Source organism: Flavobacterium myungsuense (assembly GCF_042677265.1).
Lineage (GTDB): Bacteria > Bacteroidota > Bacteroidia > Flavobacteriales > Flavobacteriaceae > Flavobacterium > Flavobacterium myungsuense.
The window spans coordinates 1-57,671 of record NZ_JBHTIZ010000021.1; the positions used below are offsets into that span (position 1 = coordinate 1).

At 31.6% G+C, this 57,671-nt stretch carries 55 protein-coding genes, 2 rRNA genes and 1 pseudogene (1 of these 58 running past the window's edge); 29 read left to right on the forward strand and 29 right to left on the reverse strand.

Annotated elements, in window-relative coordinates; all coding sequences use genetic code 11:
- Together ACFQ0S_RS07355 and rrf are read left to right on the forward strand one after the other, a co-directional pair.
- Window positions 1-170: ribosomal RNA gene (locus tag ACFQ0S_RS07355) — 23S ribosomal RNA — on the forward strand; the annotation flags it as partial.
- Between the two features lie 154 nt (window positions 171-324).
- Window positions 325-433 (forward strand): 5S ribosomal RNA (rrf, locus tag ACFQ0S_RS07360).
- A 103-nt stretch (window positions 434-536) separates the two neighbouring features.
- On the opposite strand, the pseudogene ACFQ0S_RS07365 reads toward rrf, so the two are convergent.
- Window positions 537-1,397, reverse strand: a pseudogene (locus ACFQ0S_RS07365) (ISAon1 family transposase); the annotation flags it as partial.
- Window positions 1,378-1,794, reverse strand: a complete 417-nt coding sequence (locus ACFQ0S_RS07370) for an ISAon1 family transposase N-terminal region protein (RefSeq protein WP_379753381.1) — start codon at window positions 1,792-1,794, stop codon at window positions 1,378-1,380. The pseudogene ACFQ0S_RS07365 and the gene ACFQ0S_RS07370, both read right to left, overlap by 20 nt.
- Window positions 1,795-2,194: 400 nt before the next feature.
- Between ACFQ0S_RS07370 and ACFQ0S_RS07375 the strand changes: the two genes are divergently transcribed.
- Window positions 2,195-2,578, forward strand: coding sequence for an HU family DNA-binding protein (locus ACFQ0S_RS07375; protein WP_379753378.1), 384 nt, complete (start codon window positions 2,195-2,197; stop codon window positions 2,576-2,578).
- 39 nt (window positions 2,579-2,617) lie between these two features.
- The gene (locus ACFQ0S_RS07380) at window positions 2,618-4,273 is read left to right on the forward strand and encodes a sodium:solute symporter family transporter (protein ID WP_379753375.1); all 1,656 of its coding nucleotides are present in this window, start codon (window positions 2,618-2,620) and stop codon (window positions 4,271-4,273) included.
- On the opposite strand, the gene ACFQ0S_RS07385 is transcribed toward ACFQ0S_RS07380, so the two are convergent.
- Window positions 4,270-5,496 carry a hypothetical protein gene (locus tag ACFQ0S_RS07385; protein WP_379753372.1) on the reverse strand — a complete coding sequence of 409 codons (1,227 nt, stop codon included), beginning with the start codon at window positions 5,494-5,496 and terminating at the stop codon, window positions 4,270-4,272. The two genes, ACFQ0S_RS07380 and ACFQ0S_RS07385, sit on opposite strands and share 4 nt — an antisense overlap.
- 236 nt (window positions 5,497-5,732) lie before the next feature.
- Between ACFQ0S_RS07385 and ACFQ0S_RS07390 the strand changes: the two genes are divergently transcribed.
- From ACFQ0S_RS07390 to ACFQ0S_RS07405, 4 genes are all read left to right on the forward strand, one after another.
- A complete protein-coding gene (locus ACFQ0S_RS07390) occupies window positions 5,733-5,945 on the forward strand; it encodes a hypothetical protein (protein ID WP_379753368.1) in 213 nt (70 codons plus the stop codon).
- 86 nt (window positions 5,946-6,031) lie between these two features.
- The gene (locus ACFQ0S_RS07395) at window positions 6,032-6,805 is read left to right on the forward strand and encodes a hypothetical protein (protein WP_379753364.1); all 774 of its coding nucleotides are present in this window, start codon (window positions 6,032-6,034) and stop codon (window positions 6,803-6,805) included.
- Between the two features lie 3 nt (window positions 6,806-6,808).
- Window positions 6,809-7,603, forward strand: a complete 795-nt coding sequence (locus ACFQ0S_RS07400) for a hypothetical protein (protein WP_379753361.1) — start codon at window positions 6,809-6,811, stop codon at window positions 7,601-7,603.
- A gap of 60 nt (window positions 7,604-7,663) precedes the next feature.
- Complete coding sequence (locus ACFQ0S_RS07405; protein WP_379753358.1) at window positions 7,664-7,873, forward strand: hypothetical protein; 210 nt, start codon at window positions 7,664-7,666, stop codon at window positions 7,871-7,873.
- Between the two features lie 234 nt (window positions 7,874-8,107).
- Here ACFQ0S_RS07405 and ACFQ0S_RS07410 read toward each other — a convergent pair whose 3' ends face one another.
- Complete coding sequence (locus tag ACFQ0S_RS07410; RefSeq protein WP_379753355.1) at window positions 8,108-9,325, reverse strand: hypothetical protein; 1,218 nt, start codon at window positions 9,323-9,325, stop codon at window positions 8,108-8,110.
- A 213-nt stretch (window positions 9,326-9,538) separates the two neighbouring features.
- Between ACFQ0S_RS07410 and ACFQ0S_RS07415 the strand changes: the two genes are divergently transcribed.
- Genes ACFQ0S_RS07415 through ACFQ0S_RS07425 form a run of 3 tightly spaced genes read left to right on the forward strand, consistent with a single transcriptional unit; the run spans window position 9,539 to window position 12,422 of the window.
- Window positions 9,539-10,084 (forward strand): hypothetical protein, encoded by a 546-nt coding sequence (locus ACFQ0S_RS07415; protein WP_379753353.1) that lies wholly within the window; start codon window positions 9,539-9,541, stop codon window positions 10,082-10,084.
- 11 nt (window positions 10,085-10,095) lie between these two features.
- Window positions 10,096-11,685 (forward strand): hypothetical protein, encoded by a 1,590-nt coding sequence (locus ACFQ0S_RS07420; protein ID WP_379753350.1) that lies wholly within the window; start codon window positions 10,096-10,098, stop codon window positions 11,683-11,685.
- A gap of 38 nt (window positions 11,686-11,723) precedes the next feature.
- Complete coding sequence (locus ACFQ0S_RS07425) at window positions 11,724-12,422, forward strand: hypothetical protein (protein WP_379753347.1); 699 nt, start codon at window positions 11,724-11,726, stop codon at window positions 12,420-12,422.
- Between the two features lie 194 nt (window positions 12,423-12,616).
- Here the strand turns inward: ACFQ0S_RS07425 and ACFQ0S_RS07430 are convergent, their stop codons facing one another.
- Window positions 12,617-13,051 (reverse strand): DUF4268 domain-containing protein, encoded by a 435-nt coding sequence (locus ACFQ0S_RS07430; RefSeq protein WP_379753344.1) that lies wholly within the window; start codon window positions 13,049-13,051, stop codon window positions 12,617-12,619.
- Between the two features lie 193 nt (window positions 13,052-13,244).
- Here ACFQ0S_RS07430 and ACFQ0S_RS07435 point away from each other — a divergent pair, with 193 nt between their 5' ends.
- On the forward strand, window positions 13,245-13,883 hold the full coding sequence (locus tag ACFQ0S_RS07435) for an NUDIX hydrolase (RefSeq protein ID WP_379753341.1): 639 nt from the start codon (window positions 13,245-13,247) through the stop codon (window positions 13,881-13,883).
- A 51-nt stretch (window positions 13,884-13,934) separates the two neighbouring features.
- Window positions 13,935-14,744, forward strand: a complete 810-nt coding sequence (locus ACFQ0S_RS07440; RefSeq protein WP_379753338.1) for a lysophospholipid acyltransferase family protein — start codon at window positions 13,935-13,937, stop codon at window positions 14,742-14,744.
- Between the two features lie 10 nt (window positions 14,745-14,754).
- Here ACFQ0S_RS07440 and ACFQ0S_RS07445 read toward each other — a convergent pair whose 3' ends face one another.
- Both ACFQ0S_RS07445 and ACFQ0S_RS07450 read right to left on the reverse strand, forming a co-directional pair.
- Window positions 14,755-15,375, reverse strand: a complete 621-nt coding sequence (locus tag ACFQ0S_RS07445; protein ID WP_379753335.1) for a hypothetical protein — start codon at window positions 15,373-15,375, stop codon at window positions 14,755-14,757.
- Window positions 15,376-15,380: 5 nt separating this feature from the next.
- Entirely contained in the window at window positions 15,381-15,875 is a 495-nt protein-coding gene (locus tag ACFQ0S_RS07450) for an RNA polymerase sigma factor (RefSeq protein WP_379753332.1), read from the reverse strand.
- A 275-nt stretch (window positions 15,876-16,150) separates the two neighbouring features.
- On the opposite strand from ACFQ0S_RS07450, the gene ACFQ0S_RS07455 reads away from it, so the two are divergent.
- Window positions 16,151-17,455, forward strand: a complete 1,305-nt coding sequence (locus tag ACFQ0S_RS07455) for an NAD(P)/FAD-dependent oxidoreductase (RefSeq protein WP_379753395.1) — start codon at window positions 16,151-16,153, stop codon at window positions 17,453-17,455.
- A gap of 10 nt (window positions 17,456-17,465) precedes the next feature.
- Here the strand turns inward: ACFQ0S_RS07455 and ACFQ0S_RS07460 are convergent, their stop codons facing one another.
- On the reverse strand, window positions 17,466-18,518 hold the full coding sequence (locus ACFQ0S_RS07460) for a DUF3810 domain-containing protein (protein WP_379753329.1): 1,053 nt from the start codon (window positions 18,516-18,518) through the stop codon (window positions 17,466-17,468).
- A gap of 101 nt (window positions 18,519-18,619) precedes the next feature.
- Here ACFQ0S_RS07460 and ACFQ0S_RS07465 point away from each other — a divergent pair, with 101 nt between their 5' ends.
- Window positions 18,620-20,083, forward strand: coding sequence for an aminoacyl-histidine dipeptidase (locus tag ACFQ0S_RS07465; RefSeq protein WP_379753326.1), 1,464 nt, complete (start codon window positions 18,620-18,622; stop codon window positions 20,081-20,083).
- Between the two features lie 8 nt (window positions 20,084-20,091).
- Here ACFQ0S_RS07465 and ACFQ0S_RS07470 read toward each other — a convergent pair whose 3' ends face one another.
- Window positions 20,092-20,565: a DUF6265 family protein gene (locus tag ACFQ0S_RS07470; RefSeq protein WP_379753323.1), complete on the reverse strand. Its 474-nt coding sequence runs from the start codon at window positions 20,563-20,565 to the stop codon at window positions 20,092-20,094.
- Window positions 20,566-20,719: 154 nt separating this feature from the next.
- Here ACFQ0S_RS07470 and prfA point away from each other — a divergent pair, with 154 nt between their 5' ends.
- Both prfA and pyrF read left to right on the forward strand, forming a co-directional pair.
- Window positions 20,720-21,796, forward strand: coding sequence for a peptide chain release factor 1 (gene prfA, locus ACFQ0S_RS07475; RefSeq protein WP_379753392.1), 1,077 nt, complete (start codon window positions 20,720-20,722; stop codon window positions 21,794-21,796).
- A 112-nt stretch (window positions 21,797-21,908) separates the two neighbouring features.
- Window positions 21,909-22,733: an orotidine-5'-phosphate decarboxylase gene (gene pyrF / locus ACFQ0S_RS07480; RefSeq protein WP_379753320.1), complete on the forward strand. Its 825-nt coding sequence runs from the start codon at window positions 21,909-21,911 to the stop codon at window positions 22,731-22,733.
- Here pyrF and ACFQ0S_RS07485 read toward each other — a convergent pair.
- Window positions 22,723-24,321 carry a family 16 glycosylhydrolase gene (locus tag ACFQ0S_RS07485; protein WP_379753317.1) on the reverse strand — a complete coding sequence of 533 codons (1,599 nt, stop codon included), beginning with the start codon at window positions 24,319-24,321 and terminating at the stop codon, window positions 22,723-22,725. The genes pyrF and ACFQ0S_RS07485 overlap by 11 nt on opposite strands.
- A gap of 235 nt (window positions 24,322-24,556) precedes the next feature.
- Between ACFQ0S_RS07485 and ACFQ0S_RS07490 the strand changes: the two genes are divergently transcribed.
- Window positions 24,557-25,342: an alpha/beta fold hydrolase gene (locus tag ACFQ0S_RS07490; RefSeq protein ID WP_379753314.1), complete on the forward strand. Its 786-nt coding sequence runs from the start codon at window positions 24,557-24,559 to the stop codon at window positions 25,340-25,342.
- Window positions 25,343-25,492: 150 nt separating this feature from the next.
- On the opposite strand, the gene ACFQ0S_RS07495 is transcribed toward ACFQ0S_RS07490, so the two are convergent.
- Both ACFQ0S_RS07495 and purU read right to left on the reverse strand, forming a co-directional pair.
- Complete coding sequence (locus ACFQ0S_RS07495; RefSeq protein WP_379753312.1) at window positions 25,493-26,233, reverse strand: DUF4197 domain-containing protein; 741 nt, start codon at window positions 26,231-26,233, stop codon at window positions 25,493-25,495.
- A 40-nt stretch (window positions 26,234-26,273) separates the two neighbouring features.
- Window positions 26,274-27,128: a formyltetrahydrofolate deformylase gene (purU, locus tag ACFQ0S_RS07500; protein ID WP_379753309.1), complete on the reverse strand. Its 855-nt coding sequence runs from the start codon at window positions 27,126-27,128 to the stop codon at window positions 26,274-26,276.
- A 183-nt stretch (window positions 27,129-27,311) separates the two neighbouring features.
- Here purU and ACFQ0S_RS07505 point away from each other — a divergent pair, with 183 nt between their 5' ends.
- Window positions 27,312-30,740, forward strand: coding sequence for a methylmalonyl-CoA mutase family protein (locus tag ACFQ0S_RS07505; RefSeq protein WP_379753390.1), 3,429 nt, complete (start codon window positions 27,312-27,314; stop codon window positions 30,738-30,740).
- 34 nt (window positions 30,741-30,774) lie between these two features.
- The gene (locus tag ACFQ0S_RS07510; protein WP_379753306.1) at window positions 30,775-31,761 is read left to right on the forward strand and encodes a T9SS C-terminal target domain-containing protein; all 987 of its coding nucleotides are present in this window, start codon (window positions 30,775-30,777) and stop codon (window positions 31,759-31,761) included.
- A gap of 48 nt (window positions 31,762-31,809) precedes the next feature.
- On the opposite strand, the gene ACFQ0S_RS07515 is transcribed toward ACFQ0S_RS07510, so the two are convergent.
- The gene (locus tag ACFQ0S_RS07515; protein ID WP_379753304.1) at window positions 31,810-32,163 is read right to left on the reverse strand and encodes a secretion protein; all 354 of its coding nucleotides are present in this window, start codon (window positions 32,161-32,163) and stop codon (window positions 31,810-31,812) included.
- Between the two features lie 57 nt (window positions 32,164-32,220).
- The gene (locus tag ACFQ0S_RS07520) at window positions 32,221-32,622 is read right to left on the reverse strand and encodes a secretion protein (RefSeq protein ID WP_379753301.1); all 402 of its coding nucleotides are present in this window, start codon (window positions 32,620-32,622) and stop codon (window positions 32,221-32,223) included.
- Between the two features lie 183 nt (window positions 32,623-32,805).
- On the opposite strand from ACFQ0S_RS07520, the gene ACFQ0S_RS07525 reads away from it, so the two are divergent.
- Entirely contained in the window at window positions 32,806-33,678 is an 873-nt protein-coding gene (locus tag ACFQ0S_RS07525; protein WP_379753299.1) for an AraC family transcriptional regulator, read from the forward strand.
- 2 nt (window positions 33,679-33,680) lie between these two features.
- Here the strand turns inward: ACFQ0S_RS07525 and ACFQ0S_RS07530 are convergent, their stop codons facing one another.
- Together ACFQ0S_RS07530 and ACFQ0S_RS07535 are read right to left on the reverse strand one after the other, a co-directional pair.
- Window positions 33,681-33,998, reverse strand: a complete 318-nt coding sequence (locus tag ACFQ0S_RS07530) for a hypothetical protein (RefSeq protein ID WP_379753296.1) — start codon at window positions 33,996-33,998, stop codon at window positions 33,681-33,683.
- A 293-nt stretch (window positions 33,999-34,291) separates the two neighbouring features.
- Window positions 34,292-34,876, reverse strand: coding sequence for a DUF1543 domain-containing protein (locus ACFQ0S_RS07535; RefSeq protein ID WP_379753293.1), 585 nt, complete (start codon window positions 34,874-34,876; stop codon window positions 34,292-34,294).
- Window positions 34,877-34,948: 72 nt separating this feature from the next.
- On the opposite strand from ACFQ0S_RS07535, the gene ACFQ0S_RS07540 reads away from it, so the two are divergent.
- Together ACFQ0S_RS07540 and ACFQ0S_RS07545 are read left to right on the forward strand one after the other, a co-directional pair.
- Window positions 34,949-35,488 carry a hypothetical protein gene (locus tag ACFQ0S_RS07540; RefSeq protein WP_379753289.1) on the forward strand — a complete coding sequence of 180 codons (540 nt, stop codon included), beginning with the start codon at window positions 34,949-34,951 and terminating at the stop codon, window positions 35,486-35,488.
- Between the two features lie 80 nt (window positions 35,489-35,568).
- On the forward strand, window positions 35,569-35,991 hold the full coding sequence (locus tag ACFQ0S_RS07545; protein WP_379753286.1) for a hypothetical protein: 423 nt from the start codon (window positions 35,569-35,571) through the stop codon (window positions 35,989-35,991).
- 140 nt (window positions 35,992-36,131) lie between these two features.
- On the opposite strand, the gene ACFQ0S_RS07550 is transcribed toward ACFQ0S_RS07545, so the two are convergent.
- From ACFQ0S_RS07550 to gcvP, 8 genes are all read right to left on the reverse strand, one after another.
- A complete protein-coding gene (locus ACFQ0S_RS07550) occupies window positions 36,132-36,893 on the reverse strand; it encodes an ABC transporter ATP-binding protein (RefSeq protein ID WP_379753283.1) in 762 nt (253 codons plus the stop codon).
- A complete protein-coding gene (locus tag ACFQ0S_RS07555) occupies window positions 36,890-37,639 on the reverse strand; it encodes an MlaE family ABC transporter permease (RefSeq protein WP_379753280.1) in 750 nt (249 codons plus the stop codon). The genes ACFQ0S_RS07550 and ACFQ0S_RS07555 overlap by 4 nt, the downstream gene beginning before the upstream one ends.
- 68 nt (window positions 37,640-37,707) lie before the next feature.
- On the reverse strand, window positions 37,708-38,556 hold the full coding sequence (locus ACFQ0S_RS07560) for a glycosyltransferase family 2 protein (protein ID WP_379753277.1): 849 nt from the start codon (window positions 38,554-38,556) through the stop codon (window positions 37,708-37,710).
- 96 nt (window positions 38,557-38,652) lie between these two features.
- Window positions 38,653-39,288: a WG repeat-containing protein gene (locus ACFQ0S_RS07565; RefSeq protein ID WP_379753274.1), complete on the reverse strand. Its 636-nt coding sequence runs from the start codon at window positions 39,286-39,288 to the stop codon at window positions 38,653-38,655.
- Window positions 39,289-39,475: 187 nt separating this feature from the next.
- On the reverse strand, window positions 39,476-40,003 hold the full coding sequence (locus tag ACFQ0S_RS07570; protein WP_379753271.1) for a methyltransferase: 528 nt from the start codon (window positions 40,001-40,003) through the stop codon (window positions 39,476-39,478).
- Window positions 40,004-40,076: 73 nt separating this feature from the next.
- Complete coding sequence (locus tag ACFQ0S_RS07575) at window positions 40,077-41,135, reverse strand: 3-oxoacyl-ACP synthase III family protein (RefSeq protein WP_379753268.1); 1,059 nt, start codon at window positions 41,133-41,135, stop codon at window positions 40,077-40,079.
- 110 nt (window positions 41,136-41,245) lie between these two features.
- Entirely contained in the window at window positions 41,246-41,629 is a 384-nt protein-coding gene (locus ACFQ0S_RS07580; RefSeq protein WP_379753265.1) for a group III truncated hemoglobin, read from the reverse strand.
- Between the two features lie 91 nt (window positions 41,630-41,720).
- Window positions 41,721-44,570, reverse strand: a complete 2,850-nt coding sequence (gene gcvP, locus ACFQ0S_RS07585) for an aminomethyl-transferring glycine dehydrogenase (RefSeq protein WP_379753262.1) — start codon at window positions 44,568-44,570, stop codon at window positions 41,721-41,723.
- 148 nt (window positions 44,571-44,718) lie between these two features.
- On the opposite strand from gcvP, the gene ACFQ0S_RS07590 reads away from it, so the two are divergent.
- The gene (locus tag ACFQ0S_RS07590) at window positions 44,719-45,498 is read left to right on the forward strand and encodes a hypothetical protein (RefSeq protein ID WP_379753259.1); all 780 of its coding nucleotides are present in this window, start codon (window positions 44,719-44,721) and stop codon (window positions 45,496-45,498) included.
- Window positions 45,499-45,547: 49 nt separating this feature from the next.
- Here ACFQ0S_RS07590 and ACFQ0S_RS07595 read toward each other — a convergent pair whose 3' ends face one another.
- The 4 genes from ACFQ0S_RS07595 to ACFQ0S_RS07610 all read right to left on the reverse strand — a co-directional run bounded on the left by ACFQ0S_RS07595 (window position 45,548) and on the right by ACFQ0S_RS07610 (window position 50,131).
- Window positions 45,548-47,575, reverse strand: a complete 2,028-nt coding sequence (locus ACFQ0S_RS07595) for a M3 family metallopeptidase (RefSeq protein WP_379753256.1) — start codon at window positions 47,573-47,575, stop codon at window positions 45,548-45,550.
- Between the two features lie 108 nt (window positions 47,576-47,683).
- On the reverse strand, window positions 47,684-48,169 hold the full coding sequence (gene purE / locus ACFQ0S_RS07600; protein ID WP_379753253.1) for a 5-(carboxyamino)imidazole ribonucleotide mutase: 486 nt from the start codon (window positions 48,167-48,169) through the stop codon (window positions 47,684-47,686).
- A 4-nt stretch (window positions 48,170-48,173) separates the two neighbouring features.
- Window positions 48,174-49,355 (reverse strand): 5-(carboxyamino)imidazole ribonucleotide synthase, encoded by a 1,182-nt coding sequence (locus ACFQ0S_RS07605; RefSeq protein ID WP_379753250.1) that lies wholly within the window; start codon window positions 49,353-49,355, stop codon window positions 48,174-48,176.
- A 221-nt stretch (window positions 49,356-49,576) separates the two neighbouring features.
- A complete protein-coding gene (locus ACFQ0S_RS07610) occupies window positions 49,577-50,131 on the reverse strand; it encodes a hypothetical protein (RefSeq protein WP_379753247.1) in 555 nt (184 codons plus the stop codon).
- 93 nt (window positions 50,132-50,224) lie between these two features.
- On the opposite strand from ACFQ0S_RS07610, the gene hpt reads away from it, so the two are divergent.
- The 5 genes from hpt (at window position 50,225) to ACFQ0S_RS07635 (ending at window position 56,120) form a co-directional block, all read left to right on the forward strand.
- Complete coding sequence (gene hpt, locus ACFQ0S_RS07615; RefSeq protein WP_379753244.1) at window positions 50,225-50,752, forward strand: hypoxanthine phosphoribosyltransferase; 528 nt, start codon at window positions 50,225-50,227, stop codon at window positions 50,750-50,752.
- Window positions 50,753-50,788: 36 nt separating this feature from the next.
- Complete coding sequence (locus tag ACFQ0S_RS07620; protein ID WP_379753241.1) at window positions 50,789-51,361, forward strand: adenylate kinase; 573 nt, start codon at window positions 50,789-50,791, stop codon at window positions 51,359-51,361.
- 24 nt (window positions 51,362-51,385) lie between these two features.
- On the forward strand, window positions 51,386-52,657 hold the full coding sequence (locus ACFQ0S_RS07625; protein WP_379753238.1) for a hemolysin family protein: 1,272 nt from the start codon (window positions 51,386-51,388) through the stop codon (window positions 52,655-52,657).
- A 71-nt stretch (window positions 52,658-52,728) separates the two neighbouring features.
- Complete coding sequence (gene obgE, locus ACFQ0S_RS07630; RefSeq protein WP_379753235.1) at window positions 52,729-53,736, forward strand: GTPase ObgE; 1,008 nt, start codon at window positions 52,729-52,731, stop codon at window positions 53,734-53,736.
- Between the two features lie 233 nt (window positions 53,737-53,969).
- On the forward strand, window positions 53,970-56,120 hold the full coding sequence (locus tag ACFQ0S_RS07635) for a S46 family peptidase (protein WP_379753232.1): 2,151 nt from the start codon (window positions 53,970-53,972) through the stop codon (window positions 56,118-56,120).
- 69 nt (window positions 56,121-56,189) lie between these two features.
- Here ACFQ0S_RS07635 and ACFQ0S_RS07640 read toward each other — a convergent pair whose 3' ends face one another.
- Window positions 56,190-57,671 carry the 3' end of a GEVED domain-containing protein gene (locus ACFQ0S_RS07640; RefSeq protein ID WP_379753229.1) on the reverse strand. It continues 4,404 nt past the right edge of the window, so the window shows 1,482 of its 5,886 coding nt (coding positions 4,405-5,886); its start codon lies off the right edge, out of view; the stop codon is at window positions 56,190-56,192.

A 57,671-nucleotide genomic window follows, 5' to 3' on the forward strand; every position in this document is an offset into this window, starting at 1 on the left:
AGAGTAGCTACGTTTGGAAGGGATAAGCGCTGAAAGCATATAAGCGCGAAACCCACCACAAGATGAGATTTCTTTTAAGGGTCCTAGGAGATGACTAGGTTGATAGGCTATAGGTGTAAAGGCAGTAATGTCATAGCCGAGTAGTACTAATAACCCGTAAGCTTATGTACGCACCTCCTCCTTCCCCTGTAAAGGAGGGGGGATGGAACTTTCTAATACTTTTTATATTCTTTATCTCAGTATGTTAAGATATTACTATAATTATGAATTGTTAATTATCAATTGTTAATTATAGAATAATTGCCCAAAGCAATTATAACCTCTTAAGGTGGTTATTGCGGCGGGGCTCACCTCTTCCCATCCCGAACAGAGTAGTTAAGCCCGCCTGCGCAGATGGTACTGCAATTTGTGGGAGAGTATGTCGTCGCCTTTCTTTTGAAAAACCCTAGCTTGAAAAAGCTAGGGTTTTTTGTTTTATTCGAACGANCCTTTATTTTGGCATTGAAAGATTCCGCCGATGCATTAGTGCTTCTGTTATCAAAATAGTTCAATATGGTTTGATAATGATTAATTATCGTTCGAGATATCGTATTGAAAGACTTGAATCCAGATTGGTTTACTTTTTCGTGCCATTTGGCTAATTTTGCAAAGCCTATTATTTTATCGGTTGTCTTTTCAAAAATAGTACGCAGGTCTTGTGTTAGGTTGTATGCTTTTTGAATATCGGGATATAATTCAAATAATAAATTGGCTCGTTCTAATTGGTTTGGCGACCATTTTGATTTGTTTTTGTATAAGAAATAGCGACTTCTAGCTAGTAATTGTTTAAGAGTATCTCCATTTGTCAAGACTTCAGAATCGAACCTTTTCTTGTTTTTCTTGGCTTTTTCTATAACCTCATTTTCCTGGTCTATGGCTTGCCAGCGGTATTTGATTCTGATTTCTTGTAAAGCTTCTGTGGCTAGTTTTTGAACGTGAAAACGGTCGGTAACACGCGTTGCATTTTGGAAACATTTCTTGGCAATGAGTCCCATATTTCCAGCCATATCCAAGGTGATTTCTGTGACAAGGTTTCGTTGTTTAAGAGGTATTTTTTCAATGATTGCAATTACTGTTTCGGCTTTTGTCCCAGCAATCATAGCCACGATGGTTCCTTTTTTGCCTTTTCCAGCTTTATTGGTTAGAATAGTGTAGAGCTCGCCATTGGATAGTGAAGTTTCATCTATTGATAAACGTTTTCCAATGTTTTCGGGGAAAAGCAACCATTTCTTTGCGTGTTTTATCTGTTCCCAAGATTTAAAATCACTTAGGAACTCTTTGTATTGATATTGTAGATTCTTACCACTAACTCCATAAAAAGAAGCGATGGCATTACAATCATTTGGCTTGGAATCTATTGATCTCTTTTAAAAAAGACGCAAACTCCTGTGTTACCCGAGTTCCGTCTGCTACTAAATTCCAATCTCTAAAGACCACTTGCCCAGTGTCTTCATTGAGCCATCTTCTTCGTGTAATGTGCAGGTATACTTGGTGTCCGCGAATTGGGAAATCTTGAACGGTTATCTCTTCGAAGAATCCTTTGGAACTTAATTTGTGTTGACGATATTCTTTGGGAATGGAATTGACCTCCTTTAAATAAAGGTGAAGTATTGCTTCTGCTTTTTTATAGGTGGTTAATTCAAAGTATTCAACAATAATTTCAGGTAATAATAACTTCAGAAGCTCTCCAAAAGAATCTTGCATTTTTATATAATTTTGAAATGCAAAAATCGACTTTTTAATATTTCTCCACAACTTTTCGACTTGATCCCTAACGCCTCGGGTCTTTTGAAAAACCCTAGCTTGAAAAGCTAGGGTTTTTTGTTTATGGGCACGACGTGTTCGCCTGACGGCTCGGTTTTTTTGTTTTACAGGTATTTTAAATAAAATAAAGTAATCCTAAAAGAGAAAGCAATTCCGCCTGCGAACATGCTAGGTTTTTCTGTAAAATTGAACTCATCAATATAATGTTTTTATTTAGTACAGATAATTTTTTAAGTTCAACAATATAAATTTTAAAAAAGATGTATGACGTATAACTAAAAGATGTACGATATTTACTTTATAGATGTACTACAATTATGTAAAAGCGGTACGTCTTTTTATATATTTGTACTGACAAAAATATATTATTAAACTTAACAAACTATTTTTTATGTCTGTACAATTTAAAATGATTCCTAAACAAAACAATTTGGTAACACCGCCTGAAGTAAAATATTACCCATGTGCTATTAGTAAGGGAGAAATGAAATTGGATGATTTGGCTAAAATCATTTCTGGTCGTTCCTCTATGAGTAAAGCGGATTGTTATGGAGTAATTATGGCTTTAAGTGACGTAATAGGAGAGGCTTTATCTAATGGAAATATAGTTAAAATAGATAGTTTGGGTACTTTTCAACTTATTTTACAAGGTACTGCTGCCGAAACAGAAGAAGCATTAGGAAAGTCAAGTATAAAAGGAGCAAAAATAAGCTACAAACCTTCTAAGGAGTTGAAAGGCATAATAAAAGAAATTACTTATAAAAGAATGCGTTAAAATTTGATAAACAGGTTACAAAAAAAACAGGCTATAATAGTGACTAACCTATTTTATTCCAAAAATGAATCTTGGTGGCTTATTGGCTTTTCGATGTTATTGGCTAGTGGCATTATTATAGAACCGCAATTAATTTGTTCGTCTTTATTAAAAGGGCAACTTTCGGATATGTGGTTGTACTGGTGTGTAGCCATTGGTTCGGCTTTTAGTGTGTCTTTTTTTGCTCATTTGTGGAGAAAAGTTCCAGTTAAAACCGAAAATGAGTTCTTGTTTTTTAGATATTCAGGAACAGGAGCCAAGGTACTTCATAATTTTAGGAGTTTGTATTTAGGCTTGTTTGTCGTTCCATTTATTATAAGTTTTAGTCTTTTGGCTTTCAGTAAAATTTTCTGTTTTATTATTGGAATAGAAATCAATTTAGCAATAGTACTATTGACTATTCTTATAATAATTATGACTTTCTTCAATAGTTTGAGGCAACGTTTAAAATTAGATTTTGTTTTATTTATACTTTTTATAGTATTGTTTTTAATCATCATTTTTAGCTTATTGCTGAACACTGGAGGTTTATCCCATTTAACAACTACAGTACAATCTTCTAAAAACAATTTCAATATCATTCCATCTATAGGTTCTAAAACTTTTAATGCTTTTATTGTTTTTGTATTGGTGCAATGGTGGTCGGCTTCGATATTAGATTATCCGGATATGAATGGTCAAAAATTGATGGCAACCCAAACTAGTAAAGACTTATTGAAAAGCATTTTTCTTCCCTCATTATTTATAGTTCTATTTAGAGTAGTGTTGTTTACTTTACCTTTTATGGCTGTTTGTTATGGATATGCTAATGGCACGGTTGACAGCGAATTAGCTTTTACTTCCTTATTTGTAAAAGTATTACCTTCTTGGATGCTAATTTTAGTAGTTATAGTATTTATGATTCCTTTTCTTTCTATGGTTCAGAACACACAAAATTGGGGTGGTTCCTTATTAATTGAGAATTTTTATAAGCATACTATCAATCCAAATTTGAGTGATGCTAAAGCAAAAAAATTAGGAATAATAGCTATGATAGGCATTCTTATAGTTTCTGGAGGTATTGCTATCTATGCCGATTCGTTAGTTGGAATTACAAAATATATTTTTGCTATAACTGCAGGAGTAGGGCCAGTGTTTATGTTGCGCTGGTACTGGTGGCGCATCAATGCTTGGTCGCAGTTATCGGCAATGGTAGCCGCTTTAATTTATCCACTGGTTTTGGATTGGTTTTATGATAACAATAAATCCTTTCATCAATTACTTGTTAGTTTAGAACACGATTTTAACATCGAATATTATCCCATTAAAATCATTATTTTAACGATTATTGTTTGCACTACTTGGTTGGTAGTTACTTTTTGTACGGCACCTACCGAAACTAAAGTTTTACAAACCTTTGCCTCAACCATAAAACCGGGTGGCTTTTGGAAACCATTTAACAATAGTGGAAAAACTTTTTCTAAACTAAGGCTTTTAGCTTGGTTAATTCAAACCGGAAATGGTTTTCTCTTGTATTTTATCTTTTGGAATTTCTTAATAGGAAGTTATGTACTATTTATTGGATTATTGCTCTTGTTTATTTTGGTTTTCTTTGTTTCCTATAATCTTATTCAGAAAGCCAATACCAATTATGACTTGGAGTTGGAAAAAAATTAACCCAACATTTTCATGACCCAATGAACACCTTTAGCTTCACAAAAACTTTTTAAATTACGCGTAATAATATTCTTATTTTCTCCCGAAGCAAAAAGTGAGGCAACAGCAAATTCAATAGCTGTTTTTTCGTTGCTTTCATTTTGAAACAAAATGTTATGAATTCTAAATGGGTTATAAACCTTTTTGCTATTGAAGTAAAGCGATTTGCAAATCCAATACAATTGAAGCACATATAAAGCAATGCTGTGGAACTCTTTCTTTTGTTGCCTGATTATTTCATCAATGTGATTGTTTAATTCCTCATGATGGAACAATTCTTCTTTGAAGCCAAAAATAATTAGCGCCTTCAGTGACCTAGAAAGCAACCATGCTTTTTCATTAAACCCCAAACCAGTGGATAGAACTATTAATTCTGCTACATGAAATTGCCATGTATAGCGAAGGATTCCATTATAACCGTCTATCAGTATTTGGCATTCCATCCACCTTGAAAGTTCTTGAAAATGACACTTGCTTTTATTTAATTGGGTTGTTAGTGCTATAAACTCTTTACTATAATCGGAGGCTTTCTGTTCTTTATGAGCCGATTGACTGATTAAAAAACAATATACATATAATTTTCTATAATCGTTAGTAATGTTAGGTAAATAATAATTCACTAAAGCATCCGAAAAGTAATTATTTTCGTTGTCTTCATCAACATAACATTCATAGAAAAAAAGATGACCAATACTACTATCTGCAAGTAATTGTAGTAGTTCTTTTTGCTTTTTATTTTTGCGTACATAAGCACCTATTTGTTCGGCTGCGGTAAACAGAATAGCTTCGTTTTTATTTTCTTTTGCTTTCTCTAATACAATTTGCAATGCCTTAAAATCTTCATTGGCTAATGCTAATTGCAATACAGCTAAAGAAAAACCATCAGAAGCTTCGGTAAGAAAATAGTTGGGGTCAAAAGGAATATTAGTCTGACTATTACAATAATCTTCCCAATCAGTATAATTCAAATAACGCGCAATTACATTCAAAGTATCCTTATAAGGAGTTCTAAAAGGTTTTACAACGCCATACATCCTCGCAATAGTATGCGGTGAAATAAATAACTTTTCTAAAGCCAATATTTGCGAACACTTTTCAGCATTGGCAATGTTTTTTATCTTAAATCCTAATTGGATTTCAAATTGCTTGCAAAGGGCAATGAGATAAGGATCCAGCTGGTTCATGTTTATGTTTATGGTTGCACAAATATAAGAGGAATCCTTTTTGAAAGTGAAGTTGCAATAAGTTGCAATTTATTTTGGTTTTGGAATGGAGTAATATTGTCAACAAGAAACAAATTAATAATTTGGTAAAAAAGTAGGATTGATATTCAAGCTTACTACCAAAAATGGAATGAGTAAAACAAAAAAGTGGAGTCCAGAACCCACTAAAAAAAAACGGAAAATATAAAATTTAAAACATGGGTAGCACAGCTAGAATAAAATTCAAACAAACGTATTCATCAAGCAAGGTAGGTATTATTGTAAAAGCAGGTGAAATTATCGAAATTCCGATACAAGGTTCAAAACCAATTGAACGTGATGTTCTTGAATATTTCAAAAATAAAATGGGTCTAAAATATACATCCGATTTAGGTTTAAATACTAGTGTACAAAGTTGGGAAGTCGTTTAATCAGAAGTTATATTTTAAAAGTCATTTAAAAGATGAACAATAAATGGTTTAAAAAAAATGAAATTTTGTATAAAATAAAAAGAAATATGATTTTAAAGATTAGAACCAAAGACAGTCTTGAAGATTTATTACGCCATAGAAATTCTCCATCTTGGGTGATTTCAGAATCAAGAGTAAACCAAATAGAAGAAGTTGAGATTTATCAATTTGATGGAAAAAAAGTTATTAAAGGAACTTTTGATATTGACAATTCTTCGAGAACAGAATCAGGTAGATTAATTGTTGCATTTAAAAATGCTCAGATTGAAGATTGTGACCATAAATGGATAGGACAAAACCCTATTAAATATGATAATAGTAAGTATATTAATACAGAAAATAAGATGGATAGTTTATTAGGGAAAATAGGATTTTATGCAGGAAGGGTAAATGAAGATGATAATATTGAAGAATGTTGTAATGCTGGTGACCAACCCGATTTTATAATTTTAGGCGGTTTCCAAAATAAAGATAATAAAAAAGAATTTGTTGGAAGAGTTATTACTAATTGGTGCGATAAATATCCTACAGATAGTTTAATTTATAATGGTAAAACCACCATAGATTCAGGTGGTTTTGCAGAAGATGAAGAAGGAAATGATTTATGGATTAGTATTTCTAATGAGTTTCCAAACTTATTAAATGAAATTAATTCACTCTATGATTTTTTAGAGATTGATGAGGATGATGAGCATTATAATTTAAGCTCTGAAATACCTGAGGAAATTAGATTATTCAATATCTATGAAGGATATTATATGGATATTCAAGAAGTTGAAAAAGGAAATGGTGAAAAATTAGGAATTGAGTTTTGGTTGTAAAATATGGAAAGCTATAATAAACAAATTCTTTCTAATTTTAATGAGTGGAAAGAACATGGAAGATGTAATCAAGCAATTAATTTAAACCAAGTAATTGGTGAGGAATATTTCTGTGAATCTAACCCTCATTTTTTTACAGGCGATTTGAATGCTGATTTAGTTTTGGTTCATTTAAATCCAAAAAGAAATAAAAACATTACCACTAAAAAGTTTGATATTGAGAAACCAAAGTTCGAGACATTTCAAGAATATTTTGATTATTTTAGATATTTTGGTAAAAATAATTATGGAGAACAATCAGCTAGAACTCATAAATCACCTTTTGATAAAAAACAGATTAGATTTATAAAACCACTAAATATTTTACCATTTACAGGAACGGATACGTACAAAGATCTAGAGATTGTTATAGATAATAAACTTCAAATTGAATTAATCCCTTTTGGTTCTGAAAACTTTAATTATAACAAAGTTGGGATAAACAATATTGAACCATTTATTGAAAATATTTTATCACTAATAACTGCAAAAAACAGAAAACTAGTTGTATTCTGTGGTCGTGTTTTCGATACTATTCTTAATAATTATATTGTAAATAAAAAGATTCATGAATTTAAACTTCAAAAAATAGATGGTACTTTAACAGAAGATAATTACCATTTTATAGAAGTGAAAATTCAATATAATGAGAAAAGTATAAAAGCAATAATTGCTCCTCAATATGCTATGCAAGGAATGCCTATTGAACAATATGGTATTAAATTAAATCAATTACTGAATAATAAAACGAGTAGTTGATAGAAATGTGGTTTCTTTAAATAAAAAAACAATTATCAATTTAACACTATTTTAAACTTCATGGGAACACTTGCAGCAATAGGAACATGTATCATAGCTCTAATCGGATTTATAATTGGCTGGAAATTCTCAGATTTTTTTATTCCACCACGAGATTATTGGACTAAAAGCGGTTCTGCAATGTGGGCAACAAAACTAGGTATTGCTGTAACAGGTTCTTGTGTTGCTGTATGGGGTGTCGCGGCTTTAATAACGACTGTTTTTGGTTAAAGGTTTTTTTAACTAAAACAAATTCTTGTACAAACTAATCTTTGGTGATGGGCTATAGTTACTCTTATTTATTATGTGAACCAAGTTAGAAGTGAACACCTCGTCTTACATTAAAAAACTTGAATGAAATTTTATCAAAAAGTTTATTGTGATGAAGACTTTAGGTTTCTTCGTTTCTTATAAACTTATTCAGAAAGCCAATACTAATTATGATGTGGAGTTAGAAAAAGTAAATTAGGAGAACATCAAATTCAATATCCACTTCATTTTAGTATTTGCACAGTAGTGCATTAGGTTATCTTCGATTAGTTTTTTAATGGTTTCATCAGAATAAAGACATGCGGTAGCAGATTCAATGGCAATTCGTTCCTTTGAATTTCCTTGCAAATAATCTATGGATAAATGAAAAGGCTGGTAGGTAATTGTATTTTCACTATTGCTATACAACCAATACAATTGAATGATATACAATGCTGACGAATTTTTAGATTTACTTTTTTTCATCATAGTAGTATTTACTATTTCGTTAAACGCTATGTGATTTAAAAGATCTTTTTTTAAACCAAAATGCAATAGCACTCTGATAGAACGCGCCAATAACCATTCGTTTTTTTCTATTGAAAGAGCATAATTCGAAATAGTAGTCAAATAATTCTGAACCTTAGACTGCAACTTATTTTCAATGCCATCGATAAGAATATTACATTCAAAATAACGGGAAAGAAGATGATAATGTTGTTTTTCAATATGAATGTTTTTTGCTACTCTTTTATATTCTTCTATTAAATCTTTTTGAATAGTTCCCGAGTAACTGTATTGTGCTAACAAATAACTATAAACAAAAAAGATATCTTGCTTATTGGTTACTTTAGGCAGGTAATGGATAAACAATGCTTTTGAGAAATAGTCGTTTTCATTTTCTTCATCAACAAAACATTCATAAAACAAGCTTTGCCCAGCTTTTGAGTTTGCTAAAACTTTTAATAATTCTTCATCATACTGATTTATCTTAACATATTTTCCGATTAAATTGGCAGTTGAAAAATGTACAGCATTGTTTTCAAAATAGGTATATTTTTCTAACATGATCTGAACTGCATCATAGCGTTTTAAATTCAAAGCCATTTCTAAAACACTTTGCGAAAAGCCATTGGCTTCTTCGGTCAAAAAGTGATTAGCACTAAAGTGATGTTTAGATTGATCTTCAATATAATTCTCCCAATTATCATATTCCAAAAACTTAGCAAGATGATCTAGAGTAGATTTGTAGGGTTTTGAAGCAGAAGTAGTTAGCCCATACATTCTTGCAACTGTTGAAGCAGATATAGGAAATTTCTTTTGTTTAAATATATCCGACAACCATAGTGCATCCGGAAAGCCTATGATTTTTCTGTTGACCGCTATTTCAATTTGTTTGCAAATTTTTTGAATATATTTCTCGGTTCCATTCATATATGTAAATTATGATTTTTTAGCGGTCATATCTGTTATCACCTTTGTATTTAGTGGTGTTTGTTTTCAACAAACTTATTGTTGATGGTGATTTCATAAAGGGTAAAAATACTAATTTCTTTATATCCAAAATAGCACTAACGAACTTGAAGTAACTTGAAGTAATTTTGAATAGTGGTAAAGTATATTTTTGTGGGGAATAAAATAAAAAATATGTCTGAAACACATTTACTGGTTAAATCTCATAACCTGGAATTAAAACAAAATTTAGCTGCTGCTATCGCTGATAGATTTAGAACAGACAGTCCTGTTGACGACCATTTTAAAAATGCGGATTTAAAAATGGCTCCCTGGATAAGTGAACGATCTAATGATCGTAAATTTGTTAAATATGTTGGACAGCCCTATTGGACTAAAGCGGCTATAGAACATTACAAACAACATAGAACAAAAGGTTTAAGACACGAACATGCTGTGCCTAGAAAACTAATCATAAAACTACTAGAAGAAAGCGATAAAAGTAAAGAAGCAATTTTTTCTATTCTTGATAATTTAGTGCATGCGGTTATTGTTACCAAAGAGGAAGCGACCTTGTTAGATAAAAAATGGAAATCTACAATGCCAGTAGGTATTGAAATCACAAATGACATTAACATGGTTTTTTCTAGATATATAGCAATGAATATTAAAGTTTATTATTTGGAAAAGCAGAATCCTAAAGATATCAAAGAACTAAAATCATTAAAACCAATAATTTAAAATATTAAAAAATGAAAAAAATATTTTTATTAATAGTTGCTCTTTACGTCTCTAATGCTTTTTCTCAAACTAGTAAAGAAATAATCCAAGAAATTAAAAATGATGCTGTACTTCAGGACATAAATTATAATTTAAACAATTACATTAAGATAAATGAAATTGCGAAAGTGGATAATTTTAATGAAGAAATAGCCTTTTTGAACAATTATAATCTATCAGATTTTCAGCCTATTAACTTTTTTATTGTAGGTAAGGTAAATGATCTTTTTTCTACCCCATTGGTTTTCTTCCCAAACGGTTTTAAATCTAGCTATTTTAGAGAAGGATATGATAAAATATATTCTAGCGATTTAACCAAAAAGATAAAAAATGTATTTATTTTTAAAAATAAAGATAAAGAATATTATTTACTTGAATATAATGATTATATAACTTTTAAAAGTAAGAGTTATAACATCCATGACAACAAATACATAGATAAATTTATAGCAATTGAAAAAAATGAGTTGTTAGATTTAATCAAAAATATAAAAACCCTTGAAAAAGAAATAGTTGAATTTAAAAGTGATTTGGAAAAATCGAAATTCAAACTTCTTATACTACAAGAGGATACGGTTGATAACAATAATCGTTTAGATAGTTCAATAATGATACCCATCATTAGTAATACAAATTACGAATTGAAAAAACCATTTGATTTTACAAAATCAATTAGTATTAATGACTTTAATTTTAATGCACAGTACAAAGAAATTATAGATATTGATGGCAAGAATTTAAATATATCTAAAATTATATACTATAAAGACGAATATCATACTGATAAATTAAAGGCAAAAATTTCAATAAGTTTTAAAGATATAAAGTTATTAAAAATCAATTATAAAAAATCAATAGACACCTATTTTAAATTTGATGAGGGTGAATATCCAAACGACACTAGAAGTGATGCTTATTATTATTACTTATCTAATTATTTAATTTCTAAAAATAATAGTGATTTAAATAATATGACTTCAGACAGTTATTGGGATATTGTTTTTAAAAATGATGAAAAATTCAATAATACTTTGGATGAATCTTCTTTGAAAATTGATGATTTAGAAATTAACTCTGATTTTGATTTAAATAATTTATTTGTGTTTCCAAAATTACAATTTGAAAATAACACCGTTTATCTTAATGAATACACTGATAAAGAGACTAATGTTGGTGTTGCTGTTTTAAAGATGCGCGATCAATACACTGGTTTCTTCTCAAATGAAATTAAAAATTCACTCATTTTTAATTTAAAAAAGGCAGCAAAAATAGCACTTGATGAAAAAGCTAAAGAAGCCAAAACCATACAAGGAAATAAGAAGTTCATTAGTGATATGACCAAAAAATATGGGAAAAAATATGTTGATGATGCCATGAATGGAGATATCACAATGGGCATGCCCGAAGAATTATTGGGAATACCTCTTCGAAATTGGGTTATAAAATCTAGAGACGAGTTTCCTAATGGATATAATTTATACTGCAATTTTAGCTTTAATACCGCAAGAAAACTATTGATTACTGTAAAAAATAAAAAAGTTGCTAGAATATCAAATTGGTAAACTATTAAAAATAATTTATAAACATTAAAAATTATATCATGAAAACATCTTGGAAAATTGTATTAGGAATTGTAGGCTTTTTAATCCTGCTATCAGTAATTAACAACATCAAATCTTGTTCTGCTGAAAATGAAAAAGAAGGTAATATGACCTTTAAACCAGCATTATCAAGTAAAGAAATTAAATGTTCCAATCCATTAATAAATGGTGAATTAGGTAATTATTTGGAAATTAAAGATTATAAAGCAATTATTAATTTTATAGGAATTGAACAGAATTTTAGTGATAATAAATACATCCAAAAATGGGAAGTTAAGGTTTGTATCAAAAGGAATAATAAACCACTTCCTTTTGAAGTGAAAAATTTAAGTGGAAATAGTGGTATAAATGTACAATTGCTAAATTCAAATTCTTCTCCTATAAGTAATCTGGATGAAATTAATGGCTTTGGCATTTCAATTGATGAGCTCTTATCTTTAAAAACGGGTGAAAATAAATGGGTGACATTCAGTTTTGAATTTGGAGAATCTCAAAAAGAGGATATTATTAAGGATATAAATTTCTTTATCCTAAATTCAAAAATTGACTTTGTTGAAAAAAGTACATCCACAACTATCATTAATTCTGATGAAGAAAATATAGATGCAGATATAAAAGCTGCTGAAAAAGCAACAGAGATAATGGAAAGACAAGTAGAAATGATGGATAAAGTGAATAAAATGAGTAAGGAAAAATAAAATTTAATAATAAATTAAGAATCTTTATTATTTTAAGCCTAACGGACATAAGTAGTTGGGCTTTTATATTTTAGCTAAAACAAATTCTTATACATACTAATCTTTGGTGATGGACTATAGTTACTCTTATAATTAGTGTGACCCAAGATAGTAGTGAACACTACGTCTTACATAAAAACTTGAAAAAGTTTTAATTACTCGATGTCTTTAACAAACTCATCATATTCCAAATAAAACAACTCCAAAGCATTCATTTTCTCATAAAAAAAATTGAAAATGTCCTCCCAATAAGAACGATTGCTTACGGTGATACCTGTTTTTTCAACCCAAATGCGGCTGATGGTTTTACCGTTTTCGAGTGTGTAGTTTTTTTCGAAAACCAAATCGGGAATGAATTCGTCTTCTAGAATATTTTTTAAGGCTACAATTTTTTCAAAATAGGCAAGGCGTATTTCTTCGTTGCGATGTTCGATGTCAATGCTTACCTGTGCTTTTTTGTTGTCTACAAAAAATTTAAAAGAAAAATCTTTGATTTTGGTATCGTATAAAATCCATTTTCGAGGATATTTTTCTGCAAAAGCAATCCAGAATTCTTGTTTTAATTGTTGGTTTTCTTGCTTGGAGTACATAATTATTTTTTTAATTTCTTTTATCAAAAATGCCTTATTAATTGTATTGTTACTATCACCGCAGATTCGCAGATTGAAAATTTGTTTGTGGGAATCTGTGAATCTGCGGTTGAATGTATCAATCTCTTTATATTTTACTTAAATTCGCATTACGCATGTCAGTATTTATTCCGACACAAAAATAAACTTTGTCATGGATTTTCAAGATTTTCTTTCGAGTATTCCAAAAATTTTGAGTGAGCCACTTCTTGCAGACTTAGCACATCAAATTATGGTTCCGCCAGAACGGGCAGCATTGATGAGAAATTTGAATGTTGAAGAAGTAAATCCAAGAAAAGCAGCAGTTATGATGTTGTTTTATCCTAAGAATAAGAAAACGCATTTGGTTTTAATTATTAGAAATTCTTATTTTGGAGTTCATTCGTCTCAAATTGCATTTCCTGGAGGCAAAGTAGAACACAACGATGAGTCAATTGAATATACTGCTTTGCGGGAAACAGAGGAGGAAATTGGGATTCCAATAGATAAAATAACTCTCATTAAAGCTTTTACAGAAGTATATATTCCTCCAAGCAATTTTATGGTTTTTCCTTTTTTGGGTTATTGTAAAGAGGAGCTTGTTTTTAAACCTGATCCGAAAGAAGTGGCAGGAATTCTTGAACTCTCATTGGCCGATTTCTTAGATGAAAACGCAATTGTAAACAAAACGATGTCGACTTCTTATTCTACAAACATTCTTGTTCCTGCTTTTAAAATTCAAGAGCATTATGTATGGGGAGCAACGGCTATGATGATGAGTGAATTGAAAGAAATACTCAAAAAAGTAATATAAATTATAAGATTTTGTATGTTTGTAACTAATGTCTTTTTTAATAAATAAATTATGGGATTTTTAAAACGAAATCCATTTGGTCACATCCTTATTATAAAAAAATGGTTAATCCGAATTTTTGCTGTTTTAACCCATAGACGCTATAGAGGATTTAATGAACTGCAAATTGAGGGTTCAGAAATCATTAAGTCATTGCCAGATACCAATGTACTCTTTGTATCCAATCATCAAACGTATTTTGCCGATGTTGTGGCAATGTTTCATGTTTTTAATGCTAGTTTAAGTGGTCGCCAAGACAACATTAAAAACTTAGGTTACATTTGGCAACCTAAAATGAATATATATTATGTAGCCGCAAAAGAAACCATGGAAGCGGGTTTACTCCCTAGAATTCTTTCTTATGTTGGAGCCATCACAGTAGAGCGTACTTGGCGCGCCAAAGGAAAAGATGTTACAGAGAAACGTGAAGTTAACCCAAACGATACTGAGAATATAAAAATAGCTTTGGCTGATGGTTGGGTGATTACTTTTCCGCAAGGCACAACCAAATCGTTTAAACCTGTTCGAAAAGGAACGGCACATATCATAAAACAACACCGTCCAATTGTTGTCCCTATTGTAATTGATGGTTTTCGACGTTCGTTTGATAAAAAAGGACTCCGAATGAAAAAGAAAGGTATCTTACAATCGTTTATTATCAAAGAACCTTTAGTTATTGACTATGAGAATGAAACCATCGAAGAAATTGTTGAAAAAGTAGAATTTGCAATAGAGCAACATCAATCCTTCTTAAAAGTACTTTCCGAAGAAGAAATTGCCGAACAAGAAAAGTTAGACAAACTAAGAGAATGGGAATATTAACTATTTTTTGTTACAAATCTATTTTCTTTAATTCATGGTAATTTCTATATAGCTTCTTAAGTAAAATGCCATAAATTAGTTTGTAAAATAGCCAAAACAAACCTACAAAAAGCAGTAAAAATGCACCGCACAACAAAATAGTCAATGTAAATACTTTAGTGTTTAAGGTAAGTTCATGCACCTTTGGGTTTAATGAAAAAGCTAAAACAAACCCAATTATCATACTAAAAACAATCATTCCTAAATTATACCAAACGTAGTATTGAACCGTTTTTCTAGTCTTTAAAATATCACTCATTAGTTGTTTGGTAGAAGTAATTGTAGAAATGTTTTTATAATTTTTATAAAAAATCAAAATAAAAACTGCAACCACACAATAATTAAAAACAGTTAAATATTTAAATAAGGCTATATACGATTCCCCATGAATTTCTTTTAAATAATCGTCAGTGTTAAAAAGCAAACTAATTCCTGTCCATAACAAAACCTCTAGAATGCTAATAATCAATATCCACTTCACTATCGAAGACGATTTTTTATGCAACATCTTGTAGATTTCCATTTCTGAAACTTGTTCAAATGAATTTTCATTCTTTTGCCAGTCTTTTTTCAATAAATCCAACTCTTCCATAATCCTTAAGGATTTAATATTTTTTTCAATTTCCCTTTTATTCTATTCATTTTCACTCTAGCATTCACTTCGCTAATTCCTAAAGTTTCCGAAATTTCGGTGTAATCTTTATCTTCTAAATACATAAAAACCAATGCTTTTTCAATATCATTTAATTGATAAACTGCTTGATACATCAATTTAATTCGCTCTTCCTCTTCATAATTATAATCCTCCTGACTTATAAAAAACTGATGTTTTTCATAATTAACCGTTTGAACTGATTTGGTGCTTTTTCTATACAACGTAATCGCCGTGTTCAAAGCCACACGATAGGCCCAAGTCGAGAATTTGCTGTCACCACGAAACTTCGGAAAAGCTTTCCACAACTGAATAGTGATTTCCTGAAACAAATCCTTATGCGCATCATCACCAGCAGTATACAACCTACAAATCTTGTGGATTATATTCTGATTTTCGCGCAACTGCTTTACAAAAGATTGTTCTAAATCCTCACTCATATTTCATTAGTAATCCAACTCAGTATTTTGTTACAAAGTACAATTAATTTTTTTAGAAGCACAAATAGTAGGCATTTCTATACAAGTTTGGTCCCGCTGTACATTGCAATCTTCTATTACCCTGTCAGGGTTCAAAACCCTGACAGGGTAATAGAAGGATTTCCATTGCCATCGGGGCTAGAGAAAAAGGTTTAGGCTTCTTTATAAATTTCAATAAAACAAAACTCCTAAACTTTGTATCTTTGAGACAGTACAACTTTGAACCAATAAAAAAAATGAATATTCCTAATACTTCAAAACCAAGAATCGTAATTATAGGAGGCGGGTTTGCAGGCATTGCAATTGCCAAAAAACTAAGAAATAAAAACGTTCAAGTAGTATTAATAGACAAACACAATTACCATACTTTTCAGCCTTTGTTATATCAAGTAGCCACTGGCGGACTTGAAGCGGGTTCTATTGCGTATCCCATTCGCAAAGTTTTTCAAGAATACAAAGATTTCTATTTTAGGTTGACATCAGTTGCCGAAATTGATACTAAAAATCAAAAAGTAATTTCAGAAATTGGCGAATTACATTACGATTATCTCGTTCTTGCTACAGGTTCTAAAACTAATTTTTTTGGCAATAAAGAAATTGAGCGTAATGCCATGTCTATGAAAAGTATTCCGCAATCACTTAATATCCGAAGTTTAATATTAGAAAATTTCGAGCAAGCGGTACTTACCAAAGACGATTCTGAAAAAAACAGTTTAATAAATTTTGTTCTCGTTGGTGGCGGACCAACAGGTGTGGAACTTGCAGGAGCATTAGCCGAAATGAAAAAAGCCATTCTCCAGAAAGATTATCCTGATTTAGACATCAATAAAATGCAAATCAATCTTATTCAAAGTGGTGACAGAATACTGAATACTATGAGCGAAGCATCATCTAAAGAAGCAGAAACCTTTCTAGAAAATTTAGGGGTTAAAATCTGGAAAAATGTTAGAGTTTCTAATTATGACGGGAAAACGATAATTACTAATTCTGATTTGACCTTCGAGACTGCAACTGTAATTTGGACTGCAGGGGTAAAAGGGGCATTGGTTGCAGGTCTTGATGCACAATCTTTGCTGGAAAATGTAAAACGAATTCGAGTAAATCAATTCAATCAAGTCAAAGGATATGAAAATATCTTTTCCATTGGAGATATTGCAATGATGGAACTAGAGGATTATCCGCAAGGACATCCTATGATGGCACAACCAGCAATGCAACAAGGAAGATTACTAGGGGAAAACATTATAAAATTAATCAACAAGCAACAAATGATTCCTTTTGAATACAATGATAAAGGAGCAATGGCAACTATTGGTCGCAATAAAGCCGTTGTCGATTTGCCAAAATTTCATTTTAGTGGCGTTTTTGCTTGGTTTGTTTGGATGTTTGTGCATTTATTTTCACTAATTGGGTTCAAAAATAAAGCGGTCGTTTTCCTAAATTGGGTGTATAATTACATTCGTCTCGATCGAGAAGGGCGACTGATTATTAGACCTTTTAAACGAAAAAGTTTTGTAACCTTTACCAGTGATGAAGTTTAGTTCGTTGTATTTATAATTGTTTATTTTTATAATAATTAATCAACAAATCCACATACTTACTATAACTTTCCATGCCATCTTCTTGCTGGTTGAACTTTAAGAATTGATCGTAAAAAGCATGAAATCCTTTGTCAATAAAAGTGTCGTATTGTTCCCAAAAAGCATCACTTTCTTTGTAGTTGGCTATAATTCCGGGATTTATTTTAGCTTTTAAAATTTTGAATTTCGTTTCGTCTTTCATGCCAATATTAGCCATACAATACCGCAAAGCATTGCTGTAAGCCGAATATTGAAAATACAAATCCTCATTTTTGATACATGCCAAAAACCCAATAAAATTGCACTCACTTTCGCTTGCAAAACCTAATTGATGTGCCATTTCGTGACAAACCACATTGGGAAAACCATACATAGGTAATTTATAATTTACTTGTGATTCATTCGTAAACGGATTCAAATAACCACCAAAACCCATATAGGTCAATGGTAAACTGAACAACGATTTTTTGATACTTCGATTTTGGTATTTAAAAAAAGGATATTGCTTAGCTAAATTATCATAGCCAAGTTGCGTCATTTTAAAAATGCTGACTTGCGAATACTGATTGGTAACTTTTAGGTTTTTATTTTTTGTAATTTCGAATTGTACTGCATTTGTTTTCAGAATTAATTTCTCTGTAAACACCAACAAATCGTCTTTAGTATATTCTCGTTGAATGTTCATTTTCTCGAATAGAGGCACACGATAATAATTCAAAGCCCATAGAAAATGAAATAGAAAGTATCCAACAGAAATAGTACTTGTAATCTTTAGTAATTGGTCTTTCCAATTTGTTTTTCTTATGTTCCAAAGCGAAAGTAAAAGATATACAATACCAATTCCGTACAAAATATCACCAACTGAAAGAGGAATAGTGCCTAAAGCAGTTCGAGAAATTTTCGAAATCCAAACATACAATCCATTACTGTAAAATTGCTCCACAACATTCGGAAAAAACGCAATTATTTTTAAGAAAATAATTTGGAAGAGTAGAAATAGTATAAGAATGTATTTGCGTTTCACGACTTTAATTTTGAAACGTAAATATAATCACAATATCAATTCGTAAAGAAATTAAACTTTGTAACTTTGATGCTCTCAAACATTGAAACTACATAATTATAATGAGCCAAGAAATAAGAAATCTCGAACCAAAAGACCTTTGGAATAAATTTGCCGATTTGAATGCAGTGCCAAGACCTTCTAAAAAAGAAGATAGGGTCATAAAATTTATCAAAGACTTTGGAAATAGTCTTGGGTTGGAAACTTTTGAAGACGAAATACGCAATGTAATTATCCGCAAACCTGCAACAGCTGGAATGGAAAACAGGAAAGCATTGGTGCTTCAAGGCCATTTAGATATGGTGCATCAAAAAAACAATGACACTGTTTTTGATTTCGATAAACAAGGTATCGAAATGTATGTAGATGGTGATTGGGTTCGTGCTCGTGGTACAACATTAGGAGCTGATAACGGATTGGGAGTAGCTATGATTATGGCAATTCTAGAATCTAATGAAATGAAACATCCAGCTATTGAAGCCTTATTTACCATTGATGAAGAAACTGGAATGACAGGAGCTTTGAACTTAAAAGCAGGTGTACTTCGAGGTGATATTTTATTAAATATGGATACTGAAGAAGACGATGAGATTGATATTGGTTGCGCAGGTGGTATTGATGTTACTGCCAATCGTTCTTATAATGAAGAAGAAACTCCAGATGGTTCTGTAGGGTATACCATTACTGTAAAAGGATTAACTGGCGGACACTCTGGAATGGACATTCACAAAGGTTTTGGGAATGCCAATAAAATTATGAATCGGTTGTTGTTTGACGGATTTGAGAATTTTGGTTTGCAAATAGCTGAAATATCTGGAGGAAGTTTACGCAATGCTATTCCTAGAGAGAGTGTTGCGAAAGTAATTGTTGCAGGAATGTATGACGAAGCTTTTGTTTTTGATATGCAAGAAATTATTGGCGATATTAAAACTGAATTCAAAACCATGGAGCCCAATTTGGCTATAGAAATTGCTAAAAGTAACTTACCAGAAAAACTAATGGATTTAGGCGTTCAAGAAGGCTTGCTTCGTTCTATTTATGCGGCTCACAATGGTGTTTACAGAATGTCAGCCGATATGGAAGATTTGGTAGAAACTTCCAATAATATTGCACGAGTACTTGTAAAAGATGGGGAAATCTCCATTCAAAATTTAACTCGTTCCTCTGTTGAAACTTCTAAAATAGATTTGGCGAATAGTTTGCGTTCGGCATACGAATTATTTGGTTGCGAAGTTACTTTTGGCGGAAGTTATCCTGGTTGGACACCAAACGTAAAATCGGAAATACTTGATGTGTTGGTAAATATCTACGAAAAACAAAACAACGAAAAGCCAAAAGTGGTTGCTTGTCACGCAGGATTAGAATGTGGGATACTAGGTGCGAATTACCCAGATATGGATATGATTTCGTTTGGGCCAACTATTCACGGTGCGCATTCCCCAGATGAAAGAGCGTCGATAAAATCATCTCAGAAGTTTTATAAGTTTGTTTTAGAGATATTGGAGAATATTCCGGTTAAAAATTAAATAACAATTTATTTTATTTTCTTCATCGAAAAAGTTTCACTACTTGTTTTTCCTTGCTGAATTCCTGAAATAATTGCAACTAAGCTGTCTTTAGTAATAAGTTTATAAACTATTTTTTTGGGATAATCGTTTTTAGGATTTTCAAAAACGAATTGATTTTGGGTTTTCGAAGTTAATCTAAAATCTAGAGCTAAATCATTGTCTTGACCTTTTACCGAAGAACTATACAATAAAGAATCACTGATTTGTTTGAGTTGAATGGTCTCAAAATGTAAAGTATCTTTTGCTTTTATATAAAATGATTGTCCAGAATAAACACTATCATTTTCTTTTTTCCAAATTTCAAGTAAATTGCCTTTGTCAGAATTGTTTTCCCATGTGCCAATAAGCCAATCAATTTCATTCAATAGATTGGTTTTTTCGCCTTTTTTACAAGATAAAATAGTTAAAAGCAACAGTAAAATTAAACTTATTTTTTTCATAAAGTTTCAAATAAAGATTCAATTCATTTTTTGCAATAGTATGAAAAAAGATTGTAATCTACAGTCAGAAATGCACTTAAAAAAATCTAAAAACTGAAATCTACAATTTGCAATCTTTTTTGTAAATTTGCAATCCAATAAAGGAAAAGAGAAAATGTTAGACAGACTTCAAATAGTAAAGCAACGCTTCGATGAAATTTCGGATTTAATCATCCAGCCAGATGTAATTGCCGACCAGAAACGTTATGTACAATTGAATAAAGAGTATAAAGATTTAAAAGCTTTAGCCGAAAAACGAGACGAATATGTCCTTTTGATGGCAAATATTGACGAAGCAAACGAAATAATCGCTGATGGTAGTGATGCTGACATGACTGAAATGGCCAAGATGCAACTAGATGAAGCAAAGGAGAGATTGCCAGAATTGGAAGAAGAAATTAAGTTTATGTTGATTCCTAAAGATGCCGAAGATGCTAAAAACGTAATGGTAGAAATTCGAGCTGGAACTGGAGGAGACGAAGCCTCTATTTTTGCTGGAGATTTATTTAGAATGTACACTAAATATTGTGAAAATCGTGGTTGGAGAACTTCGGTTGTCGATATGAATGAAGGAACTTCTGGCGGATTTAAAGAAGTTATTTTTGAAGTTACAGGCGAGGATGTTTACGGAACTTTAAAATTTGAAGCAGGCGTACATCGTGTACAGCGAGTGCCACAAACTGAAACTCAAGGTAGAGTTCATACTTCTGCAGCTACAGTTATGGTATTGCCAGAAGCAGAAGAATTTGATGTTCAGATTGACATGAATGATGTGCGTGTCGATTTTTTCTGTTCTTCAGGTCCAGGAGGTCAATCGGTAAATACAACCAAATCGGCAGTACGTTTAACACATATTCCAACAGGATTGGTGGCGCAATGTCAAGACCAAAAATCACAACATAAAAATAAAGATAAAGCATTAACGGTACTTCGTTCTCGTTTATACGAACAAGAATTGGCTAAGAAAGAAGCTGAAGACGCTACTAAGAGAACATCTCAAGTAAGTTCTGGTGACCGTTCGGCTAAAATACGTACTTATAATTACGCACAAGGTCGTGTAACTGATCACAGAATAGGTATGGATATTTTTGATATGGATGGCGTTATGAATGGGAAAATTCAAAAACTTATTGATGAGCTTCAATTGGTAAACAATATGGAAAAATTAAAAGAAGCAAGCGAGATTTTTTAAAGAAAAAGATAATAGACGGATAGACAATAGATGCCATACTGAAATTTAGTTTTGGCATTTTTTTTAACACTTTGTAAACTTTGCGAAAAACTTTGCGGTTAAATACTCAACAATGACTACACAACAACTAATTGAACAAATCAAACTCAAAAAATCTTTTCTTTGTGTCGGGCTTGATGTCGATTTAACTAAAATACCACAGCATTTATTGGAACTCGAAGACTCTATTTTCGAATTCAATAAAGCCATTATTGATGCTACTCACGATTTGTGTGTTTCTTATAAACCGAATACTGCTTTTTATGAAGCCTATGGTATAAAAGGATGGAAATCTTTGCAAAAAACCATCAATTATATCAATGAAAAGTATCCTGAAATTTTTACTATTGCCGATGCAAAAAGAGGAGATATAGGTAATACTTCGACTATGTACGCCAAAGCTTTTTTTGAAGATTTAAATTTTGATAGTGTGACTGTTGCGCCCTATATGGGAAAAGATTCAGTTGAACCTTTTTTAGCTTTTAAAGACAAGCATACTATATTATTAGCTTTAACATCAAACGAAGGTGCCTTCGATTTTCAGACTAAATTTATTGATGGAAATGAATTGTATAAAGAGGTTATTGAAACTTCTAAAACTTGGAAAAATGCTGAGAATTTAATGTATGTTGTTGGAGCAACTAAAGCTGAATATTTTATTGAAGTTCGTAAAATAGTTCCTGATAGTTTTTTATTAGTTCCTGGTGTTGGAGCGCAAGGAGGAAGCCTTTCTGAAGTTTGTAAATACGGAATGAATAAAAATGTTGGTTTACTAATAAACTCTTCTCGTGGAATTATTTATGCTTCCACTCAATCTGATTTTGTTCAAAAAGCAAGAGAGGAAGCATTAAAAATTAAAAATGAAATGGAAGAAATTTTGCGAAACTTTAATTTTTAAGAAATCTATAGGTTTGTATTCCTTTTAAACTTTTAATTTTTATCAAGTAAATCCCTTTTTGATAATTTGAAATATCAAAACTATTTTCTGGTCTATTCAAAATATGGGTTGCAAGTTCTTGACCTATAATTGAATAAATTTTTACTTCAGAGCCCATTGTGTTTTCAGAAACTCTTATGTTTATTTGATTACTAGCGGGATTAGGAAACACAATTATGTTTTCATCTTTTATAGAATTGGATGTAGATAATGCACTTTCTTGATAAACTCTAACATAATCTATTTCCATTGCGCTTTGAGTAAAGTTTGTTGCAACACTAGGCAACATAGCTACATTTAATAAAATATATTGTTGTGCATTAAAAGGCCAGGTTTGCGCATTTTTTTCTGCTGGGTTGTATACATAATGTACATTATTATCAACACTAAAGACCATTTTTTCAGTTGTCCATTCTAGTGCGTAAACATGAAACTGACTTGAAACCGTTCCAATTGTTTGACCTCCTTTGTTTATTGTTGAGCCATAGCTAGACGGAGTATGCATAGCACTTTGTACAAAATTCTGATTGGTACCCCAATGTTCAATAATATCTATTTCTCCGCAAGCAGGCCAGCTTACTGTTCCACTACTACTTGTCCAATAAGAACCAGGCTCTTTAATGTTTTTACCTAACATCCAAATGGCAGGAAATGTTCCGAATCCAGTTGGCATTTTTGCTCGAACTTCTACTCTGCCATATTGAAAAGCAAATTTAGAGTTTAGTCGTGCAGAAGTAAATTGTTTTGTTTGTCCTTGATTGTTAAATGTTTCTCTTTTAGCAACAATTTTTAATGTTCCATCACTAACAAATGAATTGGTCTGGCGATTAGTGTAATGTTGTATTTCCCCGTTAAACCAACTTCCTCCATCTGGAAGCTGTGTTTGTTGAAACCAATTGAGTGGGTTAATAACACCATTTCCATCAAATTCATCTGACCAAACTAATTTATTGAATTTTGGCGCGTTTTCAGAGTAGGTGTAAAGAAAATCATCTATGTATGCTATAACTTTATTAGTATTGTTTTCTCCATTTATTTGAATTAAAACTCTATTGAAATCGTTTCTATATATAGGATTAATTGAGTTTGGATCTAAATTCATATAAGAATCAGTCGCGAAATTAAAGGTTATAATTTGCCACTGATTTAAAACTATAGGTTTAATAATTTCTGATTGTGTTGACCAAGGTTCTGTCAGTGAACCGTTCTGAAGTTTTAAAGAAATCCTATTGGTTTGATTTCCTGTAATTCCAGATGAAGGAACATATATTTTTAAAGAAAATGTACTGTTTGTAGTTAAATTAAAATTAGAGCTTGTGTTAAATTTAATATTAGCATATAGACCACCTATATCCGAATATTTTAAAACCGTTGCCGAATTATTTATTCCTGTTTTAAAAGGATTTACAAATGCTTTGTCCAAAACGCAATCGTCTTCAACCCAACTAGAAATGTTTCCGTTGCCCTCAAAAGTATCAGATAAAGATTGTACTTGAGAATAATTTGAGCTACATATAAATAAAAATGAAAGAAAAAGAAAATTACGCATTGTTTTTTTTTCAAATGTAAAGCTTATTTAGATTAAGATAATAAAAACTACCCATACATTAACTATACAAATGGAAAGTATTTTTAGAATAACTATTATTCTTTTTTCTTTAAAAAATACGATTACTTCATGTAATTGAATGTCTCAAAAGATGGCTTTCAAAAATATAAATGACGATTTAATTGTCTTTTGTTAATCATCTTTTATCTTTACTCAAAATTTATTTAATAAAAAAATGATTAACTACACCATTTACGAAAATGAAACTAGTTCCCAATGGGTAACCTTTGTTCATGGAGCAGGTGGTAGTTCATCTATTTGGTTCAAACAAATCAGAGATTTTAGAAAACACTATAATGTTTTACTATTAGATTTAAGAGGGCATGGAAATTCAAATGCACAAATTAAAAATGCTTTTAAAGGGAAGTATACGTTCCAGTCTATTGCAAATGACGTTTTGGAAGTTATAGATCACCTAAAAATTGAGAAATCACATTTTGTCGGAATTTCATTAGGTACTATTCTGATACGTCAATTGGCTGAGACAAATCCCGAGCGTGTTCAAAGTATGATTCTTGGCGGAGCTATTCTTAAAATGAATTTTCGTTCACAAATACTAATGAAATTGGGAAATATGTTTAAATATGTTTTGCCGTATTTAGTATTGTACAAGTTTTTTGCTTTTGTAATTATGCCAAATAAAAATCATAAACAGTCTAGAATATTGTTTATTAATGAAGCTAAAAAGTTATATCAAAAAGAATTCATAAGATGGTTTAAACTCACTGCCGAAATTAACCCAATCCTAAAGTGGTTCCGTCAAGTAGAATTAGGAATTCCTACTCTTTATGTTATGGGTGAAGAAGATTATATGTTTTTACCATCAGTAAGGAAAGTTGTCGAAAGACATTATAAATCTTCGCAATTATTTGTCATTGAACAATGTGGTCATGTTGTAAATGTTGAACAACCAGATGTTTTTAATAAAAACGTTATTTCTTTTATTCAAACTATTCAATAAAAAAAGCCAATACCCTAAAGTATTGACTTTCTCTTGACTAATTCTAAACAAATAATAAAAACCTTATTACATCACAAATGTGATAATTATTAATGAGTTATATTGTTAATGGTTTGTTATTTATATGTTTGTGTTTTGTTAAGTTTTTTTCTATTTTTTGTCTTGCAGTGCGAATACACTTTTTAGTAAATCTGAATTTCTTGAAGTTAGTTTTTCTCTAATATTTTTTTCTTCAACTGCAATCATTTTAAAAACACCGTCCATAGCTTTTTTTGTTACATAATCTGTTATGTCTGGGTTTACTTTCAAAATAAATGGAATTGTATTGTATTTATTAATTATTGATGCCCAAAGTACATCTGCTCCAACTTTTCCTACTGATTCCTGAACTACTGGATTGAATTTAGCATACAAATCTTTATCAGTAGCTGTTTGTAAATAAGTCGTTGCAGCATTTTCTTTTCCTAGTAGAATACTTTTCGCATCAGAAATAGTAATGTCTTTAATTGCAGTTACAAAAATAGGAGTTGCTCCTTTTACGGCATCTTCAGCAGCACGGTTTAACGATTTAATTCCATCGTCAACCAAGCTTCCCATTCCTAATTTCCTTAAAGAAGCATCTACTCTTTGTAATTCTTCTGGCATACTAATTTTAACCAAATCATTTTTATAAAAACCATCCAATGCAGTTAATTTCGAAACTTGTTCGCTTACTCCTTTGTTTAAGGCTTCTTTTAATCCATTACTAATATCTAAAGCCGAAGTTGGAGTGACAGCTTTAGTAATTGCTTCAATTTTAGGGACTTTAATTTTACTTTTTTTTGCTTTTGCTTTTGTTTGGCCAATACATAAAAAAGGTGCTAGAAGTATAAGTAAGAATAAATTTTTCATAAATAAATTTTTAATTTTAAAAACAAAGATTGTGCCGTGATTAAGAAAATATAACGGTTTTGTTACTGTAAACCATAGTTTTTCTTTCGGCATGAAGTTTAATTGCTCTTGATAAAACGATACGTTCTAAATCTTTACCTTTCATTATAAAATCTTCAATAGAATGGCTATGAAAAACGCGAGTGATATCTTGCTCAATGATTGGACCTTCATCTAACTCTTCAGTTACATAATGACTGGTAGCTCCAATGATTTTCACGCCTCTTTTAAACGCAGAATGATAAGGTTTTGCGCCAGGGAAGGCAGGCAAAAAAGAATGATGAATGTTAATGATTTTGTTTTTATAAAGCGAAATTAATTGGGGAGTTATAATTTGCATGTATCGAGCTAAAACTATAAAATCGATATCATATTGTTGCAACAATGCAATGTGTTGTTTTTCACCTTCTATTTTATTGTCTTTAGTAAATGGAACATGGTAAAACGGAATGTTAAATCGATCGGCAATTGGTTTTAAATCCTCATGGTTGCTAATAATTAAAGGGATTTCTAAGTGTAACTCCCCTGCGCTATAACGACCTAAAATGTCAAATAAACAATGTTCGTATTTTGAAACAAAAAGAGCCATTTTTGGTTTTTGATCTTTATTATACAATTGCCATGACATATCAAAATCATTGGCTATTGATTCTTGGAAATTGGTTTTAATTGATTCAACATTCCAGCTTTCATTCATTAACTCGCATTCCAAACGCATAAAAAACACATTTTGGTCAACATCAACATGCTGATCGATGTAAGTGATATTCCCCTCTACTTTTAAAATAAAATTGGTCACTGCGGCAATAATTCCTTTTTGATCTTTACAGTGAATAAGTATTGTAATGTTTCGCATCGTATTTTATTAAATCAATCCCTTTTTATGTGAGATTAGGTAATTTGTTATGATTTTTTTTCAAAACTAATCTTATTTTTTGTAAAAAAAAGCTTGGTATAGATATTTTGCGTTTTATCTAATTTTATAGGATGATTTTTTTTTAATTTCCGTAAATTGCCGTACAAATTCTTACCTACTCACATGGAGCCTCAAACGCCTTATATTCCTAAAAATAAAGTCCGAATTGTAACTGCTGCCTCTCTTTTTGATGGCCATGATGCTGCCATCAATATTATGCGAAGAATTATTCAAGCTACGGGTGTTGAAGTGATTCATTTGGGTCATGATCGAAGTGTTGAAGAAGTGGTAAATACAGCCATTCAAGAAGACGCTAATGCTATTGCTATGACATCCTATCAAGGTGGTCACAACGAATATTTCAAGTATATGCATGATTTGCTAAAGGAAAAAGGAGCAGGTCATGTAAAGATATTTGGTGGCGGTGGCGGTGTGATTTTGCCAACTGAAATTTTAGAATTACACAAATACGGGATTGAACGAATTTATTCTCCTGATGATGGTCGTGCAATGGGATTGCAGGGAATGATAAATGATTTGGTACAACGTTCGGATTATCCAATAGGCAATAAATTAAATGATGAGATAGCTCAAATAGAAGAAAAAAATCCAACTGCTATAGCGCGATTAATATCAGCTGCAGAGAATTTTCCTGAAGTAGCCAAACCGGCTTTTGACGTTATTCATGATAAAAATAAAACGAATGAAATTCCAGTTTTAGGAATTACAGGAACTGGTGGAGCAGGAAAATCATCTTTAGTTGATGAATTAGTACGACGATTTTTAATCGATTTTCCAACAAAAACCATCGGATTAATATCTGTCGATCCTTCAAAAAGAAAAACAGGTGGTGCGTTGTTAGGCGACAGAATTCGTATGAATGCCATTAATAATCCTAGAGTTTATATGCGTTCGTTAGCAACAAGACAATCTAATTTGGCTTTGTCAAAATATGTAAATGAAGCTGTAGAAGTTTTAAAAGCGGCTAAATACGATATCATTATTTTAGAAACTTCGGGAATTGGGCAAAGTGACACCGAAATAATTGAACATTCTGATGTTTCTCTTTATGTTATGACACCTGAATTTGGCGCAGCAACTCAATTAGAGAAAATTGATATGTTAGATTTTTCCGATTTGGTTGCGTTGAATAAATTTGACAAACGTGGTGCTTTAGATGCGATTCGAGATGTTAAAAAACAATACCAACGCAATCATAATTTATGGGATATAAATCCTGATAAAATGCCGGTTTTTGGAACAATAGCATCGCAGTTTAACGATCCAGGAATGAACACACTCTACAAATCTATTATGGATAAAATTGTAGAGAAAACAGGAGCCGATTTAAAATCTACTTTTGAGATTACGCGAGAAATGAGCGAGAAAGTTTATGTTATTCCGCCACATAGAACCCGTTATTTATCTGAAATTGCTGAGAATAATAGAAAATACGATGAAACTGCTTCAACGCAAGTTGAAGTCGCTCAAAAATTATATGGAATTTATAAAACCATAGAAACCGTTTTTGGAAGTAAACCCAATTTAACCAAAGCTGGAATTGACCACAATCTTGTCATTCCGACGAAGGAGGAATCTCATCAATTTATGAATTTACTTCTTGCCGAATTCGACAGAGTAAAAATGAATCTCGACCCCTATAATTGGGAAGTAATTCTAAATTGGGATGAAAAAGTAAATAAATATAAAAATCCGTTTTACAGTTTTAAAGTTCGAGATAAAGAAATTAAAATTGCAACACATACCGAAAGTTTATCACATTCTCAAATTCCGAAAATTGCATTGCCTAAGTACCAAGCTTGGGGTGATATTCTAAAATGGAATTTGCAAGAAAATGTTCCTGGAGAATTTCCTTTTACCTCTGGATTGTATCCATTTAAGCGTGAAGGAGAGGATCCTTCTAGAATGTTTGCTGGGGAAGGTGGGCCAGAACGAACCAACAAGCGTTTTCATTATGTAAGCGCAGGATTGCCTGCCAAACGTTTATCTACGGCTTTCGACTCAGTTACTTTATACGGAAATGATCCTCATATTCGTCCTGATATTTACGGAAAAATTGGGAATGCAGGCGTTTCCATTTGTTGTTTAGACGATGCCAAAAAATTATATTCAGGTTTTGATTTGAGTCATCCATTAACTTCGGTTTCCATGACCATTAATGGACCTGCGCCAATGATACTTGGGTTTTTCATGAATGCGGCTATCGACCAAAATTGCGAAAAATACATTGATGAAAATAATCTTCAAGATGAAGTTGAAGCAGTCATAAACGAAATATACAAGACAAAAGGAACGACTAGGCCAAAATACCAAGGCGAATTACCAGAAGGAAACAATGGTTTAGGTTTGATGCTTTTAGGTGTAACAGGAGACCAAGTTTTGCCAACAGATGTTTATAATGGTATTAAAATTAAAACATTAGCGCAAGTTCGCGGAACGGTTCAAGCCGATATTTTAAAAGAAGATCAAGCACAAAATACCTGTATTTTTTCTACAGAATTTGCGCTTCGTTTGATGGGAGACGTACAAGAATATTTCATCAAGCAAAATGTTCGTAATTTCTACTCGGTTTCTATTTCGGGTTATCATATTGCAGAAGCAGGAGCGAATCCAATTACACAATTGGCTTTCACTTTAGCAAACGGTTTCACTTATGTGGAATATTATTTGAGTCGTGGCATGAATATTAACGATTTCGGACCCAACTTATCGTTCTTTTTCTCTAACGGAATTGATCCTGAATACGCCGTAATAGGTCGTGTAGCACGTAAAATTTGGGCAAAAGCCTTGAAAAATAAATACGGAGCCAACGAAAGAGCGCAAATGTTGAAATATCATATTCAAACTTCAGGGCGTTCGTTGCATGCGCAAGAAATTGATTTCAACGATATTCGTACCACTTTGCAAGCATTGTATGCCATTTATGATAACTGTAATTCATTGCACACGAATGCTTATGATGAGGCGATTACAACACCAACTGAAGAATCGGTGCGAAGAGCCATGGCAATTCAGTTGATTATTAATAAAGAATTAGGTTTGGCTAAAAACGAAAACCCTATTCAAGGGTCGTTTATCATTGAAGAACTAACTGATTTAGTCGAAGATGCTGTCTTAGCTGAATTCGACCGAATTACAGAGCGTGGTGGCGTTCTTGGTGCTATGGAAACCATGTACCAACGTTCTAAAATTCAAGAAGAAAGTTTGTATTATGAAACGTTGAAACACACAGGTGAATTTCCAATTATTGGTGTAAACACCTTCTTGAGTTCTAAAGGTTCCCCAACCGTTATTCCAGCTGAGGTTATTCGAGCTACCGAAGAAGAAAAGCAATATCAAATTGATATGTTGAATAATTTACATAAAACAAGTGCCGAAAAAGTAGTAGAACAGATTGTTATTATTCAAGATGCCGCCATAAATAACCAAAATATTTTTGAAAAATTAATGGATGCGACTAAAGTATGTTCGTTAGGACAAATAACGAGTGCTTTGTTTGAGGTTGGTGGTCAGTATAGACGGAATATGTAATTTTGAATTAAAATTGAATTGCTGAAGTAAAGAAATGACCAAAAAAATAGTTGTAGTTTTTATTTTAAATTTCACTTCTTATCTTCTGAATGGACAAGTTGCTGGCTGCACAGATGTATTGGCTAAAAATTATAATCCACTAGACACTGTCAACGATGAAAGTTGTCGATACAAACCTAAGGCTATAAAGCCTAAATTTTCAGTTGTTTTAGATAAGTTACTACTTGAAACATCGGGTTTGATTTTTTGGAACGGTTTGCTGTGGACGCATAATGATGATACCGATACCCATTTGTATGCCTTAGACACTTTGTCGGGAGTTGTTGGAAAGAAAATTCAATTGAACCGTGTTACAAATAGGGATTGGGAGGAAATAACTCAAGATAGTGTCTATATGTATATTGGTGATTTTGGCAACAATTACAAAGGCAACAGAAAAGACCAGAAAATACTGCGAATTGAAAAACAATCTTTGCTTTTGAGTCAACCCAAAATTGACACTATTGCTTTTCAATATCCTAAGCAAACGGATTTTAGCCTTCAACGTTCTAATCGAACTAATTTTGATTGTGAAGCAATGATAGTATATAAAGATAGTTTGTATTTGTTTACTAAAGAATGGAAATCAAAAAAAACAAGTCTGTTTTCTATACCCAAAGTACCAGGAAATTATTTTCCGAATTACAAAAAAACTCTCAATATTAAAGGTTTAATCACGGGAGCCACTAATTTTAAAAATCAAAAACTGATTGTTTTGTGTGGGTATAGTAAGAAGCTAAAGCCTTTTCTTTATTTGTTATATGATTTTAAGGACAACGATTTTTTCTCAGGAAATAGAAGAAAAATTAAAATAAAACTTCCTTTTCATCAAATAGAAAGTATTACCACTAATAATGGTTTACATTATTATTTAACAAATGAAAATTTCACCAGAAAGCCGATTGTTTCAAATCCTCAAAAATTACATGTGTTTGATTTAAGTTTTCTTTTGAAACCCTACCTGAATTCATTAAAAAAATAAAGGCTGCCTAAAATGACAGCCTTTAAATTATTTAAAAAGTATAAATAGTTACTGAATTTCTCGAGTAGTAACTGTAGCAATTTCTTGATTACTTATAATTATTTCATGTTTTACTTTTTTCAAACTAGTTTCTACCACAAAATAGTAAGTTCCTGAGGGAAATTCTTGTAGATTGTAAATTCTAGAAACTCCTTCTTTAGCAGTTGCTATTTCTGAGTAAATTAAATTATTTTCCACATCGTAAATAGAAACCGTTGCTTTATTTACTCCGTTAAAAGAAACTTTTATTTCTTTTTCATTCCCTTTTCTAACAATTAAGAAAGAGTTCTCTTCTGATGCATAAGTACCCATTGATGTTAATACAAATGCAAATACTATACTTAATTTTATGATTTTTTTCATGATTTTTGTTTTAAAAATTAATTTATTTTAAACTTGTTTTTTAGCTTTTATTAGTAATTATAAGGTTGCTAAAACTCCTTTTTTGTTTTCAATAGTTACTTTATAAACTTCAGAAATTGCTTTTTTTGATAAAGAAGCAATAAAGTCAGAAACAACAATCTCGTATTTCACTTTTTTTACATCATTTTCAGCAATTAAGAAATACTTTCCGGCTGGAAGCTCGTCTAATTTGTAGGTTCTTAATATACCTGTTTTTCCTGAAGCATTTTCTGAATAAATCAAATTATTATCTTCGTCATACAATGCCAAATTAATTTTTTTGATTCCGTTTAAAGAAAATCTAATTTCTTTTTCGTTCCCTTTTTTTACATAAAGTAAAAAATCCCCTTCTTGTGCATATGTCTGCATAGTAGTCAAAGCTACCAATAGTACCAAACTTAATTTTAAAATCTTTTTCATAATCGAATGCTTTAAATTAATAGTTATTATTAACAGGACAAATCTAAGTCAACAATATTGATCTTAATACGTCTGTATTTTCCAATATGTTTGCTATTTTAACATTGCTAAAACGATATAGGTTAATTATTGGTAATTCAACACACTTATATGCTAATTTTGCATATATTTAAATGTAGTACTATGATAACATTAGCCCCTTCATTAGAAATTATAGCACCATCTTATGGTAGCTCTTTTTATTTTTCTAAATACGATGAAAATGCGAATATAAAATCGCATCTATGGCATTATCATCCTGAAATTGAGTTGGTTTATGTAAACGGAGGTAGTGGTAAAAGGCAAATAGGAAGTCATATTTCGTATTATACTGATGGCGACCTAATACTTATAGGTAGTAATTTACCTCATTGCGGATTTACAAACGACCAGACAGGTAACAAAAATGAAACTGTAATTCAGATGAAACCAGATTTTTTGGGTAATGATTTTTTTGAAATACCCGAAATGCATCATATTCAAAATCTTTTTATTCAAGCTAAAGCGGGAATCGCTTTTCATGGAGATGTAAAAAAAATTGTTGGAGAAAGAATTGAAGCAATGGAGATTCAAAGCCCCATAGATAGATTATTAACAATGATATCCATTTTAAATACTTTAGAGCGTTCTAAAGAATATACGATTTTAAATGCTGATGGATTTTCTATCGAAATGCAAGTTCAGGATAATGATAGGATTAGTACTGTTTTTAATTATGTAAAAGATCATTTTCAGGAACCTATTGCATTAGAAGAAGTAGCCAATTTGGTTAGTATGACCATTCCATCTTTTTGTAGGTATTTCAAGAAAATTACTAATATGACATTTACGAGTTTTGTAAATGAATACCGTTTGGTTCATGCCTCTAAACTGTTAGCGGAGAAGCCAATAAGTATTTCTGAAATTTGTTACGAAAGTGGCTTTAATAATTTTAGCCATTTTAATAAATCATTTAAAGCGTACACCGGGAAAAGTGCTTCGCAATACCGACAGGAATTAAAAACAATAATTAAATAAAATTACTGTTTTAAATTGTGTTGGTTGCCAAAGAAATCGGCTAAATTATGAATAGGATTAACACTAGAATTTATAGTTTCGTCTTTATAAAAGGTAACATTCGAAACAAAATCTAGAACAGTTTCTGAATTTGAAACTATTTCAGAGTCATGAATTACAGCTTTTATTTTATCTCCTTTTTTAATAAAAGAAACACTTTGTTGGTTTGTTAGTTCTTGAAGGTAAGGCGCTAAGTCTTTTTTGCATTCTTCTAATTTCCGCATCACACCATCAATAACCGTTTGGGGAATTTCGATTTTGATATTGTTTTCAGTTTTCATCTTGAATTCTTTAAATTATTTATGCAAAAATCGACATTTTGTTCGGAATAATCATAGTGTTTTGTTTTAATTTAACATTAAAGCTGTGCAATCATAAAGATTTTTGATTTTAATAAATAGATACGATTTTCTTATTAAAAACACTTTAATTAAATTAAAAAAGACCATTCAATTATGAAAAGTCTTTGCTGATTTATTAAACTTTTTTATTTTGTTATAACTTCCTTAAATTTCTAGGTGCTTTTTTTTTGTATTAAACATTAAATGTATTTTAATTGAGGATAGTTTATTTATTATATTAATGTATCTAATTTTAAATAGCCAATATGCAAAGTGTCTTCTAAAATAGGAAATTCGCTTTTTGTAATTTTTAATTCGTATTTTTCTTTTAATGATATTGGCAAAATATCTTTTACCTTATAAACATCATCAACATCTATACCGTATTTATCATCTATATGTGAAGTTGCGCCTTTAAAACCAAAATGTTTATAGAAAGAAGTTGTTTTCGCCGTTTTTATAGCTTGAGCTAATGTGTCGCTTGCAACGAGTATTTTATAATGATATTCTTCAAATTCCTGTTCTTTGTAACCGCCAAGATTAATAAAGAAAAGTTGAGAGGAAGATTTTATTTCGCTTTTTTTTGGAACAACTTCGATAGTATGATTGTTTACAACAGTAACTTCACGCCAAGCATCAATATGGATTTTACCTTTAGCTTCGGGCCAAAAGCTTTTCATTTGAGGAATCAAATCAGATAAAGAATTCCCAATCCCAAAAAAAATATCGTGCTGTTCTGTCAATCGACCTTTGGGTCTGCAGCCTATCATTATCATGTATAATTTCATGTCAGTAAAAATAAGAAAATATATTTTCATTAAAATTTACTTAAATTATTATTTTGGTTTGATTTTTGGAATACTTTTATAAATCATTAAAAAATAGGTGTTATGAAAAAAATCGTTGTTTTAATCGCAATAATTGGTTCAATTATTTTCTCAAGTTGTGAAGGACCTCAAGGAATACCGGGGCAAAACGGATTAGATGGGCAAGATGGATTGCTAAGTGAAGTTTTCGAACTGAAAAATATAAATTTTAGTTTTACAGATAATGAATATAAAATTTATCAAACTTTAAATCCTCCAATTTTTGCTGCTGATGCTCTGTTAATTTACAGACTTTCAGGGACTATTAATGAAACAACTCCTATATGGCAACCAATTCCAAGAACTTTGTTTCTAAACATAAATGGTTCAGATGTAGAGCTTGATTATGATTTTGATTTTAGCAAACAAGATTTTACTATATATGCTGGAGGAAATTTCAATTTGGCTAATGCGCCAAGTTACATTCAAAACCAAACCTTTAGAATCGTTATTTTACCAGGTTATTTTTCTGGAAAAAGCAAAAAAACGGTTGATTTGAGTGATTACAATGCTGTAATTAAAGCGTTTAAAATTGATGATAGTAAAGTAAAAATATTGAATTAACGGAAAGTGTATAGAAGAACCCTTTGTAAAGCATAATGTTATGCGGTATGATTTTAGCAACAACCTACTGAAAAGAAATTATGTATAAAACGAAATTGGAAAGAAACGAAATTGTAAATGCTCTTTTGCGCACATTATTTGTTTTTCCTGCATTTGTATTTATAGTTTATCCAACTAGAAGTAACTTAATTTTATTCTTTTGTTTGATTATTTTATTTTCGCTTTTAGGATTGTATATATTTTTGAGAGGATTGAAAACATTTTTTGTGTCAAAGGAATATTTAATTATTCATAGACCATTTTTAAGCCGTGAAATATTTCATACAAACCAAATACAGAAAGTCTTATTCTTTTATGAAGGAAGATATAAATACAAAGTGATGAAAGTTGTCTATAATAATTCTGACAATGAATTTTCTTTTATGTATTCTAACAGTAAATTGAATGAGTTTGTAAAAAAATTAAAAGGTGTTGGAATAGATACTGAAAATTTAATTGGATAGGACTATCGCTACCGCTAACAGCAGTCACGCCTCATTTCTAGATTTCATTAGCCAGCACATTTTCTTCACGAAAAAATTCTATCTTATCGGAGAAAACTAAGTCACGAAGTTTGCAACTGCTTTTGGTGCGAGAAAGTTTTTTATCCTTTTAAATAAGCTTCTCTTACTTTTTTGAATAAATTAGAAGAATATACAAATTCGACTATGGCTTCATTATTGGTTTTGAAAATTTCTTCTTTGGTTCCTTGCCAAGCTTTTAATCCATTTTTTAAAAACAGTATATTCTCACCAATTTCCATTACTGAGTTCATGTCGTGAGAGTTAATAACAGTTGTGATGTTATACTCTTCGGTAATTTCTTTAATTAAATTGTCTATTAATATAGAAGTATTTGGGTCTAAACCTGAGTTGGGTTCATCGCAAAATAAATATTTCGGATTGTTTACAATAGCTCTTGCAATAGCAACCCGTTTTTGCATACCTCCAGAAATTTCAGAAGGCAATTTATGATGCGCATCAATTAGATTCACTCTTTTTAGCACAAAATCGACTCTGTCTTTAGTTTCAGATTTTGAATTGTTGGTAAACATTTTTAACGGAAAACCAACATTTTCCTCCACTGTCATACTATCAAATAAGGCACTTCCTTGAAAAACCATTCCAATTTCTGTTCGTAACTCTCTTTTTTCATCGGGAGTCAAATCAGAATAGATTCTTCCATCAAAAGATATTGTTCCAACTTCTGGAGTGTGAATGCCTAGTAAACTTTTTAGCAATACTGTTTTTCCCGAACCACTTTGTCCAATAATTAAATTGGTTTTTCCTGTTTCAAAAACAGTGGAAACCCCTTTTAGGACTTTGACACCATTAAATGATTTTTCTACATGTTGCACTTCTATCATGACGTTAAAAGTAATTGCGTTAATATATAATTCATTAAAATGATCATTACTGAAGTCCAAACAAACGAAACAGTACTAGCTTTACCCACTTCGAGTGCGCCACCTTTCATGAAATACCCATGAAAAGAAGGTATAGTTGCTAAAAGTAAAGCAAAGATTAACGTTTTTATAAAGGCATAAGTGATGTGAAAAGGAATAAAATCTATTTGAAGACCGTCAATAAAGTCAGAACTATTGCCAAAACCACCATAAACACTAGCGATAAAACCTCCGCAGATTCCTAAAAACATAGAAATACCAATAACAAAAGGATATAAAAGTAAGGCAATTAGTTTCGGGAAAACCAAATAATTGAGTGAGTTCACCCCCATAACTTCCAGAGCATCAATTTGTTCGGTAACACGCATGGTTCCAATGCTAGAGGTTATAAACGAACCTACTTTACCCGCCATAATGATAGAGATAAAAGTAGGAGCAAACTCTAAAATGATAGATTGTCTCGTAGCATAACCAATTAAGTATTTTGGAATTAACGGATTAGTTAAATTTAATGCGGTTTGAATGGCTACAACACCCCCAACAAAGAAGGAAATAAAGGCAACAATTCCTAGAGATCCAATAATTAAATCGTCAATTTCTTTGAGTATAAGTCCTTTCATTACAGACCATTTAGTTGGTTTGTTGAAAATTTCTTTCCACATCAAAAAATATTTTCCAATTTGCGTTAAGTATCGGAGGAGCATCATTATTATTTAAATATTGTCAAAAATAGTTATAAGTAATGAGTTTTAAGTAACGAGTTAATTTTTTTTACTTAAAACAATTTCTCTTTCATTTTTTGTAAGCGATAGCTTCTGATGAACTTTGCTTGTTCATTAGTTACGAGTAAAGGTTTATTTGCCATTTTTGCTTTCCAAAAACCTTTTATATAATCAAAGAAAAGCAAAGGCTTCTTTTTCAATAGAGCTAATTTAGCTGAGGCTATAGTTGTAATAAAAAATCCATAGCCAAGAGTATAAAATGCTTCACCTTGTTTGTAACGAGACGATTTATTATAATTGGCTCCTGTAGGTTTTAAATGTTTTACTTTTAAATTTTCATCTGTAACTACTTTCCATCCATAGAATTTACAAAGTAGTTCATCAACGGTATCCCAACCCATAGCAGGTTTTAAATTTCCTATTTGTATAAAACATTCTTTTCTATAGGCTTTAAAAGCGCCACGTATATGATCTTTATCGGTTAAGTTTTCTAAAATCCAGTGACCGTTTTTTTCTATGTAAGCAAAACCTCCAACCATTCCTATTTTTTGATCTTTCTTGAAATGTGAGATTATGGTTTCAAAATAATTGATGGGTAAAATTAAATCAGCATCTAATTTCACAATAACATCATAATTTGAATCTAGAGTTTCAAACCCTTTATGAAAAGCTTGAATAACTTTACTGCCAGGTAAATGAGTGGCTGTAGAAACGGAATTAATTAATGAAATACTAGAGTCTTTTTGTATAAATTCATTAACAATTGACTCAGTAGTATCAGTTGAATTGTCATTTACTACTACAACTTTTTGTGGTTTTGTAGTTTGCTTCAGTAGAGATTGTAAAGTCAATCCAATAAATTTTTCTTCGTTATGAGCAGGAATGATAATATACAAATTCATTTTAGATACAACTTTACATAAAGTGGTAAAATTATAACTTTAGGAAATAAAAAAAGGGGATTTCAGTTAAGAAATCCCCTTTTTATTTTATTTGTTTTACTCAACGTTTGCAACTACTGATTTTTTCTTAGTAAATGCTTCGATATTGTCATATATAACAGGAATAATTTCTTTTCCGGTTTTGTCAATAAACCCTAATTTGTCTTTTCTGTCTCTAACAAGCGACCAGTTTTTTCTTACATTGTCAAATTTCTCAATGTCAACATATTTTACAGGAACTATAATGTTTCCTTCTTTGTCAACAAATCCTTTTAGACCGTCTAGTTCTACTAGCATCCAATCTTTTGAATATTCTCCAAAAGCGCTCACTTTATCATATATTGGTGGGATGATTTCTTTTCCTGAATTGTCAATAAAACCAAATTTACCTTCTTTTTGTACTAAAGCCCAGCCTTCTGTGTAAGCATTATAGTTGCTAATTGCTTCATATTTAGGTTCTACAATAATTTTTCCAGTTTTGTCTACAAAACCATAAAGATTATTTAGTCCTACCTTGCTCCAATTTGGATGCAGTTTATCAAAGTCTTCAATTGAAGTGTACTTTGCAGGAATAATTTCTACCCCGTTTTCGTTTATTACACCATATTTCTCGTCAGAGCTAACAATAAACAGCTTTTGACCAAATGAAAATGTAAACAACATTAATGCGACTGATGTGTAAATGACTTTCATAATTAATTTTTTTTTTATTTTTTTTGATTTTTATTTTCTCATTATTATGGTGCAATGATATTATATAAAATCGTTTAAATGCAAATAAAATCGATGAAATGCACAAAATGCAGTAATTATAAAATAAAATACTTACAAAAATTTAAATTAGGTTATAAAATAATTAATGTTATAAACGGAATAAAATTTAATTATTAACCTTTTCAGCATACACTATATAGTATCTAGGAGTAAAAAATCTCAACAAAGGTCTGAAGCCGATTTTTTTTACGGGGTGAGTAAATTTTTGTCTGGCAACTACTTTCCAGCCTGTTTTTTCTAGAAGCCAATCCAATTGCCAGTCTTCAAATTCGTGATAATGTCTGTCCCACATATCGGTTTTACTTCTGTAAGCTGATGAAAACCATAAACGAAGTGGAATTGATATTAATAATTTATCACATTTTATATTTTGTAAAACGGTATAGGGATTCAATAAATGTTCGAAAATTTCAAATGCAGTAAATACGGAATACTTTTCTGTTTGAAGGGCAGTTTGGTCGTTGTCTAAATCTTCACCATTTGTATTTTTTACGTCATAACCATTTTCTTGCATTATTTTAGAAAAAGGATTAGAAACACCTAAATCAAAAATGGTTTCAGAAGTAGTGATGTGTTTTTGTAAAAAATCTAAAGTGTATTTGAATCGTTTGTTTGGGAATGTTTTTTCGTACATAGTAATTGCGAGGAACGAAGCAATCTTTCGTTCTTTTTATTAATAAGGAGGTAAAGATAAAAGTTTAATTTTTTTAGTATCTGTATACAAAGGCATTAACATTCATTCCTGCTCCTACTGAGGCAAAAATAAGAACATCTCCTTTATGAATTTGTTGCTTCTCAATTTTTCCATTAACTAGAAGATCAAGAAGTGTTGGAATTGTTGCCACACTGCTATTGCCTAAATTTGTAATAATCATTGGCATGATTCCTTCAGGCATTTCTTTATCGTATAATTTGTAAAAACGGGAAACAATTGCTTCGTCCATCTTTTCATTCGCTTGATGGATTAGAATTTTTTTAACGTCACTAATTGGTATACCACTTTTGTCTAAACATTCTTTCATTGCTTGCGGAACTTTACTTAAAGCAAATTCGTATATTTTACGACCATGCATTTTTATGTAACGTGTATTTTCTTTTAAGTCTTTATTATATGAACAACCCATATATAAATAATGTGCTTCTTCAAAAGAATATGTGGCGCTTTCATAAGATAATATTCCCGATTCATCATTTGAACTTTCAATTATAGTAGCTCCAGCTCCATCAGCATAAATCATGCTATCCCTATCATGAGGGTCTACAACTCTCGAGAGTGTTTCTGCTCCAATAACTAGACATTGTTTTGCCATTCCGGACTTTATAAATGCATTGGCTTGAAGAACACCTTCTAACCAACCAGGGCAACCAAAAAGGATGTCATAGGCTACACATTTAGGGTTTTGTATTTGCAGTTTGTGTTTCACTCGAGTTGCTATACTAGGTACGGTATCAGATTGAAAAGTGTTTGGTAAAACATCTCCAAAGTTATGCGCTACTATTATATAATCTATTGTTTCTGCATCAATAGCTGCATTTTTGATGGCTTTTTGAGCTGCAAAAAAAGCTAAGTCAGAAGTATTAAAATGAGGTGGTGCATAACGCCTTTCTTCAATTCCTGTAATAGATTTAAATTTTCCAATCACTATTGCGTTAGGATGTGCAAAAGCAGAGCCATCTTCGTTTAGAAATACATGTTTGTCAAAGTCGGTATTTGCAACTTTTACTTCAGGAATGTAGCTGCCAATTCCAGTTATTTTTATGTTCATCGGAATATTAATAATAAATTGAATGTAAATTTAATATAAATAATGAATAAATGTTATGCGTGCATATAAATATTTAAATCAAAACTGTTTTTCTGTTTTTTGTGAGAAAATCAATAATTTTGATTTTGTTGCATAATTTTAATTTGCATAATAGTTGCAATACTTAGCGCTTGGGTTTTTATCTTTTCAGCTTTTTCCCCTATAAAGTTTTCATCAACAGTGGTATAAAAATGGTTGAGCCAAATATCGAAAAGCTCTTTGGAGAGATGTTCTTTTTTATCAATATCTAAATGAATTTGGGTTAAATTATTAGTATAGCCTCCTGTACCTAGAATGGCTTGCGACCAAAAAGTAACTAAAATAGGCAAATGTTCTTCGATTTTTATTTTAACGACATCAGTAAAAATATAACTAATTGAAGTGTCAGAAAGAAGTTTTTTATAGAATTCATCAACAAGTAAATATAAGTCGTCTTGATTTTCAATATCTTTCATAGTTTAGTCAATATATGTTAAAGAAAAAAGTCGAATATCATAACATTTTGGGGTATTTAGACATTCGACTTTACAAACTTTATTACGGTTATTAATTTTCCATATAAGCTTCTATTGGAGCACAACTGCACACTAAATTTCGATCTCCATAAGCTTCATCTGCACGACGAACGGTTGGCCAAAATTTATTATCTGCAATATAATCTAATGGGAAAGCGGCTTGTTCGCGAGTATAAGGATACATCCAATTATCAGTTGTAATCATTGCTAAAGTATGTGGAGAATTTTTAAGCACATTATTAGCATCATATGCTTCAGCAGTTTCTATTTCTTTTCGAATCGAAATCATAGCATCACAAAAACGATCTAATTCTTCTAGGTTTTCACTCTCTGTTGGTTCAATCATAAGAGTTCCTGCTACAGGAAACGAAACGGTTGGCGCATGAAAACCATAATCCATTAATCGTTTGGCAATATCGGTTACTTCAATTCCTTTTTCTTTAAACGGACGACATTCCAGAATCATTTCATGAGCAGCTCGACCCATTTCTCCAGAATATAAAGTGTCATAATAGCCATTTAATCTTTCTTTGATATAATTGGCATTTAAAATGGCGTGTTCTGTAGAACTTTTTAATCCTTCAGCGCCCAACATACAAATGTATCCGTACGATATTAAGCAAACTAAAGCAGAACCCCAAGGAGCTGCAGAAATTGCTGTAATAGCATGTTCACCACCTGTTGGAATTACAGGATTTGTAGGTAAAAATGGCACTAATTGCGGGGCAACACAAATTGGTCCAACTCCAGGTCCACCACCTCCATGAGGGATAGCAAAAGTTTTATGTAAATTTAAATGGCAAACATCAGCGCCAATAGTAGCAGGATTTGTTAATCCTACTTGTGCATTCATATTAGCACCATCCATATAGACTTGTCCGCCGTTGTCGTGAATAAGTTGTGTGATTTCTTTAATTGCACTTTCATAAACACCATGGGTAGAAGGGTAAGTAACCATTAAACAAGACAAGTTGTCTTTGTGTAAAATCGCTTTTTCACGCAAATCATCCACATCGATATTTCCGTTTTCTAAAGTTTTTGTAACCACAACTTTCATTCCAGCCATAGCTGCCGAAGCGGGATTGGTTCCATGTGCAGATGATGGAATTAAAGCAATATTTCTATGATGGTCTCCACGTGATTGATGATAAGCACGAATAACCATTAGCCCAGCATACTCTCCTTGTGCGCCAGAATTGGGTTGTAGAGTAGTTCCTGCAAAACCTGTAATTACATTTAATTGTTGTTCTAATTTGGCTAACATTTCCTGATAACCTTGCGCTTGATCTAAGGGAGCAAAAGGATGAATATTGTTCCATTGTGGCATGCTTAAAGGCAACATTTCTGATGCGGCATTTAATTTCATGGTACAAGAACCAAGTGAAATCATAGAATGATTCAAAGCCAAATCTTTGCGTTCTAACATTTTGATGTAACGCATTAAAGCACTTTCAGAATGGTATTTATTAAAAACATCGTGTTGCAAAAATGGAGACGTTCTTTCTAAACTTGATGGCAATTGATTTTTCTCTGATAAGTTTAGAATGGGTGAAGCCTGCTTGTCATTTGCTTGAGCAAAAATCGAAACAATCAAATTCAAATCGGCTATCGATGTAGTTTCATTTAATGAAATTGAAATTGTATTTTCATTGATATAATAAAAATTGACTTTGTTTTGTTCGGCAATGGCTTTTACTTTTTTGGCATCCGCTTTAATAGCTATTGTATCAAAAAAGGCTGTATTGATTTGGTATAAACCTAGTTTTTCTAATTCGTTAGTTAAAGTAACTGCAGACGCATGTACTTTTTTGGCAATATATTTCAATCCTTTTGGACCATGATACACGGCGTACATTCCGGCCATAACTGATAATAAAACTTGTGCGGTACAAATATTGGAAGTGGCTTTATCACGTTTAATATGTTGCTCTCGAGTTTGCAATGCCATTCTTAGTGCACGATTGCCATTGGTATCAACAGTTACTCCAATAATTCTGCCAGGCATCGAACGCTTGTATTCTTCTTTAGTTGCAAAATAAGCAGCATGCGGACCACCATAACCTAACGGAATTCCGAAACGTTGCGTGGTTCCAAGTACAACATCAGCACCCATTTCGCCTGGAGAAGTCAATAGTGCCAAACTTAAAATATCCGCTGCAACAGCTACTTTTATGTCATTTGTTTTTGCTTTTGAAATAAACTCAGAATAATCGTTTACTTGACCATGTTTTCCTGGATATTGAAGTATTGCTCCATAAAAATCAGTTGAAAAATCAAATGTTTCATGGTTTCCAATCACTAATTCCACTCCAATAGGAGTAGAGCGTGTTTGTAAAACGGATAAGGTTTGAGGCAAAATTTCTTCAGAAACAAAGAACTTACAAACGTTATTTTTCTTTTGGTCACGAGTTCTAACATCAAATAGTAGCGCCATCGCTTCAGCTGCTGCTGTGCCTTCATCTAAAAGAGAGGCATTCGCAATTTCCATTCCCGAAAGTTCGATAACCATGGTTTGAAAATTCAAAATAGCTTCTAATCTTCCTTGTGCAATTTCTGCTTGATATGGAGTGTAAGCAGTATACCATCCAGGATTTTCAAACACATTTCTTTGAATAACCGCAGGAATAATTGCTTGATTATAACCTAAACCTATATAGGATTGGAACACTTTATTTTTATTTCCTAAGTCAAAAATGTGTTTTGCAAACTCATATTCGGTCATGGCTGGTTCCAAATTTAAGTCAGACTTTAACCGAATATCATCTGGAAGAGTTTCATAAATGAGCTGATCCATCGATTCAACACCTATAGTTTTAAACATATATTGCAAATCAGTTTCTCTTGGACCAATGTGTCTTAAAGCAAAAGCGTCAGTTTTCATTTAAATTATTAGTTTGTGTAGTTGTGTTGTTTTTAACGCTAACAAAAGTAATTATTAATGTTCTAATTTTATCTTAAACACTGGCTAATGTTTAGAGAGTTTTTCAACTAAAAAGGGTTCTTATTAACAGTTTGATTATTTTTGTGAAATGATAGTTTTAAGAAAGGTATTCGATTTTTATATTCAATCTTCATTGCATGTTGGTATAGCTGTTTTTTGTTTGGTAAAAATCACGGATTGTGATTTAGTGCCAAAAAATATTGACAACTATTCAATACTGGTTTTTTTTGGAACTGTTCTGGGATATAATTTCTTAAAATATTATGATGTTTTTAGAAAAGGAAATTTTCTTTCCAACAAGCATTATGGAATTCTATTTGTAAGCTTATTGAGTTCTACAGGTTTTTTGCTTTTCTTTTCTGGGTTAAAAAATGGAATTCAAATCAAAATATTGATTTCAGGAATTTTCGTGATACTTTACCCTTTTCTGAGGAAATACGGTTGGTTGAAATTGTTTTTTGTGAGTTTTGTAGTGACTTATATTACCGTATATATTCCAGTTGTACTAAATAAACCTGTGATTTTAGAATGCTATATTTCATTATTGCAACGTTTTTTTATTCTCTCCAGTTTGTTGATTCCTTTTGAAATTATGGATACCAAAACCGACCCGAAATCCCTAAATACGTTACCGCAATTATTTGGTATTCGAAAAGCCAAGCAGTTGGGATATGGATTTATAGTAGTTTTTTTGTTTTTAGAATTTATAAATTTTAGAATTCATAATTTTATAATTGATGCTGTAATCGCTATTGTTACTATAATTTTTATTCGTTTTATCTCATTAGAGAATGATGAATATTATACTTCGTTTTGGGTAGAAAGCGTTCCGATATTTTGGCTAGTATTATTGATTTTATTTCAATAAAAAACCGAAGCATTAACTTCGGTTTCTAATAATCTATGTAGTCTAACTTCTAAATCAATCCCGCTCTTTTCAACAAAGCATCAGCGTTTGGTTCTTGTCCGCGAAAGCGTTTGTACAATTCCATTGGTAATTCGGTACCGCCTTTTGAAAGTACATTATCCTTAAATTTGTTTGCTACTTCTTTATTAAAAATGCCGCATTCTTGAAAATAAGCAAATGCATCAGCATCTAAAACTTCGGCCCACTTGTAACTGTAATATCCTGAAGAATAACCACCGTTAAAAATATGAGAAAATGATACACTCATGCAGTTTTCAGCTACATCTGGATACAATGTAGTACCTTCAAATGTAGCTTTTTCGAAAGCTTTTACATCTGTAATCGCAGTTGGATTTTTGCTGTGAAAAGCCATGTCGAGCAATCCGAAACTAATTTGTCGCAACGTTGCCATACCTTCTTGAAAACTCGCACTTTCCTTAATTTTTTCTACATATTCTTGTGGAATAACTTCTCCAGTTTGGTAATGCTTGGCAAATAATGCTAAAGCTTCTGGTTCGTAGCACCAGTTTTCCATTACCTGACTTGGTAATTCTACAAAGTCCCAATATACCGATGTTCCTGACAGACTCGGGTAAACCGTGTTGGCCAACATACCGTGTAATCCGTGACCAAATTCATGAAACAAAGTGGTTACTTCGTTAAAAGTCAATAATGATGGTTTCGTCTCGGTTGGTTTTGTAAAATTACAAACGTTGGAAATATGCGGTCGCTCGTTGGTGTTTTCTTTTATGTATTGTGATTTAAAGCTGGTCATCCAAGCACCATTTCTTTTGCCTTTTCTTGGAAAAAAATCAGCGTAGAAAATGGCAACTAGTTCTCCAAATTCATCTGTTACTTCATAAATAGTAACTTCTTCGTGGTATTTGTCAATATCGTAGACTTCGGTAAATGTTAAACCAAATAATTTTCCTGCAATTGTAAAAGCTCCTTTCAACACATTTTCCAATTGAAAATAAGGCTTTAGTTTTTCATCATCCAAATTGAATAATTGTTGTTTCAATTTTTCAGAATAATAGGCACCGTCCCATTTTTCAAGCTTTTCAATTCCATCTAATTCTTTTGCAAATGCGGAAAGTTGCTCAAATTCGCGCTCGGCGGCAGGTTTTGCTTTGGTTAATAAATCATTCAAAAACGATTTTACTTTATTTGGATTTTGCGCCATTCTTTCTTCTAAAACAAAATGAGAATGGGTTTCATATCCTAATAAATTCGCTCTTTCGTGACGTAGTTTAGCAATTTTTAAAGTGATTTCTTGATTGTCGTATTCGTTATTCTGAAACGCTTTTTTTCCGGCTGCAATAGCCATTTCTTTTCGCAATTCGCGATTATCAGCATAGGTCACAAACGGAATATAGCTTGGATAATCTAATGTAAAAACCCAACCTTCTAAATCTTTAGATTTTGCTAGTGCTTTTGCTGCTTCAATGGTTCCTTCGGGCAACCCTTTTAAATCACTTTCGTTGGTGAGATGCAATTGATAATTGTTGGTTTCCGCCAAAACATTTTCGCCATAAGTCAGTTTTAGTTTGGCTAGTTCGGTATCGATTTCCCGTAATTTCAATTTTTTTTCTTCAGATAAAAGTGCTCCATTTCTAGAAAAGCCTTTGAATTTTTTATCCAATAAAGTGGCTTGTTCTGTGGTTAAATTTAAACTTTCTCTTTGCTCGTAAACGGTTTTTATTCTTTTAAATAAATTTTCGTTTAGCGTAATGTCATTACTGAATTCAGTTAATAATGGAGAAACTTCTTGAGCTATTTTTTGCATTTCATCATTCGTTTCTGCTGAATTCAGATTAAAAAAAATGGAAGATAATCTATCCAAAGCGTTGCCTGAAAAATCCAAAGCTTCGATGGTGTTTTGAAAAGTTGGCGCTTCAGGATTATTGGTTATTGTATTGATTTCTGCTCTTGCAGCTGCAATGTTTTCGATAAAAGCAGGTTTATAATCTTCAATTTTTATTTGCGAAAAAGGGGCGGTATTGTGTTTGGTATTGAATGTTGAAGTTAAGATTTTCATTATAACAATTTAAATTTAATTTTTTTGACCATTAAGTGATTTAAGGTTCGTTAAGAATGAAATAAAATCAAAAATCTTAAATTTTCTTATTTTCTTAATGGACTAGTATTATTTTTTTAATTCAGTAGAAGATTTATTCACTGCATCCTTCAAACTTTCTTTGTAAAAAAGAATTTTGTCAAGAACACATTTATCATGACTGCCAATAATTTGAGCGGCTAAAATACCAGCATTTTTTGCTCCATTTAGTGCTACAGTGGCTACAGGAACACCTCCTGGCATTTGCAGAATAGACAAAACACTATCCCATCCATCGATAGAATTACTCGATTTTACAGGAACTCCAATTACAGGTAATGGCGACATAGATGCTACCATTCCTGGTAAATGCGCAGCACCTCCAGCACCAGCAATAATTACTGAAATTCCTCGAGTGTGGGCGTTTTTGCTAAAATCAAATAGTTTTTCGGGAGTTCGGTGTGCAGAAACGATATCTACTTCGGTTTCAATATCGAAACCTTTTAGAATATCGATGGCTTCTTGCATGATGGGCATATCAGAGATGCTTCCCATTATTATGGCTACTTTGCTCATTTTTTTAAAGTTTAAATGGGTTTAATTTGGGGGTATTACTAATTACTCGTATGGTGTTTTTTACTTTTTCGGCTAGAATTCTAGCTTCATTTAAATCCTTGTGAACAATAGTTACATGACCCATTTTTCGAAAAGGACGAGTTTCTTTTTTTCCGTAAATATGCGGAGTTACTCCACTCCAGCTTAAAATTTGCTCTAAGTTTTCGTATACTACACTTCCTGTAAATCCTTCTTCTCCAGATAGATTAACCATAATCCCTGCAAGTTTACTTTGCGTGTCTCCTAGAGGCAGATTTAAAATAGCTCTTAAATGATTTTCGAATTGAGAAGTGTAACTGGCTTCAATAGAATAATGTCCTGAATTGTGTGGTCTTGGAGCCACTTCGTTAACTATGATTTGATCGTCTTGAGTTTGAAACATCTCTACTGCTAAAAGACCAACATGATCAAATTTTATAGAAACATTCAATGCAATAGCTCTCGCTTTTTCAGCAACTTTTTCGTCAATTCTGGCAGGACAAATAACATATTCCACTTGGTTGGCCTCTGGATGAAACTCCATTTCTACCACAGGATAGGTTCTTATTTCTCCAGATGCGTTCCTACAAACTATAACAGCAATTTCATTTTTGAACGGAATCATCTCTTCAGAAATACATTCTACATTTGGTAGATTTTCTAAATCGGCATATTTTCTAATGATTTTCACACCATTTCCATCATACCCAAATTGAGTGCATTTCCAAACAAAAGGAAGTTGAATTTGATTGTTTTCGACTTTAAATTTTAAAGCGGTTAAATCTGAAAATTTTTCGTAATCAGCAGTAGGAATTTTATTGTTTTTATAAAAATCTTTCTGAACGCCTTTGTTTTGAATTCTTCGAAGTGTTTTAGGTGATGGAAAAATTTTTACACCTTCGCTTTCTAATTTCTCTAAGGCATCAATATTGACTAATTCAATTTCGAAAGTTAACACATTTACTTGTTTGCCAAAGTTATAAACAGTGTCGAAATCTGTAATGTCGCCTTTAATAAATTTATTACAAGCAATTTTACAAGGAGCATCATCGCTAGGGTCTAAAACATAGGTTTGAATATCAAATTTTCTAGTTTCAAACAAAAGCATTTTGCCTAATTGACCGCCACCTAATATTCCTAGTTTAAAATCGGAAGAGAAAAAATTCATATTGTTGAAATTAACAATGACTGTTGTATATTATTTGTTTTCACAAAGATACTCATGAATTGATAATTGCTATGCTAATTCGTAAATAAATTTGCTCGTAAAACAATTGATATTTCTATCTTTTTGTCTCGCACTTATTTTTTTGGATGACTGTCTCTATATGTTTTTTGTATTTTTAAAAGCATTAATGAAGCTATAGTTTTAATTTGAATTAAAATTCTCTAAGATTTCAACTTTTTCAAAATTTCTCTTGCTACAGCTTTGTAGGCAGCAGTATGATATTGGTAGTCTTTTTCTAAAACAATTTTCAATTCGGGGTAAACCCAATGATGCTTTTTTCCTATTGTAAATAAGGTTCGAATAGCATACGCTTTAGCAGCAACTTTCGTCTCTGAAATTAACCAATCAAAACAAATTTCAGTTAATTTTTCCAACTGACTCTCAGATAATTTGATTGCTTGTGATTTATCATTTGAATTAGATTTTACTAATAGCATAGCTACTTTTGCCATTGGTCTAATTGCACTTTCATCTTTTAGCATTTTGAAATGATTGCAAAAAAAATCCAAATGTGGTTGCAACCAATCTAATCTTTTATCTGCTACTAATTCAACAATCCAACAGACTTTAAAATGAAATTTATAATCAATTTCAAAAGCCATTTGAACTAGATTAGGAAATACTGCTGGATATTTTAAAATATAATCTCGAATCGCTTCTCTAGGTTTTTGGTGTGCAGAACAAAACTCTAATTGTTGATGTATATCTGTATTCATTTTGTAAATATAGTATTTTTACAAAAAAGGTTAAATTAAGTACTACTTACTACTGAATACTTTACTAAATTTGCACCTTATAAAAATTAAAAAATGATACAACTACACGATAAACATTTTGTTCCTTTTATTTCAGCCAAAGAAATAGCATTCGCTATAGAAAATATGGCTAAAAAAATGGATGATGATTTTTTTGATGAAGTTCCTGTTTTTATTGGTGTTTTAAACGGTTCATTTATGGTCTTATCGGATTTAATGAAACAATACCGAGGAATGTGTGAAGTTTCTTTTGTAAAAATGGCTTCATACGAAGGAACAGAATCCACAAATACAGTAAAACAACTCATTGGTATTAACCAAAATCTTGAAGGAAGAACTGTAGTAATTGTAGAAGATATTGTTGACACTGGAAATACTATTGAAGAACTGAAATCTATTTTTAAAGCTCAAAAAGTAAAACACTTAAAAATAGCAACCTTGTTTTTAAAGCCAGACGTTTATAAAAAAGATATTAAATTAGATTATGTAGGAATACGAATTCCAAACAAATTTATTGTTGGATATGGTCTTGATTATGATGGATTAGGCAGGAATTTAACTGATATATACGAATTAAAATAAACTACAACAACATATAAATAACTACGCAACACACTCATGATTAATATTGTTTTATTTGGAAAACCAGGTGCTGGTAAAGGAACACAAGCAGAATTTTTAAAAGGCAAATACAATTTAATACACATTTCAACAGGAGATGTTTTTAGATACCATTTAAAAAATGATACCGAACTAGGAAAGTTAGCAAGAAAATATATGGATGCTGGTGATTTAGTTCCAGATGAATTGACCATAAAGATGTTACAAGATGAAGTAGAAAAGCATGCCAATGTCAAAGGATTTTTGTTTGATGGTTTTCCTAGAACTATTGCTCAAGCAGATGCTTTAGACGTGTTTTTAGCTTCGAAATCATGGGAAGTTACCGCGACAATTGCTTTAGAAGCAAATGATGAAGTTTTAATTCAACGATTGTTGGAAAGAGGTAAAACAAGCGGAAGAATTGACGATCAAGATGAAGAAAAAATTAGAAATCGATACGTAGAATATAACGAAAAAACAGCTCCTTTAATAGAGTATTACTCAAAACAAAACAAATTTTATCCAGTAAATGGGATTGGTTCTATAGCAGAAATCACAGAGCGCTTAAGCAATGTAATCGATAAGCTGTAGAGCATGCGTTTTCTAATCTAAGTTATGGAAATTTTAATAATTTTATTTTTAATCATCTTAAATGGAGTTTTTTCGATGTCAGAAATCGCATTGATATCTGCAAGAAAAAACAGATTAGAAAATGCCGCCAAAAAAGGCAATTCAAGTGCGCAAGCCGCTTTAGACTTGGCAAATGCACCCAATAAATTCTTATCGACTGTACAAATAGGAATTACTTTAATAGGAATTTTGACAGGTATTTTTAGTGGTGATAAAATAACAACAGATGTTAGGCTATTTTTAGAGGGTTTTGCAACCTTAAAACCATATGCAGAAACTATTGCAGTTGGTATAGTAGTAGTAGTGTTAACCTTTTTTTCATTGGTTTTAGGAGAATTATTGCCTAAAAGAATAGGGCTAAACCATCCGGAGAGTATTGCTAAAGCAGTTGCGATTCCCATGAAAATGATTTCAATAATTACAGCTCCTTTTATTTGGTTGTTGACAATTTCGACGGAATTTTTGCTCAAAATACTGCGTATAAAACCTTCAGCTGACGGAAAAATTACAGAAGAAGAAATTAAAGCCATTATAAAAGAGGGTACTGAAGGTGGTGAAGTGCAAGAAATAGAACAAGATATATTAGAACGTGTTTTTCATATCGGAGATAGAAAAGTAAATTCCTTGATGACGCACAGAAAATCAGTGGTATTTCTTCCCTTGAATTCAGACAAGAACCAAGTAAAAGAGTTAATGCTAAAAGAGTTGCACTCTATTTACCCTGTATATGATAAAAATTACGATGATATTATAGGAGTAGTTAATTTGAAAAACATTTTTGCTCATTTTGAAAATGAGAACTTCAATTTAGCAGATATTATTTCCGAAGCACCTTTTATAATGGAGCAAACTTCAGCGTATCAAGCTTTAGAAAATTTCAAAACCAGTGGAATTCATTATGGTTTTGTATCTGATGAATATGGTATTTTTCAAGGAATAATTACGCTTAATGATATTCTTGAAGCTTTGGTAGGAGATGCATCCGAATTTTATAAAGATGATTTTCAATTGGTTGAACGTGAAGATGGTTCATGGCTTGTAGATGGTCATTATTCTTTGCACGATTTCTTAACTTATTTTGAATTGGATGATTTGATAAGCGATTATGAAGTAACCACAGTTAGTGGATTAATTATGACTGAACTTTCTCGGATTCCAAAACAAGGAGAAAAATTAGTTTGGCAAAAATTTGAATTAGAAGTCATCGACATGGATGGTGTGAAAATTGATAAAGTGATGGTGAAGGCCTTAAAATAAATATTTTGCAGTAACAGTTTTTAGTAGCAATTAGTACTGAAAACTCTTGCTGTAACTGAAAACTAAAAAAAATGACAGAAGGAAATTTTGTAGATTACGTAAAAATATATGTTTCTTCTGGAAAAGGAGGAAAAGGGTCTACGCATTTACATCGAGAAAAATTTATAGAAAAAGGAGGCCCAGACGGTGGCGATGGTGGGCGTGGCGGACATGTGTATTTAGTTGGCAATAAAAGTCTTTGGACATTGTTTCATCTGAAATTTGCACGACATGTAAAAGCGGGTCATGGCGGCGATGGTGGTGGTGATAGGAGTACAGGAGCCGATGGAGAAGATAAGTTTATTGAAGTGCCATTAGGAACAGTGGTAAGAGATAAAGAAAGCAATGAAATTTTATTCGAAATCACTGAGCATGGCGAAAAGAAAATTGTTGCTCAAGGAGGAAAAGGCGGTTTAGGAAACTGGCATTTTAGAAGCTCTACTAATCAAACGCCTCGATATTCTCAACCCGGGTTGCCATCCGAGGAAATAGATATGATTTTAGAATTAAAAGTATTAGCCGATGTTGGTTTAGTAGGATTTCCTAATGCTGGAAAATCGACATTGCTTTCCGTATTAACGTCTGCCAAACCTAAAATTGCTGATTATCCTTTTACAACTTTAAAACCCAATTTAGGAATTGTAGCTTATAGAGATTTTAAATCTTTTGTAATTGCCGATATTCCTGGAATTATAGAAGGAGCTGCGGAAGGAAAAGGCTTAGGACATTATTTTCTTCGACATATAGAAAGAAACTCCACCTTATTGTTTTTAGTTCCAGTTGATACGCCAGATATCAAAGCTGAATATGATATTTTAGTAAATGAATTAAAGAAATACAACCCAGAAATGCTTGATAAAGAACGGATGTTAGTCATTTCTAAATGCGATATGCTAGATGATGAATTAAAATCAGAATTGAAAATACAATTAGATAAAGATTTCAAAAATATTCCATATTTATTTATTTCTTCTGTGGCTCAACAGGGATTAACAGAGTTAAAGGATAAATTATGGAGTATGTTAAATACAGAAAATTAAATAAATTCTAAAATTTTTAAGCGTCCCTTTTGGGACGTTTTTTTTTGTTATAATCAAAAAAAAGTTAAAACTCACTATAACGTTACAGTTTTATTACTATTTAGCACTATTTATTGCTGAAATAATTTATTTTTACACTTCTAACAATTAGTATTATTATTTTAAATAATTGTAACAATTTGCACTTTATTTATACTAGTAAACTAAATCTATTAACTTTTATAACTTTTCAAATGAAGAAAATTATTTTATCTCTTATTACAGGAATTATTCTTTTGCCTATGAGTATGAAGGCCGATGAAGGAATGTGGTTTCTAATGTTCTTAGAGCGATTGAATCATCGAGATATGCAAAAAATGGGCTTGCAATTGACGGCTCAAGATATTTACAGCATTAACAATCACAGTTTAAAAGATGCGATTGTACAATTTAATGGAGGATGTACTGCCGAATTAATTTCTAAAGATGGATTAGTACTAACAAATCATCACTGCGGGTACGATGCTATTGCTGAATTATCTACCGCAGATAAAAATTTATTAAAAGACGGTTATTGGGCTGCTAATAGAAATGGAGAAAAGAAACCGTCAAGTTTGTATGTTCGTTTCTTTGTAAGGATGGATGATGTTTCTAAAAGAATTTTATCAAAGTTAAATGATAAAATGACTGAGTTAGAACGTGAAAAAGCAGTTAATCAAGAGATTGCTTTAATTGAAAAAGAAAACAACGAAGGTGGAAAATATACCGTTTCAGTGCGTTCCTTTTTTCAAGGAAATGAGTATTATTATTTTGTATATCAAGATTATAGAGATGTTCGTTTGGTAGGAACTCCTCCTGAAAGTCTTGGAAAATATGGTGGCGATACTGATAACTGGGAGTGGCCTCGTCATACAGCTGATTTTTCTATGTTTAGAGTTTATGCTGATAAGGACGGAAATCCCGCAGAGTATTCTGAAAATAATGTTCCATTACAACCAAAACATTACCTGCCAGTGAATTTAGGTGGAGTAAAAGAAGGTGATTTTGCCATGATTTTAGGCTATCCGGGAAGAACAAACAGATGGATGCCGGCGGGTGGAATTGAGCAAAACGTAAAATTTTCTTATCCCGCTTGGGTTGAAGGCGCTAAAACAGGAATGGACAATATGAAGAAATATATGGATCAAAATGATGCTTTGAGATTGGTGTATGCTTCAAAATACGCTTCAGTGGCCAACTACTGGAAAAACCGTCAAGGTATGATTGATGCGTTGACTAAATTTGGAACTTCAAAATCGAAAGCAGCTCAAGAAGCAAAGTTTAATAAATGGGCCAATAAACCTGAAAACAAAGCCAAATATGGGAATGTAATAAATAACATAAATGCTTTTTATAGTGTTACCAACGAAAAAGCCCGACATGATAATTACTTGCAACAATTGTTTAGAACAACTGCTTTTGGAACAATTGGTAGAACAATAGGAAAACAATTAGACACTTATGCTAAAGCTGATGCAGCGATACGGAAAGATATGGCTCCAGATATTCTAGCCGGTGCTGAAGAAATTTTTAAAGAACTCTATATTCCTGCAGAGAAAGATTTATTGGCAGCACAATTAAAATTATATACAACAAAAGCTACAGGATATGCATTAGCACCAATGGTAGATAAATTAGCAAAAGAAAACAACAACGATTTTACAAAATATGCTAGTGCTGCAATAGATATGAGTGTTTTGACATCTATTGAAAAAATAAAAGCGTTTCTAGACTACCCAATCCAATCGGTTTTAGATAATGATCCTATCTATACTTTGTCCAACGATATGATTACCCATATTAATTCAAAATCAGATGCAATTGCTAAAGCTCAAAATGATTATGGAGCTGGATTTCGTTTATTGGTAGAGGGATTAAGAGAATCAAAAATAGGAACAATTAAATATCCAGATGCAAATTCAACTTTGCGATTAACGTATGGAAAAGTTCGTGCTTTGCCTGCTGATAAGAGAAATGACGCCAAAATTAACAACTATACTACAATGGATGGTATGGTTAAAAAATACAAAAAAGGCGATGAAGAGTTTGATATGCCTGTTCGAGTAATTGAAATGAATAAAAATAGAGACTACGGAAGATTTGCTGACAAAGACGGCTCGATGCATGTGAATTTCTTAACAGACAATGATATTACAGGTGGAAATTCAGGTTCTCCAGTATTAAATGGTAAAGGCGAATTAATAGGTTTAGCTTTTGATGGAAATATAGAAGCTATGGCAGGCGATGTCATTTTTGATGATAAACTACAAAGAACTATTAATGTTGATATTCGTTATGTACTATGGGTAATTGAGAATTTCTCAGGCGCAAAACATATTGTCGATGAAATGACTTTGGTAAAATAGTTAACTAATTTCTTCAAATTAAAAAATCCGTTTCAAAAACTTATTGAAACGGATTTTTTTGTTTTATTTTCAATTAATCAATTTTTTAGTAACTATTGAATTATTATCTAATTTAATTTTTGCTAAATAAATGCCTTCAGCAAAAAGAAAATCATCTTCAAATTGTTTGAGAGATTCTTTAGGAGTATTCGTTTTAATTAATTTTCCTGTTAAATCAAAAATCGAAATGCTTATAATATTTGAAGTTGCTTGAATGGCAATTTTTTTATTTTTTATAGATGCATTTATACCTGTTTTTGTATTTTGATTTGCAACTCCTAATGTTGGGTTAGTATAACGCAATATAAAACGATTATTAAATGTTCCAATTTCAGAAGTAAATTCATATGGATTATTTTTCAAATCATGTATAGTATTCAAAACTTTATCTTCTAGATATACTCCTTGGTTTCTAGTAAAAATCCCATCAACATGATCTATAGCTATAGTTTGATTTCCGGCAGAGCCAGTTTTATACCCTAGATTTATACTATCATTTTCGTCAAATGGCAAAGCTCTTCCTTGAATATTTAATAATTTTTTATCGAGTATAGAATATAAATCAGTTTTCGAGTTTGAAATAGTCATTCCATCAAAACTTCTATCTTCTTCATTAGTTGCTCCATCTATATACCCTACTAAAGTTTGACGGAAAGTATCACTATTTGAAATATTTAGCCAAATCCTGTGATTTTCCTCTTTTTCTGAAACAGTATTGTTTTTAGATTGACGATAAAAAGCATTGTTGAAATTTACTGAACGCATATAATTTTTAAAAACTATAGGGCCGTCAGCTATCATTTGCACCATGAATCCCTGACCTGAAGCAATTTTTCCATTAAATGACAAACCTGGAGGTGGTAATCCAATGGTACCACCCGTTTTATTCCAAGTCACATAATCACCTACATTGTAGGGGCCAGTTCCTGAATAAACCGTTGTTGACGTCCATAAATATAAGGTTCCGCCTACATAAAGTTTATTAGCTGGGTCGTCTAAAAATAATGTAGCATCAATAGCGCAAGGATAAGGATTTGCTAGTAATTTAGAATTTCCGAAAGCAGTTGTAACTCCTCCATCATAAGTTGTTCCATTGGTTGTAATTAAACCGTTATTAGGTACTCCAGTATAGGTAAAATCAATTGTTGTTGGGCTAATGTTATATGGTGCAATGTTTTTAACTCTGGTTATAAAACCATCGCCAGCAGTAGTTGTTGTTAATGGAGTCCAAACCCCAGTTATGGTTTTGTTGGTTACATATTTATATTTCAGATCATAATCTAACGGGATTTGACTTATAATATTTCCAGCCACAGGAGAGCCATGATACACATAATCCCATCTAAACATAGGTCTAGATGTGCGTTTCACAATTATATCACCTGAATTAATTGCGTTGTCGTTTTCTTGAATTAAACTCGCACTATCTTTAAGGTCAAGTATTCCACCAGTTTTAACGACAACTTCATCAGTTATTGATAAATTATTATCTGTATTTACTGTTAAAACTCC

What these genes read in the sequence shown, in the direction of transcription:
- ACFQ0S_RS07540 (WP_379753289.1), top strand. Translation starts at nt 34,949, where the DNA reads ATGAAAAAAATCGTTGTTTTAATCGCAATAATTGGTTCAATTATTTTC.
- ACFQ0S_RS07450 (WP_379753332.1), bottom strand. Translation starts at nt 15,875, where the DNA reads ATGAGTGAGGATTTAGAACAATCTTTTGTAAAGCAGTTGCGCGAAAAT.
- ACFQ0S_RS07375 (WP_379753378.1), top strand. Translation starts at nt 2,195, where the DNA reads ATGTCTGTACAATTTAAAATGATTCCTAAACAAAACAATTTGGTAACA.
- ACFQ0S_RS07420 (WP_379753350.1), top strand. Translation starts at nt 10,096, where the DNA reads ATGAAAAAAATATTTTTATTAATAGTTGCTCTTTACGTCTCTAATGCT.
- ACFQ0S_RS07565 (WP_379753274.1), bottom strand. Translation starts at nt 39,288, where the DNA reads ATGAAAGTCATTTACACATCAGTCGCATTAATGTTGTTTACATTTTCA.
- ACFQ0S_RS07530 (WP_379753296.1), bottom strand. Translation starts at nt 33,998, where the DNA reads ATGAAAACTGAAAACAATATCAAAATCGAAATTCCCCAAACGGTTATT.
- ACFQ0S_RS07390 (WP_379753368.1), top strand. Translation starts at nt 5,733, where the DNA reads ATGGGTAGCACAGCTAGAATAAAATTCAAACAAACGTATTCATCAAGC.
- ACFQ0S_RS07605 (WP_379753250.1), bottom strand. Translation starts at nt 49,355, where the DNA reads ATGAATTTTTTCTCTTCCGATTTTAAACTAGGAATATTAGGTGGCGGT.
- ACFQ0S_RS07525 (WP_379753299.1), top strand. Translation starts at nt 32,806, where the DNA reads ATGATAACATTAGCCCCTTCATTAGAAATTATAGCACCATCTTATGGT.
- ACFQ0S_RS07470 (WP_379753323.1), bottom strand. Translation starts at nt 20,565, where the DNA reads ATGAAAAAAATAAGTTTAATTTTACTGTTGCTTTTAACTATTTTATCT.
- ACFQ0S_RS07410 (WP_379753355.1), bottom strand. Translation starts at nt 9,325, where the DNA reads ATGAATGGAACCGAGAAATATATTCAAAAAATTTGCAAACAAATTGAA.
- ACFQ0S_RS07425 (WP_379753347.1), top strand. Translation starts at nt 11,724, where the DNA reads ATGAAAACATCTTGGAAAATTGTATTAGGAATTGTAGGCTTTTTAATC.
- ACFQ0S_RS07485 (WP_379753317.1), bottom strand. Translation starts at nt 24,321, where the DNA reads ATGCGTAATTTTCTTTTTCTTTCATTTTTATTTATATGTAGCTCAAAT.
- pyrF (WP_379753320.1), top strand. Translation starts at nt 21,909, where the DNA reads ATGACTACACAACAACTAATTGAACAAATCAAACTCAAAAAATCTTTT.
- ACFQ0S_RS07490 (WP_379753314.1), top strand. Translation starts at nt 24,557, where the DNA reads ATGATTAACTACACCATTTACGAAAATGAAACTAGTTCCCAATGGGTA.
- ACFQ0S_RS07385 (WP_379753372.1), bottom strand. Translation starts at nt 5,496, where the DNA reads ATGAACCAGCTGGATCCTTATCTCATTGCCCTTTGCAAGCAATTTGAA.
- ACFQ0S_RS07555 (WP_379753280.1), bottom strand. Translation starts at nt 37,639, where the DNA reads ATGATGCTCCTCCGATACTTAACGCAAATTGGAAAATATTTTTTGATG.
- ACFQ0S_RS07415 (WP_379753353.1), top strand. Translation starts at nt 9,539, where the DNA reads ATGTCTGAAACACATTTACTGGTTAAATCTCATAACCTGGAATTAAAA.
- ACFQ0S_RS07440 (WP_379753338.1), top strand. Translation starts at nt 13,935, where the DNA reads ATGGGATTTTTAAAACGAAATCCATTTGGTCACATCCTTATTATAAAA.
- ACFQ0S_RS07610 (WP_379753247.1), bottom strand. Translation starts at nt 50,131, where the DNA reads ATGAATACAGATATACATCAACAATTAGAGTTTTGTTCTGCACACCAA.
- ACFQ0S_RS07595 (WP_379753256.1), bottom strand. Translation starts at nt 47,575, where the DNA reads ATGAAAATCTTAACTTCAACATTCAATACCAAACACAATACCGCCCCT.
- ACFQ0S_RS07580 (WP_379753265.1), bottom strand. Translation starts at nt 41,629, where the DNA reads ATGAAAGATATTGAAAATCAAGACGACTTATATTTACTTGTTGATGAA.
- ACFQ0S_RS07405 (WP_379753358.1), top strand. Translation starts at nt 7,664, where the DNA reads ATGGGAACACTTGCAGCAATAGGAACATGTATCATAGCTCTAATCGGA.
- ACFQ0S_RS07550 (WP_379753283.1), bottom strand. Translation starts at nt 36,893, where the DNA reads ATGATAGAAGTGCAACATGTAGAAAAATCATTTAATGGTGTCAAAGTC.
- ACFQ0S_RS07455 (WP_379753395.1), top strand. Translation starts at nt 16,151, where the DNA reads ATGAATATTCCTAATACTTCAAAACCAAGAATCGTAATTATAGGAGGC.
- ACFQ0S_RS07430 (WP_379753344.1), bottom strand. Translation starts at nt 13,051, where the DNA reads ATGTACTCCAAGCAAGAAAACCAACAATTAAAACAAGAATTCTGGATT.
- ACFQ0S_RS07620 (WP_379753241.1), top strand. Translation starts at nt 50,789, where the DNA reads ATGATTAATATTGTTTTATTTGGAAAACCAGGTGCTGGTAAAGGAACA.
- ACFQ0S_RS07590 (WP_379753259.1), top strand. Translation starts at nt 44,719, where the DNA reads ATGATAGTTTTAAGAAAGGTATTCGATTTTTATATTCAATCTTCATTG.
- ACFQ0S_RS07395 (WP_379753364.1), top strand. Translation starts at nt 6,032, where the DNA reads ATGATTTTAAAGATTAGAACCAAAGACAGTCTTGAAGATTTATTACGC.
- ACFQ0S_RS07535 (WP_379753293.1), bottom strand. Translation starts at nt 34,876, where the DNA reads ATGAAAATATATTTTCTTATTTTTACTGACATGAAATTATACATGATA.
- ACFQ0S_RS07575 (WP_379753268.1), bottom strand. Translation starts at nt 41,135, where the DNA reads ATGAACATAAAAATAACTGGAATTGGCAGCTACATTCCTGAAGTAAAA.
- obgE (WP_379753235.1), top strand. Translation starts at nt 52,729, where the DNA reads ATGACAGAAGGAAATTTTGTAGATTACGTAAAAATATATGTTTCTTCT.
- purU (WP_379753309.1), bottom strand. Translation starts at nt 27,128, where the DNA reads ATGCGAAACATTACAATACTTATTCACTGTAAAGATCAAAAAGGAATT.
- ACFQ0S_RS07515 (WP_379753304.1), bottom strand. Translation starts at nt 32,163, where the DNA reads ATGAAAAAAATCATAAAATTAAGTATAGTATTTGCATTTGTATTAACA.
- hpt (WP_379753244.1), top strand. Translation starts at nt 50,225, where the DNA reads ATGATACAACTACACGATAAACATTTTGTTCCTTTTATTTCAGCCAAA.
- ACFQ0S_RS07635 (WP_379753232.1), top strand. Translation starts at nt 53,970, where the DNA reads ATGAAGAAAATTATTTTATCTCTTATTACAGGAATTATTCTTTTGCCT.
- ACFQ0S_RS07570 (WP_379753271.1), bottom strand. Translation starts at nt 40,003, where the DNA reads ATGTACGAAAAAACATTCCCAAACAAACGATTCAAATACACTTTAGAT.
- ACFQ0S_RS07505 (WP_379753390.1), top strand. Translation starts at nt 27,312, where the DNA reads ATGGAGCCTCAAACGCCTTATATTCCTAAAAATAAAGTCCGAATTGTA.
- ACFQ0S_RS07560 (WP_379753277.1), bottom strand. Translation starts at nt 38,556, where the DNA reads ATGAATTTGTATATTATCATTCCTGCTCATAACGAAGAAAAATTTATT.
- ACFQ0S_RS07545 (WP_379753286.1), top strand. Translation starts at nt 35,569, where the DNA reads ATGTATAAAACGAAATTGGAAAGAAACGAAATTGTAAATGCTCTTTTG.
- ACFQ0S_RS07510 (WP_379753306.1), top strand. Translation starts at nt 30,775, where the DNA reads ATGACCAAAAAAATAGTTGTAGTTTTTATTTTAAATTTCACTTCTTAT.
- ACFQ0S_RS07435 (WP_379753341.1), top strand. Translation starts at nt 13,245, where the DNA reads ATGGATTTTCAAGATTTTCTTTCGAGTATTCCAAAAATTTTGAGTGAG.
- prfA (WP_379753392.1), top strand. Translation starts at nt 20,720, where the DNA reads ATGTTAGACAGACTTCAAATAGTAAAGCAACGCTTCGATGAAATTTCG.
- gcvP (WP_379753262.1), bottom strand. Translation starts at nt 44,570, where the DNA reads ATGAAAACTGACGCTTTTGCTTTAAGACACATTGGTCCAAGAGAAACT.
- ACFQ0S_RS07400 (WP_379753361.1), top strand. Translation starts at nt 6,809, where the DNA reads ATGGAAAGCTATAATAAACAAATTCTTTCTAATTTTAATGAGTGGAAA.
- ACFQ0S_RS07625 (WP_379753238.1), top strand. Translation starts at nt 51,386, where the DNA reads ATGGAAATTTTAATAATTTTATTTTTAATCATCTTAAATGGAGTTTTT.
- ACFQ0S_RS07520 (WP_379753301.1), bottom strand. Translation starts at nt 32,622, where the DNA reads ATGAAAAAGATTTTAAAATTAAGTTTGGTACTATTGGTAGCTTTGACT.
- ACFQ0S_RS07465 (WP_379753326.1), top strand. Translation starts at nt 18,620, where the DNA reads ATGAGCCAAGAAATAAGAAATCTCGAACCAAAAGACCTTTGGAATAAA.
- purE (WP_379753253.1), bottom strand. Translation starts at nt 48,169, where the DNA reads ATGAGCAAAGTAGCCATAATAATGGGAAGCATCTCTGATATGCCCATC.
- ACFQ0S_RS07445 (WP_379753335.1), bottom strand. Translation starts at nt 15,375, where the DNA reads ATGGAAGAGTTGGATTTATTGAAAAAAGACTGGCAAAAGAATGAAAAT.
- ACFQ0S_RS07495 (WP_379753312.1), bottom strand. Translation starts at nt 26,233, where the DNA reads ATGAAAAATTTATTCTTACTTATACTTCTAGCACCTTTTTTATGTATT.